The organism is Flagellimonas sp. 389 (genome assembly GCF_018449435.1).
Taxonomy (GTDB): domain Bacteria; phylum Bacteroidota; class Bacteroidia; order Flavobacteriales; family Flavobacteriaceae; genus Flagellimonas.
Map to the genome: position 1 here is coordinate 230,687 of NZ_JAHCMU010000002.1, position 57,671 is coordinate 288,357.

General features: G+C 38.4%; 50 protein-coding genes and 3 tRNA genes (2 of these 53 running past the window's edge). 19 read left to right on the forward strand and 34 right to left on the reverse strand.

The features are described 5' to 3' along the window. From KIM67_RS02685 to KIM67_RS02705, 5 genes are all read left to right on the forward strand, one after another. On the forward strand, positions 1-7,155 hold the 3' end of the coding sequence (locus tag KIM67_RS02685; protein ID WP_213829822.1) for a T9SS type B sorting domain-containing protein. 7,191 nt of this gene lie to the left of the window's left edge; the window shows 7,155 of its 14,346 coding nt (coding positions 7,192-14,346); its start codon lies beyond the left edge, outside the window; it ends in the stop codon at positions 7,153-7,155. 19 nt (positions 7,156-7,174) lie between these two features. Continuing rightward, positions 7,175-8,125, forward strand: coding sequence for a type IX secretion system membrane protein PorP/SprF (locus KIM67_RS02690; RefSeq protein ID WP_250149122.1), 951 nt, complete (start codon positions 7,175-7,177; stop codon positions 8,123-8,125). A gap of 43 nt (positions 8,126-8,168) precedes the next feature. After that, positions 8,169-8,525 (forward strand): dihydroneopterin aldolase, encoded by a 357-nt coding sequence (gene folB / locus KIM67_RS02695; protein WP_163417158.1) that lies wholly within the window; start codon positions 8,169-8,171, stop codon positions 8,523-8,525. A gap of 59 nt (positions 8,526-8,584) precedes the next feature. Further along, positions 8,585-8,656: transfer RNA gene (locus tag KIM67_RS02700), tRNA-Cys, on the forward strand. Between the two features lie 89 nt (positions 8,657-8,745). Continuing rightward, positions 8,746-8,816: transfer RNA gene (locus tag KIM67_RS02705), tRNA-Cys, on the forward strand. Here the strand turns inward: KIM67_RS02705 and KIM67_RS02710 are convergent. From KIM67_RS02710 to rnr, 3 genes are read right to left on the reverse strand one after another with little or no spacing between them, the layout of a single operon-like run. After that, positions 8,816-9,505, reverse strand: coding sequence for a LysE family translocator (locus KIM67_RS02710; RefSeq protein ID WP_213829824.1), 690 nt, complete (start codon positions 9,503-9,505; stop codon positions 8,816-8,818). The two genes, KIM67_RS02705 and KIM67_RS02710, sit on opposite strands and share 1 nt — an antisense overlap. A 5-nt stretch (positions 9,506-9,510) precedes the next feature. After that, positions 9,511-10,191 (reverse strand): head GIN domain-containing protein, encoded by a 681-nt coding sequence (locus KIM67_RS02715; protein WP_213829825.1) that lies wholly within the window; start codon positions 10,189-10,191, stop codon positions 9,511-9,513. Between the two features lie 35 nt (positions 10,192-10,226). Continuing rightward, positions 10,227-12,425 carry a ribonuclease R gene (gene rnr / locus KIM67_RS02720; RefSeq protein ID WP_213829826.1) on the reverse strand — a complete coding sequence of 733 codons (2,199 nt, stop codon included), beginning with the start codon at positions 12,423-12,425 and terminating at the stop codon, positions 10,227-10,229. Positions 12,426-13,020: 595 nt separating this feature from the next. Between rnr and rpiB the strand changes: the two genes are divergently transcribed. The 3 genes from rpiB to KIM67_RS02735 are packed head-to-tail and all read left to right on the forward strand — an operon-like array spanning position 13,021 to position 14,823. Further along, entirely contained in the window at positions 13,021-13,452 is a 432-nt protein-coding gene (gene rpiB, locus KIM67_RS02725; RefSeq protein ID WP_213829827.1) for a ribose 5-phosphate isomerase B, read from the forward strand. Positions 13,453-13,462: 10 nt separating this feature from the next. Next, a complete protein-coding gene (locus KIM67_RS02730; protein ID WP_213829828.1) occupies positions 13,463-14,383 on the forward strand; it encodes a cation diffusion facilitator family transporter in 921 nt (306 codons plus the stop codon). Continuing rightward, on the forward strand, positions 14,383-14,823 hold the full coding sequence (locus KIM67_RS02735) for a GNAT family N-acetyltransferase (RefSeq protein ID WP_213829829.1): 441 nt from the start codon (positions 14,383-14,385) through the stop codon (positions 14,821-14,823). Before KIM67_RS02730 ends, KIM67_RS02735 begins: the two co-directional genes overlap by 1 nt. A 157-nt stretch (positions 14,824-14,980) precedes the next feature. Here KIM67_RS02735 and KIM67_RS02740 read toward each other — a convergent pair whose 3' ends face one another. From KIM67_RS02740 to KIM67_RS02860, 26 genes are all read right to left on the reverse strand, one after another. Continuing rightward, positions 14,981-15,532, reverse strand: a complete 552-nt coding sequence (locus KIM67_RS02740) for a hypothetical protein (RefSeq protein ID WP_213829830.1) — start codon at positions 15,530-15,532, stop codon at positions 14,981-14,983. Positions 15,533-15,589: 57 nt separating this feature from the next. Then, positions 15,590-16,201 carry a hypothetical protein gene (locus tag KIM67_RS02745; RefSeq protein ID WP_213829831.1) on the reverse strand — a complete coding sequence of 204 codons (612 nt, stop codon included), beginning with the start codon at positions 16,199-16,201 and terminating at the stop codon, positions 15,590-15,592. Continuing rightward, on the reverse strand, positions 16,191-17,426 hold the full coding sequence (dcm, locus tag KIM67_RS02750; protein WP_213829832.1) for a DNA (cytosine-5-)-methyltransferase: 1,236 nt from the start codon (positions 17,424-17,426) through the stop codon (positions 16,191-16,193). The genes KIM67_RS02745 and dcm overlap by 11 nt, the downstream gene beginning before the upstream one ends. A gap of 75 nt (positions 17,427-17,501) precedes the next feature. Continuing rightward, on the reverse strand, positions 17,502-17,846 hold the full coding sequence (locus KIM67_RS02755) for a hypothetical protein (protein WP_213829833.1): 345 nt from the start codon (positions 17,844-17,846) through the stop codon (positions 17,502-17,504). Positions 17,847-18,046: 200 nt separating this feature from the next. Next, positions 18,047-18,898, reverse strand: a complete 852-nt coding sequence (locus tag KIM67_RS02760) for an HAEPLYID family protein (RefSeq protein WP_213829834.1) — start codon at positions 18,896-18,898, stop codon at positions 18,047-18,049. A gap of 77 nt (positions 18,899-18,975) precedes the next feature. Beyond that, positions 18,976-19,311, reverse strand: coding sequence for a hypothetical protein (locus KIM67_RS02765; protein WP_250149123.1), 336 nt, complete (start codon positions 19,309-19,311; stop codon positions 18,976-18,978). 66 nt (positions 19,312-19,377) lie between these two features. Then, complete coding sequence (locus KIM67_RS02770) at positions 19,378-19,833, reverse strand: hypothetical protein (protein WP_213829836.1); 456 nt, start codon at positions 19,831-19,833, stop codon at positions 19,378-19,380. Positions 19,834-19,852: 19 nt separating this feature from the next. Next, positions 19,853-20,398, reverse strand: a complete 546-nt coding sequence (locus KIM67_RS02775) for an HD domain-containing protein (protein WP_213829837.1) — start codon at positions 20,396-20,398, stop codon at positions 19,853-19,855. 35 nt (positions 20,399-20,433) lie between these two features. Continuing rightward, on the reverse strand, positions 20,434-20,967 hold the full coding sequence (locus tag KIM67_RS02780; RefSeq protein WP_213829838.1) for a GNAT family N-acetyltransferase: 534 nt from the start codon (positions 20,965-20,967) through the stop codon (positions 20,434-20,436). Positions 20,968-21,083: 116 nt separating this feature from the next. Further along, positions 21,084-21,932, reverse strand: a complete 849-nt coding sequence (locus KIM67_RS02785; protein WP_213829839.1) for a CPBP family intramembrane glutamic endopeptidase — start codon at positions 21,930-21,932, stop codon at positions 21,084-21,086. A 42-nt stretch (positions 21,933-21,974) separates the two neighbouring features. Further along, positions 21,975-22,520: a YcxB family protein gene (locus KIM67_RS02790; RefSeq protein ID WP_213829840.1), complete on the reverse strand. Its 546-nt coding sequence runs from the start codon at positions 22,518-22,520 to the stop codon at positions 21,975-21,977. Positions 22,521-22,553: 33 nt separating this feature from the next. Then, a complete protein-coding gene (locus KIM67_RS02795; RefSeq protein WP_213829841.1) occupies positions 22,554-22,799 on the reverse strand; it encodes a hypothetical protein in 246 nt (81 codons plus the stop codon). Continuing rightward, positions 22,790-23,488 carry a hypothetical protein gene (locus KIM67_RS02800; protein WP_213829842.1) on the reverse strand — a complete coding sequence of 233 codons (699 nt, stop codon included), beginning with the start codon at positions 23,486-23,488 and terminating at the stop codon, positions 22,790-22,792. The genes KIM67_RS02795 and KIM67_RS02800 overlap by 10 nt, the downstream gene beginning before the upstream one ends. Before the next feature lie 10 nt (positions 23,489-23,498). Further along, a complete protein-coding gene (locus KIM67_RS02805; RefSeq protein ID WP_213829843.1) occupies positions 23,499-23,954 on the reverse strand; it encodes a GNAT family N-acetyltransferase in 456 nt (151 codons plus the stop codon). A gap of 166 nt (positions 23,955-24,120) precedes the next feature. Further along, the gene (locus tag KIM67_RS02810) at positions 24,121-24,852 is read right to left on the reverse strand and encodes an NAD(P)-dependent oxidoreductase (RefSeq protein WP_213829844.1); all 732 of its coding nucleotides are present in this window, start codon (positions 24,850-24,852) and stop codon (positions 24,121-24,123) included. Positions 24,853-24,995: 143 nt separating this feature from the next. Continuing rightward, positions 24,996-25,448: a nuclear transport factor 2 family protein gene (locus tag KIM67_RS02815; RefSeq protein WP_213829845.1), complete on the reverse strand. Its 453-nt coding sequence runs from the start codon at positions 25,446-25,448 to the stop codon at positions 24,996-24,998. A gap of 263 nt (positions 25,449-25,711) precedes the next feature. Continuing rightward, positions 25,712-26,848, reverse strand: a complete 1,137-nt coding sequence (locus KIM67_RS02820) for an NAD-dependent epimerase/dehydratase family protein (RefSeq protein WP_213829846.1) — start codon at positions 26,846-26,848, stop codon at positions 25,712-25,714. A 59-nt stretch (positions 26,849-26,907) separates the two neighbouring features. Next, positions 26,908-27,969 (reverse strand): AraC family transcriptional regulator, encoded by a 1,062-nt coding sequence (locus tag KIM67_RS02825; RefSeq protein ID WP_213829847.1) that lies wholly within the window; start codon positions 27,967-27,969, stop codon positions 26,908-26,910. A 100-nt stretch (positions 27,970-28,069) separates the two neighbouring features. Beyond that, positions 28,070-28,522 (reverse strand): pyridoxamine 5'-phosphate oxidase family protein, encoded by a 453-nt coding sequence (locus KIM67_RS02830; RefSeq protein WP_213829848.1) that lies wholly within the window; start codon positions 28,520-28,522, stop codon positions 28,070-28,072. A gap of 153 nt (positions 28,523-28,675) precedes the next feature. Next, on the reverse strand, positions 28,676-29,044 hold the full coding sequence (locus KIM67_RS18750) for a lipocalin family protein (RefSeq protein WP_371815641.1): 369 nt from the start codon (positions 29,042-29,044) through the stop codon (positions 28,676-28,678). A gap of 293 nt (positions 29,045-29,337) precedes the next feature. Then, a complete protein-coding gene (locus KIM67_RS02835) occupies positions 29,338-30,492 on the reverse strand; it encodes a hypothetical protein (protein ID WP_213829849.1) in 1,155 nt (384 codons plus the stop codon). A gap of 45 nt (positions 30,493-30,537) precedes the next feature. Beyond that, positions 30,538-32,163: a S41 family peptidase gene (locus tag KIM67_RS02840; RefSeq protein ID WP_213829850.1), complete on the reverse strand. Its 1,626-nt coding sequence runs from the start codon at positions 32,161-32,163 to the stop codon at positions 30,538-30,540. Further along, positions 32,147-32,560 carry a ribonuclease P protein component gene (rnpA, locus tag KIM67_RS02845; protein ID WP_298867145.1) on the reverse strand — a complete coding sequence of 138 codons (414 nt, stop codon included), beginning with the start codon at positions 32,558-32,560 and terminating at the stop codon, positions 32,147-32,149. The genes KIM67_RS02840 and rnpA overlap by 17 nt, the downstream gene beginning before the upstream one ends. Positions 32,561-32,624: 64 nt before the next feature. Next, a complete protein-coding gene (locus KIM67_RS02850; RefSeq protein ID WP_213829851.1) occupies positions 32,625-34,478 on the reverse strand; it encodes a M1 family metallopeptidase in 1,854 nt (617 codons plus the stop codon). A gap of 1 nt (position 34,479) precedes the next feature. After that, on the reverse strand, positions 34,480-36,129 hold the full coding sequence (locus tag KIM67_RS02855) for a S8 family peptidase (protein WP_213829852.1): 1,650 nt from the start codon (positions 36,127-36,129) through the stop codon (positions 34,480-34,482). A 28-nt stretch (positions 36,130-36,157) separates the two neighbouring features. Beyond that, a complete protein-coding gene (locus KIM67_RS02860) occupies positions 36,158-37,024 on the reverse strand; it encodes an MBL fold metallo-hydrolase (RefSeq protein ID WP_213829853.1) in 867 nt (288 codons plus the stop codon). Positions 37,025-37,307: 283 nt separating this feature from the next. Here KIM67_RS02860 and KIM67_RS02865 point away from each other — a divergent pair, with 283 nt between their 5' ends. The 3 genes from KIM67_RS02865 to KIM67_RS02875 all read left to right on the forward strand — a co-directional run bounded on the left by KIM67_RS02865 (position 37,308) and on the right by KIM67_RS02875 (position 41,839). Continuing rightward, complete coding sequence (locus tag KIM67_RS02865) at positions 37,308-39,512, forward strand: amino acid permease (RefSeq protein ID WP_213829854.1); 2,205 nt, start codon at positions 37,308-37,310, stop codon at positions 39,510-39,512. A gap of 52 nt (positions 39,513-39,564) precedes the next feature. After that, positions 39,565-41,421, forward strand: a complete 1,857-nt coding sequence (locus tag KIM67_RS02870) for a sodium:proton antiporter (RefSeq protein ID WP_213829855.1) — start codon at positions 39,565-39,567, stop codon at positions 41,419-41,421. Between the two features lie 163 nt (positions 41,422-41,584). Next, on the forward strand, positions 41,585-41,839 hold the full coding sequence (locus KIM67_RS02875; protein WP_213829856.1) for a hypothetical protein: 255 nt from the start codon (positions 41,585-41,587) through the stop codon (positions 41,837-41,839). Between the two features lie 57 nt (positions 41,840-41,896). Here the strand turns inward: KIM67_RS02875 and lepA are convergent, their stop codons facing one another. Beyond that, positions 41,897-43,693 carry a translation elongation factor 4 gene (lepA, locus tag KIM67_RS02880; protein ID WP_213829857.1) on the reverse strand — a complete coding sequence of 599 codons (1,797 nt, stop codon included), beginning with the start codon at positions 43,691-43,693 and terminating at the stop codon, positions 41,897-41,899. 154 nt (positions 43,694-43,847) lie between these two features. On the opposite strand from lepA, the gene KIM67_RS02885 reads away from it, so the two are divergent. Both KIM67_RS02885 and dusB read left to right on the forward strand, forming a co-directional pair. Next, complete coding sequence (locus tag KIM67_RS02885) at positions 43,848-46,268, forward strand: outer membrane beta-barrel family protein (RefSeq protein WP_213829858.1); 2,421 nt, start codon at positions 43,848-43,850, stop codon at positions 46,266-46,268. Between the two features lie 44 nt (positions 46,269-46,312). Then, the gene (gene dusB, locus KIM67_RS02890; RefSeq protein WP_213829859.1) at positions 46,313-47,305 is read left to right on the forward strand and encodes a tRNA dihydrouridine synthase DusB; all 993 of its coding nucleotides are present in this window, start codon (positions 46,313-46,315) and stop codon (positions 47,303-47,305) included. On the opposite strand, the gene KIM67_RS02895 is transcribed toward dusB, so the two are convergent. Together KIM67_RS02895 and rbfA are read right to left on the reverse strand one after the other, a co-directional pair. Next, a complete protein-coding gene (locus tag KIM67_RS02895) occupies positions 47,302-48,510 on the reverse strand; it encodes an ABC transporter permease (protein WP_213829860.1) in 1,209 nt (402 codons plus the stop codon). The two genes, dusB and KIM67_RS02895, sit on opposite strands and share 4 nt — an antisense overlap. 2 nt (positions 48,511-48,512) lie before the next feature. Continuing rightward, positions 48,513-48,905 (reverse strand): 30S ribosome-binding factor RbfA, encoded by a 393-nt coding sequence (gene rbfA / locus KIM67_RS02900; RefSeq protein ID WP_213829942.1) that lies wholly within the window; start codon positions 48,903-48,905, stop codon positions 48,513-48,515. A gap of 106 nt (positions 48,906-49,011) precedes the next feature. Between rbfA and mce the strand changes: the two genes are divergently transcribed. Both mce and KIM67_RS02910 read left to right on the forward strand, forming a co-directional pair. After that, positions 49,012-49,422: a methylmalonyl-CoA epimerase gene (mce, locus tag KIM67_RS02905; protein ID WP_213829861.1), complete on the forward strand. Its 411-nt coding sequence runs from the start codon at positions 49,012-49,014 to the stop codon at positions 49,420-49,422. 92 nt (positions 49,423-49,514) lie between these two features. Next, positions 49,515-49,591: transfer RNA gene (locus tag KIM67_RS02910), tRNA-Ile, on the forward strand. A gap of 129 nt (positions 49,592-49,720) precedes the next feature. Here KIM67_RS02910 and KIM67_RS02915 read toward each other — a convergent pair. Both KIM67_RS02915 and KIM67_RS02920 read right to left on the reverse strand, forming a co-directional pair. Then, positions 49,721-52,072, reverse strand: a complete 2,352-nt coding sequence (locus KIM67_RS02915; protein WP_213829862.1) for a TonB-dependent receptor domain-containing protein — start codon at positions 52,070-52,072, stop codon at positions 49,721-49,723. 1 nt (position 52,073) lies between these two features. Continuing rightward, positions 52,074-52,679, reverse strand: a complete 606-nt coding sequence (locus KIM67_RS02920; protein ID WP_213829863.1) for a YceI family protein — start codon at positions 52,677-52,679, stop codon at positions 52,074-52,076. 227 nt (positions 52,680-52,906) lie between these two features. Between KIM67_RS02920 and KIM67_RS02925 the strand changes: the two genes are divergently transcribed. The 4 genes from KIM67_RS02925 to KIM67_RS02940 all read left to right on the forward strand — a co-directional run. After that, positions 52,907-53,956, forward strand: a complete 1,050-nt coding sequence (locus tag KIM67_RS02925; RefSeq protein WP_213829864.1) for a sensor histidine kinase — start codon at positions 52,907-52,909, stop codon at positions 53,954-53,956. Then, complete coding sequence (locus KIM67_RS02930; protein WP_213829865.1) at positions 53,953-54,660, forward strand: LytTR family DNA-binding domain-containing protein; 708 nt, start codon at positions 53,953-53,955, stop codon at positions 54,658-54,660. Before KIM67_RS02925 ends, KIM67_RS02930 begins: the two co-directional genes overlap by 4 nt. 322 nt (positions 54,661-54,982) lie before the next feature. Further along, positions 54,983-56,071 carry a serine hydrolase gene (locus tag KIM67_RS02935; protein ID WP_213829866.1) on the forward strand — a complete coding sequence of 363 codons (1,089 nt, stop codon included), beginning with the start codon at positions 54,983-54,985 and terminating at the stop codon, positions 56,069-56,071. A gap of 286 nt (positions 56,072-56,357) precedes the next feature. Next, positions 56,358-57,671, forward strand: partial view of a PAS domain-containing sensor histidine kinase gene (locus tag KIM67_RS02940; protein WP_213829867.1) — the 5' portion only. The gene runs 516 nt beyond the window's last position; the window shows 1,314 of its 1,830 coding nt (coding positions 1-1,314); it begins with the start codon at positions 56,358-56,360; the stop codon falls past the right edge of the window.

Consider the following 57,671-nt stretch of genomic DNA (forward strand, 5'->3'; position numbering starts at 1 on the left):
CAAGTTGATATCACATCGGGTATTGCTCCATACACAATTGAAATCATCGATTTGGATAATGGCGGAGCATCCAATCAAACCAATACCAACCAACTAACAACGATCAGGACTTATTTTAACCTAATGCCTGGTAACTATACAATTAACGTAACTGATGCAACAGGATGTGTTGTATCTGAAACTCCAGTTACCCTGAACAACCCAGATGAGCTTACAGCAGATATTCTGCCTATTCTTCCTCCTGATTGTGACCCAGATATAAATCTTACTGGATTTGAATTCGATAATTACCCATTAACGCTCTCTGGCACGTTAGAGTTTAGTGCCAATGGAGGTATAGACTGGCAAACCAGTGATACTTTTACTGGAATGGACCCTGTAAATGGAACCATATATGCTTCAGGCACAGTAATAAACCCTTCTATTCGGACTAGAGATGCTTCTAACAATACTTTGTGTCAGATAGACTTACCCGAATACATTATACCCTATCCTCTTGATGACTTGAATATCACGATTTCAGCCATTATTGTGGATTGTAATGACCTTCAAGTAACAGTACAGGGAACCCAAGGTTCTCCAGGTTATGAATATACGTATTCTGATGACCCAGCCAATTTTGATGAAGGACTGGCAACTTGGACTGCGCCAACCGCTGGAAATCATGTCTTTACGGGATTAGTTCCAGGAAGAACCTATGTTTTCTATGTAAGGGATTCAAGTCCTTGTGTGCGACAAAGTACGGTTAATGTAAATGCCGTAGCCCCTCCTCCAGTGGAAATAACCGCAGATGTAACCCCTAGCTGTTTTGGCTCTAACAATGGTCAAATCACCTATACGGTAACAGAAACAAATCCCGGAGAGCTGGGAGGTACGTTCACTTGGAATTTATACGAACTTTCAAATCCAGCGGTTTCCATTAATTCCGGAACCGAAGCTGGGTTTACTTCTGGTGATTCGTTCACCGTTCCAGTGGCTCCAGTTCTAGGACTTGCCGCAGGAACATATTTTGTGGAGATTCAAGGTGCTGCCCCCAATAATTGTATGATTGGTAGCGAAAATGCCATTCTACTGGAACTGGACCAACTTACGGGAACACCTGCAGTGCTTCAAGATATAAGTTGTGATAATCCCGGATTAATCCAAATTCAAAATCCAAATGGCGGTGGCGGAATATATACCTATACTTTGTATCATGATATTAACAATACACCTGCCAACATAGCTGATGATGTAACAATTACAACAACAACGGATAATCCGATTGAAGTTCCAGCAAATTCTGCCGCAGGAAGTTATAGAGTGTCGGTTGAAGACCAATACAGTTGTTCAAACGAACTGGGATTTGTTTCCTTAACATTGACACCAAATCCGACAATCGGAGTCATAACAGTTGATAATTGTAGTGACCCTGCAACGGTTACAATTCCTGCATCAACTACTGCAGCCCAGTTATTCTACTCTTTGGATGGCGGTACGACCTATGTGGATAATGGAGGAATTTTTAACAATGTTACTCCCGGAAGCTACAGTGTTTCTGTTCGAGATAGCAATGGATGTACTGCTTCTGCAGGGCCTGTTGTGGTTCACCCTGTACTTCAAGCAAGTGCAACATTAACTAAGCTATTGGATTGTTCTGGTACTCCAGATGCTCAAATTACGATAGAGGTTTCAGATGGTTCAGGATTATATCACTATGAGATTTCTGATGGTTCAGGAATCGTAACGGCCAAGCAAGTATTGCCGAGCAATCCATTTATCTTTAATACTTCGACTGTAGAAAACTACACTATTACCGTATATGATGAAAATACATCGAGCCCAGCATGTACAAGAGTGTTTAATATAGCAGTAGACCCTGCTATTACTCCTACCTTCAGTGTAACGTCGCATACCGATGCGAGCTGTAATGGTGTTTCTGATGGAACCATCTCCGTAAGTGCTACGGACAACGGAATTGGCCCATACACTTTTGAAATTACTGCAGCAACCGGAATCACTCCGGCTCCTAGTTTGCCTATTGCGCCAACCACGTCAAGTAATGTCAATGCTACATTTACAGGTCTGGTAGGAAATGCTACCGGAGTAACTTACACTATAGAAGTAACAGCGGCGAATGGTTGTACAACTACCCAAACACAGGTAATCTCACAGCCAGATGCTATTGCCAATATCAATGCTACAATTGTTGAGTTTGGATGTACTTCTGGGAACAATGGGGACAATGCTTCCATTACAATTGACGGAGCTTCCATTACAGGAGGTAGCGGAAATTACGTAATCTATGAATTTATCGAAGAAGATGACCCAAATACCGGTGCTATTGAACCTCCAACAATCGTTCAATCTGGAAATAATCAAACTTTTATAGAAACTGATATAGCAGGTGGTGTTTACACTATAAATGTTTACGACGAAAATGGCTGTGTTGGAACCATTTCAGAAACCATAAATCCTTTTGATGAATTGGTATCTGCAAGTGTGACCATCGATACTCCTGCAACCTGTGTTACGGGGGAAGAAATCACGATAACGGCCACTGGTTCTATAACTAACTCAACTGGAACGCCAGCTAATTACGAGTTTAGATTATTGCCTGGAGGAACGTTCCAAGCTTCTGGTAGTTTTACTGGTCTGCCTGTTGGAACCAACAACTTTGAGGTTCGGAATACAGTGACTGGATGTATCATTACAACGTCCCATGACGTTGCAGACCCAGAAGTATTGGATTTAGATGTCGTGAGTACCACAAACATTACCTGTTTTGGTGATGCCAACGGTGAGGTGGAACTAAATCTTCAAGATGCCAGTAGCGTAACATATAGTAATGCTACTAGCTATACTTTATATTATGATGTAAACAACACACCAACAGATTTATTGGATGATGTAACCTCAACAGGAAGTGATGCTGATGGAAGTTTTACCATAACCGGGCTTTTAGCTGGAACGTACTATGTTGAGGTTGTGGACACAAATCCACCAGGCTCTGCGTGTACGTATGGAGAATCGTTTACCATTGCCGGTCCTAATGTTGGTATCTCGGCAAGCACACAAGTTACCGAAGTTACCTGTAATTTAAATGATGGAAGTATCGAAGTAATCAATGCTGCAGGTGGATGGGGCGGATATTCCTACTATGTGGGAACAACGGCACCTTCTGCACCAGCAGACTATGTAGCTTCTCCATTATTCGAGAATCTTTCGGGCGGTGCAACCCCAGGAACAACATATCAGGTTTGGGTAAAAGATCAGTTTGATTGTGAACATCAGTTACCAAATGTAATCTTGGTTGACCCAACACCCATAACGGCAACGTTACAAATCAATGTGGAAAACTGTACCAACCTACAGGGTGAAATAGAAGTTGTTGGAACAAGTGGTGGTCAAAATAGCAACTTTACCTATCAGCTTATCCGAAATGGAAGTACTGTTGGTTCCCCACAACCAAGTACTGTATTCTCTGGCTTAGGCGCAGGTTCTTATGAAGTATTGATTGCAGATCAATGGTCATGTACCACAACAATTGGAACTGCAATTCTTTATGATGAAATGATTGCTACACCTACAGTTGTAAAACCGATTGATTGTACCGTAGATCCAGGAGGTCAAGTAACCATTACCGTTACCGGAGGTTCTTCTAATCTTGATTATGAAGTATTGTTCCCAGATGCAGTTACAACGGCAAATAATACTACTGGAGTGTTTACAGGTCTTACACAAATTGGAACATATACGTTTACTGTAACGGATACCGATACAGCTACACCTTGTACCGCAACAACAACACAGATTTTAGAGGATAAAGTAGATCCTATAATTTCGAATGTAGTAATGGGTCCTGTAAGCTGTAATAGTGGAACAGATGGAAGTTTAACCGTTGAGTTAGATCCTGCAACCGTGACAGACCCAACGTATACGTACGAGCTTTATGAAATGTCGGACTTAGTGAATCCGTTTAGGTTTGCGCAAACGAGCGCTACGTTCGATAACCTTCCTGCAGGGGATTACCGTGTACGCGTAATTTCTTCAAAATCTTGTGATGATTTTTACGATGAAACCGTTACGGAACCAACACTGTTGAATGTTTCTGCTATAGCTACGCCTTTTGCTTGTAATGCAAGTAATACTGTAAACGTTTCCACTATAACAGTTACTGCTTCAGGAGGAACTGGACCTTACTTATATAGTATCGACAATGTAAATTTCCAAACATCGAATACATTCGATATTACGGACAACGGTTCGGTTCAAAATATTACGGTATACGTGACCGATGGGAACTCCTGTCCACAAACCGATGTAGTGGCACCAATTCAACCCATAAATGTATTTACTGCCGCGGTGACACGCGATAACGCCATTAGCTGTAACAATGCTGAAGAAATATTGATTACAGTCACTGACAATGGAGATCCTTCAAATACATATACCTATGAACTATTGCCTACGGGGAATCCATCTGGAACCCAAACGGGCACACCTTCAAATATCGAAGCGGAGTTCGATTTAACAGCTCCCGGCAGCTACACGTTTAGAGTAACGGATACCAATACAGGTTGCTATTTTGATACAGCTCCTTACGAAATATTGCCTTTCGACTTGATTCAGGTTACAGCTACGGCAACTGCACCGGCAGTTTGTTTTGGAGGTGCTGGTACTTTGGAAATAGATATTACCGGATATTCCGGTCCTTATGACTACGAAGTGTTCAATGCTGATGGTACTACAACTACCATTTCCAATAGTGGAAACACATCTACCAATCCATTGTCCATAACCGACCCATTGTTGGTAGGCGGCAATTACTTTGTGAGAGTAACACAAACCAGTAATCCACTGTGTGTTGAAGATTCAAATACGATTACCATTGTTTCTCCGGACAGGCCATTGACCGCAACTCCTGTTGAAGTTGCTAATGTAACCTGTACAAATGATCAGGGTGAAATAGAAGTGTCTCCTGATGGTGGATATCCACCGTATGACATTCAGTTGACCAATACGACCACAACCCAAGTGTACAATGCTACCAATGTGGCCAGCTTTGTGTTCTCTGGGCTTTCGGCAGGCTCCTATACTGTACAGATTACAGACGATATTGGTTGTGTTATTACCCCAGCTGTGCCTACCTTAGTTGCTCCTACGCCAATTACCGCAACAATTGCGGGTAGTCCGGCAGTACTTACTTGTTTTGGAGATACCAATGGTAGTGTAACCGCGACAGCTACGGACGGTAGTGGAAACTATCAATACCAATTGAATGTTTTTGAAAACCTGTCAGATACCACACCTGTTTCAAGTTCTGGTTTCCAAACCGGTGACACCTTTAACAATCTTGGTGCGGGCATTTACAGTATAACTGTCGCTGATGGTTGGAACTGTGATGACGAAACGCCAAAATTTGAGATTCGACCCACTGATGAAGTCGAGGCTTCATTGATACAGACCGCCCAAGCCACATGTGGCACAAATGGAAGTCTATTGCTAACGGCTATAGGTGGAAATACAGGTGGAACTTATCAGTATTTTGATACCAGTACGTCTACCTGGACAAATTTTGATAGTGGAAATACCCATGCCTTTACCAATATGGTTCCTGATACATATCAATTTTTAGTAAGGGATTCCAATGGCTGTGAGGCGATGATATCAAACCAGATTAGCATAGATCCTGTTATTCCTTTGGATGCTATTATTGACGACAGTGCCGCAATTATTAATTGTGCGGGTGAAGCTTCTGCTACGATTCGTGCTACAGCTACGGGCGGATTGGGAAGTTATTCTTATGAACTGTTTACAGATGCTGGTTTGACGAATTCAGTTACAGGAAGTTCTCAGCCTTCAGGTGAATTTAATGGATTGCTTGCGGGAACCTATTTTGTGCACATTACCAGTATGGATTGTACATATACCAGTACTGTAATAAACATTATAGATCCTGCTCCATTACAAATAGATAGACAAGAATCTACCAATGTAACTTGTTCAGGTCTTGAAGATGGTACTATAACTGTTGAGGTTTCCGGTGGAACAGGTGATATCGTTTATGCCATTACGCCAAACTTAAACCAGTTTGATTCGGTAAGCACCTTTACAGACCTTGCTCCAGGTATTTATGATGTAATAGCTCAAGATAGCAATGGTTGTTTTGAAGTATTCCAATTCGAGATAGAGCCCGCAACGCCAATTGAAGCAAATGCTATCAATGTAATGGACGAAGTTTGTTTTAATAGCGAAGATGGTTCCTTTGAGGTAAATATTACCGGAGGTACAGCTCCATACGAAACAGCCCTTAACTCTAATTTGGATTCAGATTATGTATTGGGAAGAACATTGTTCGAAAATCTTCCCGCTGGTACACACGTTGTGTTTGTAAGAGATGCCCAGGGATGTGAATCGAATGTATTTGTGGAAATAAATCCTGGTGTAAACTTAGCGGCTACCGTAACTCCAATCTATGAGTGTTCAGGTAATTTACCTACCAATCGTTTAGAGATTGTATTTGAGGACCCAACGGTTGCAAGTGAAGTGCTGTACGGAATGGATACAACAGATCCTGCTGCAATGCAATTGGCACCTGATTTCAGCAATATTGCTCCTGGTGAACATAGTCTTACTATTTTACATTCCAATGGTTGTCCTAATACGATTACTTTCAGCATAACTGCATTTGAACCTCTAGAATTGGTATTGGAAAATAGCAATATTAATGAAATCACCGCTACCGCTACCGGAGGATTGGAAGACTATACCTTCTATTTTGGTGATATAGATAATGGTGATGACAATACTTTTATTATCAATAAAACTGATACCTATACGGTTAGAGTAGTAGACCAGAACGGATGTGAGACAACAGCAGAGATATTTTTGGAGTTCATAGACATTGAAATTCCTAATTTCTTTACCCCAGATGGCGACGGATTGAACGATACTTGGATACCAGAAAATCTTGAAGCATTCCCCAACGTACTAATGATCATTTTTGATCGTTATGGTAGAGAGCTCTATCGCATGGGATATGGCGATAACGGATGGGACGGAGCATATCAAAATAGTGACCTTCCCACAGGAGATTACTGGCACATCATAAAGCTCCAGGGCGAGACTGATGACCGTGAATTTATTGGACATTTTACCCTATATCGACAATGATAGCTTAACCTACAGCAGCATGTTTAAAAACCTCTATACCCCAATTTTTACTCTTTTGCTCACCCTTGGTGTTTCAGCGCAGGAGTTGACCATTCCCCAACTGTCACAGTACATTGCGGATAACCCTTTCATAATGTCCCCTACCTATGCTGGAATCGGTGACCATATAAAGGTTAGACTTACAGGCCTTACCCAATGGGTGGGTATAGAAGATGCCCCTGATACTCAAACTTTAGCAGCGGATGCTAGAATTGGTAACCGATCTGGTATTGGAATGTTATTGTACAATGATAGTAATGGTGAAACAAAGCAAAGGGGATCTAGACTTACTTTTGCCCATCACCTTACGCTAAATCGATACGATGATATCTTTCTTTCTTTTGGAATCTCTTACAACTTTAACCAGTTTAGGATAGATGTCGAAAACTTTAGGGATAGCAATGGACAGCTCCCAACGGATGATAAATCGACTACCAACCATAACTTTGACCTTGGTTTTTTATATCGATACAATAAATTTTATATCACCTTAAATGCATCCAATATTCTGAACAAGAACTTGGAGCAGTTCAATCCTGTTTTTGAACCCAACACGTTAAGAAATTACTATGCCTATGCAGGTTATAGTATTTCTAAAAGTAAAAACAGTAAACTTGAAATAGAACCTTCCGTGTTTTTCCAATGGTTTGAAAGTGATGGCCGTTCGGTAACAGATTTAAATACGAAATTCAGGTTTCATGATTTTGAGGATTATTACTATGTAGGACTTACTTACCGTTTTTTGAATGACCAGATAGGAAAGCCATTATACATAGCACCTATTGCCGGTCTGAAGAAAAGTAACTTTTATTTTGGATATTCGTATCAAGTAATTACCAATGAAATCCTGGGGTATAGTTCAGGAACACATGTACTGACTGTAGGTATGGATCTGTTCCAAGGTCTAAGCAATTGTAGGTGTATGTACTAATTATTTGATTTGAACTATTTTTGTCCGTCTTAATTTAAGGATAGTGGGTAAAATTAGATTGAACAACATTAGGGTACACTCCAATCACGGATGTCTCAAAGAAGAAATGCTTATTGGTAGCGATTATAGGGTAGATTTAGAAGTAACGGCTGATTTATCAAAACCGGCTCAATCCGATAAACTTAACGAAACCGTTGACTACGTTCATTTAAACAATATTGTGAAAGAAGAAATGGGTATACGTTCCAACCTTTTGGAACATGTCGCCAAACGTATCATCGATAGAATATTTTCGGAATTGCCCGCTGTTAACAATGCAGAAATAGAGGTATCAAAAATAAATCCACCTATTGGTGGCGATGTGGAAAGCGTTTCGGTGAAAGTTGAATATACTCGGTAAATAGCTGTATGCGAACAGCGTATTAGTATTACGCTTTTATTAAATTTGCGTTATCAAATGGCATTGTGGTCGAATTGGATAGACAAGGTCCTGCAAGGACTTTTATGGTGGTTCAAGTCCACCCGATGCCTCTAAGTTGTTTCAAAATTAAGAAACTTACTTTTACATCAGTTCCCGAAGGTATTTCATAAATTATTTATAGATTTGCTCCACTTAAATTGGCATCGTGGCCGAGTGGCTAGGCACAGCTCTGCAAAAGCTTGTACAGCGGTTCGAATCCGCTCGATGCCTCAAAAAAAGCTCAACAGACTTGTTGGGCTTTTTTCATTTATTCTATCTATTCCGTCTTGTATATTGAATTTCTCTTTGGGCAAAAATCCTTTGGTTATCAAAACAATTCCACAAACAATGATAACGATTCCCAATCCTTTTTTTATCAAAACTATTCTCTCTTGGGTCAAATATCTCTTTAACTGTTTTGCAAGAATAATTTTTATCAAATCCGTTATAAAATAGAAGATGATAACGGTACCAAAAAAGACCATAATCCGGTTACCATCATTATCTAGGCTTGGACCTACTATCACAATTAATCCCAACCAAAAAGCCAGTACTCCTATGTTGATAAAGTTCAATAAAAACCCTTTTACCATAAGACCTAGATACGTACCTGTAGATGCTTTTATGTTTGCCTTTTTTTTGGTCTTCTTTATAAAAATTACTAATCCATAGACAAGTAAAATCGTTCCACCAAAAACAAACAGACCTGGCTGGTTGCTCAAATTTTCCAATAATTGAAAACTACTAAAGTACGCTATGACCAAAAATACAACATCCGCTATGATAACGCCTATATCAAAAGCAACCGCCGCTCTAAAACCTTTGATTGCACTGGTTTCCAACAGCACAAAGAAAACAGGCCCTATCATAAAGCTCAATAGGAACCCCAGAGGAATCGCTGCCTGAATGTCATCTATCATTTTCCTTAATCTAAGCGTTTTATTTTTCCACCAAAAACAGTTTTTTCATCCATTTTCTGTGGATTTCCATATACCAATACTTCTCCACCTGCCTTAACATCTGCCTTAACATAGTCAGTTGCATAAATTTTTGCATTTCCTCCTGCATTCACAGATACTGTTGTTAGCCTTGTTTTAAATTCTTTTCCATCATATGTTCCTCCGGTATTGATACGTACATCTTGATTATCTGAGAAACCCTTCGCGGTAATATCTCCTCCTGTAACTGATTTTATCAACAATTGTTCTGTTTGACAACTGATCAAAAGTTCTCCCCCTTCTTGTGCTTTCAGTTCTAATACATCCTGAATTATCAGTTCTTCAGATGATATTCTCGCATCTTCATTAACATCGATTACTTTTACTTCTTCGGTATGGTACAAATCAATAAATGTTCTGTATCCACTGAAAATCTTGTCTATTTCCATTCGCAATTTCAATACTCCAGCATTATTGACGATTGCAACTTTCTTGGTGTTCGCTCCTGTTATGACAGCCCTATTTACATCTGATTTGATAAGGTTAATAGAAAGTCCATCAAATCCCTTCACCTCAGTAAATTTTTTGAGTTCCTGTGTTATCTTTTCATCTTGTGCATACAATGCTTGGAGCGAGACAACCAACAATAAAATCTTTACTACTTTCATCTGTTAAAATTTGATTCTCAAAAGAATAACACGTTTTATTCCAAAATAGTATTACTTTTCCTACCGATCAACGAAAAATCTAAATGCCGTTTTACCAAATCTGTATGCTTTACCATTACATAAACTTCATCACCTAATTGGTACATACGTTTTGTTCGCTCGCCTATGATGGCATATTGTCTTTCATCAAATGTATAATAGTCATCTTTAATATCGCGTATTCGTACCATACCTTCACATTTATTTTCGACTATTTCCACATAAATGCCCCATTCTGTGACTCCGGATATGACACCCAGAAATTCTGAGTCCTTATGGTCCTCCATGAACTTGATCTGCATGTATTTTATAGAATCCCGTTCTGCGCTTGCCGCAAGAATCTCCATACTGGAGGAATGTTTACATTTTTCTTCGTAGACCATTTCTTTTGGCGGTTTTCCACCATCTAAATAATGCTGTAACAGTCTATGTACCATTACGTCTGGATATCTTCTTATGGGCGATGTAAAATGCGTATAGTATTCAAATCCCAAACCGTAGTGCCCTATATTTTCTGTGGTATAGGTTGCCTTGCTCATACTTCTAATGGTAAGGGTATCCACAAGGTTTTGCTCTTTCTTTCCCTTTACGTCCTTCAAGAGTTGATTTAAAGAGCTGTTAAGACTCTTTTTGTCCCTAAGGTTTATACTATGACCAAATCTTGAAATAACTCCGTTTAGCGCCATTAATTTTTCTTCGTCTGGCTCATCATGAATACGGTAGACAAAGGTTTTCTTTTGTTTACCTATAAATTCTGCGACTTTTTTATTTGCCAAAAGCATGAACTCTTCAATCAATTTATTGGCATCTTTTGCTTCTTTAAAATAAACACCTTCTGGTTCATTGTTTTCGGATAAATTGAATCTTACCTCAATTTTATCAAAAGAGATGGCACCATCGTCCATGCGTTGTTTTCGCATTATTTTGGCCAATCTATCAAAAGTCAATGTTGCTTCCACAACTTCGTCAGAGACTTTATAACCCGACTCCCTAATAGAGATATCGTCTGGAATTGTTCCTTTTCCTGTCTCTATAATGTGCTGTGCTTCTTCGTAGGCAAATCGTTCGTTGGAATCAATTACCGTTCTCCCAAACCATTGCCCTATCAAATTTGCTTTGGAGTCCATTTCAAAAACAGCGGAAAATGTATATTTATCTTCGTTTGGTCGAAGGGAACACGCATTATTGGACAACACCTCGGGCAACATGGGAACCACTCTATCCACAAGATAAACTGAAGTTGCCCTTTCATATGCTTCGTCTTCCAAAACTGTATTTGGTTGTAAATAATGAGAAACATCCGCAATATGTATACCTATTTCATAATTACCGTTTTCCATTTTTTGAAAGGAAAGCGCATCATCAAAATCCTTGGCATCTTTGGGATCTATGGTAAATGTGAGCACATCCCGCATATCCCTTCTTTTTGCAATTTCAGATTCCTTAATGGAGGTATCCAACGTATTGGCAAATTGCTCGACTTCATACGGAAATTCATAAGGCAGTCCGTACTCTGCCAAAATGGAGTGTATTTCGGTATTGTGTTCTCCTGGTTTGCCAAGAATTTGTGTTACCTCTCCGTAAGGTGAATCTGTATTATCCGGCCATTCTCCTAAATCTACCAACACTTTATCCCCGTCTTCCGCTTTTTTTAGCTTTTCCATGGGCACAAAAATATCTGTATACATTTTTGGGTCGGACGGTCTTATAAACGCGAACGTCTTTTGTTTGTCAACAATTCCAACATAGGAGTTTTTTTTGCGCTCAATAACTTTTGATATTTCTCCCTCCGCTTTTTTTCCTTTGCGTTTAGGTTTAAGAAAAACTTCAACAGTATCGCCGTGCAATGCTTTGTTCAATCTATTGTAAGGAACAAAAACGTCATCATCCAAATCATCAACTACAATGTAGGCGTTTCCACTGGTAGTCAAATCAACCTTTCCTGTAAAATACGTGTGGAGTGAAGGTTTCTTCTTAAACTTTCCTTTCTCTTCCTCTATAATTCTATCACTTGCTTTGAGCTGACCCAAACGCTTAATAAGTTCGTTACGCCCTTGTGTATCGGTAATACCAAGCTTTGCACTGATCTGTTTATAATTAAAGGTTTTTGAAGGTTCTTTTTCAAGTACTGTAAAAATGCCTCTGGTAATCTCGTTCTTTCGCTGACTTCTGGTCCTCTTCTTTTTTTTTGACATTTATAATTTTAATTTTTCGAAAAGTACAAATTATAATCCTTGACCTTAGTACGAACAGAAACTAATCGCAAATGAAAACTGATTTTATCAACAATACATATTATTACTATTTTTCTTTTTTAAAAATTTAAATAAAAATGGTGATTATGATAGTGTGTTGAAATGTGGAATAAATTATCTGAAGAAAAGTTGCTCTGAACATAGAAAAGTTTTTGTTCACAATTTGTCACATGGAATAAAATGTATAAATCAAATAGTTACGTTTTTTATAAACCATATTTGATAAGTGTTTTCAACATGGATTTATTGAAAAGTAAATGTATTTTTAATGTTAACTAGTGTTATAAAATGTTTCTTAAGTGTTGATTAATTTTTAATTGAATAGTGGTTAACGATTACCAAAAAAATCTTATTGACATTATTTTTCTAAAAATCAAAATTTAGTTGCTGCTATTTCTTTTAAAAAGATCAACAAAAACAGGGATTTTGCAATTGTCTGTGTTCTAACGTAATAAAGGTACTTAATAGTTTTTATCAACATGGCTCCATAAAAAGAATTGTACTTTTGTAATGTACCCCAATTAAAACAATATATATGAAAATAGCCATTGGTAATGACCATGCAGGAACAGAATATAAACTTGCCATAATAGGATTGCTAAAGTCGAAAGGAATAGAAGTTATCAATTATGGTACGGACGGAACTGAAAGTGTAGATTACCCAGATTTTGTGCATCCTGTTGCAACGGACGTTGAAGAAGGGAATGTAGATATGGGGATTGTGGTTTGCGGTAGTGGAAATGGTGCAAGTATGACCATCAACAAACACCAAAACATACGAGGTGCCCTTTGCTGGACAAAAGAGATTACAGCTTTGGCACGAGAGCATAATGATGCTAATATTTTAAGTCTCCCTGCACGTTTTATAGCACTTTCACAAGCATTGGATATGGTAGAAACGTTTTTAAATACAAAGTTTGAAGGTGGGAGACATGAGAGAAGAATCGAAAAGATTCCATGTAGGTAAATAAAAATACATGGGGCACCACCATCACCATCATGGCCACTCACATTCCCACGGAGATTTAAAAGGAAGAAACTTACTCATCTCCATTTTTCTCAATATAGCTATTACAGTATCTCAAGTAATAGGTGGAATAATCTCTGGGAGTCTTGCGCTATTGTCAGATGCATTGCATAATTTTAGTGATGTTCTTTCCTTGATCATAAGTTACATTGCCACTCGTTTAGGAAAAAAGAAAGCGTCTTCCCTTAAAACATTTGGGTATAAAAGAGCAGAAATAATGGCTGCATTTATTAATGCGGCAACATTGGTAGTGGTTGCTATCTTTCTTATGGTCGAAGCGGTTGAAAGACTCATTGAACCTAAGGAAATAGCATCGGATTTAGTGATTTGGCTTTCTCTATTAGGTATTGCTGCCAATGGATTTAGTGTTCTATTGTTAAAAAAGGATGCTAAGGATAATATGAACATGAAGTCTGCTTATTTGCACCTATTGACAGATATGATGGCTTCGGTCGCTGTGCTTATTGGTGGAATTTTAATGAAGTTTTACCAAGTTTTTTGGATTGATGCAGTTTTGACCATGGCCATTGGTATCTATCTAATTTATATGGGGTATGATCTATTGAAAGAATCCACTAAAGTATTAATGTTGTTCACACCAAAATCAATCGTGGTGAAGGATATTGTAACTTCTATTTGTACTATTGAGCCTATCAAAAATGTACATCACGTCCATATTTGGCAATTGAATGATGACGAAATCCATTTAGAAGCTCACATAGATTTCAAAGATGACATCAAACTTTCCGAATTTGATGAAATCTTGGAAAAAATAGAAGAACACGTTTACCATAAACATGGAATCAATCATGTGAACATTCAGCCAGAATTTGACAAATGCGATTCTAAAAATATCATTGTTCAGGATTAATGAAAGTAGGTAGCAAAACATTTAATGAACTTTCCAACAAGGAGCTCTACGATATCATGCGGTTACGGAGCGAAGTATTTGTTGTTGAGCAAAACTGCATTTATCAGGACTTGGATGATAAAGACCAAAAAGCGCTGCACGTCTTTGGTAAAAAAGATGAAAAGATCGTTGCGTATACCAGAATTTTTAAACCAGGGGATTATTTTGATGCTACAAGCATAGGAAGGGTAGTGGTCGCCAAAGAGGAAAGGAAATATGGTTACGGTAAACTGATTATGGAAGCATCTCTAGCAGAAATAAGCAAAAGGTTTTCGGATGTGGCTGTTGAGCTATCGGCACAGACCTATCTTGTAAAGTTTTACACCGATTTAGGTTTTGCTTCGTATGGAGAAGAATATTTAGAGGACGGTATTCCCCACATTAGAATGAAGAAAAGTTAGAATTTAATCTCACTGTTTTTAATTTTCCAAGGTTTGCTTTTTCCATTTTGGGATTAATGGACACGAATTACACAAATTGTCTCTATTTTTTGATGAATTCTTTTTGGCACTCGAAATATTAATGCTTCTTAGGGCTGGTTCTAGGATATTTACTCAATTAGCGATTTTTATACAATTCAATGGCGTTCATATAATCTTTGGATCCTTTCATGCTTAAATCGTGAATGAATCCATCAAGTTCGGGATGGTTGTCCTTAATCCACTTGACCAGGGAGTCCCTTTCTTTTTCCCATATTTCCCAATTAGCATCAATACATTCCAAGTTTTCAATTTTAATTATTTTTCCCGATTTAAAATAAAACCTGTGTTTACAAGTGAGCGGATTGTTTTTCAAAAATTCAAATCGTAGGGAGTTTACGGATACAGTAGCTACAATCTGTTCGTCTTCGTTTTCCAACGTTATCAAACTATAATCAGGTTTAAAAACAGAATCCCATTTAAATTGTTCATAAAAACTTTCACGGGTAAAGGCCATTGTATAATCACCTTCGGTAATGGTTAAACTATCGCTGATCAAAGCTCTTATCTGGTTGTACTTTGAATTTTTAAATCCTTCATAGTATTTCTTTACCTGATCTGATGCCATATCTTTTTTCTTGGAACAACTAGAAATTGCGAGTACAAGGAAAAGGAGTAAAACTTTTTTCATGGGTTTTGGTATTACCATACTGTCTTGGATAAAATTAACCTATTTTAAAGGATATCATCAATGCTGTAATTTTTTTGCGACGCCTATTTCAATTAAGAAATCCAATCGCAAAATGAGGTTTACGGGTTGCTCCACTTTATTTTTTCTAGAAAAAAATAAATACCCTTCACGCCATGAATCGATTGCTTCCAATTGCATTTTTCCATGGAAACTCCTCGAAACTTCTGTCAAATGTTCAAAATGTTCATGGGTAAGCCCTAGGGAATTTAAATAGTCAATCAATTTTTCCCGATTGACAAGTGTAATATAGCAGGAAGTAAAAACGCCAATTGCGTCTGTGTATATTCCCGTTATTAGCGCATAAAATTGAGTTTTCTTGTTTTTATCGAACAACCAGCCCTGTTTTTGTTTCCCATTGATTTCATAGAAAAGTTCGAAGGCAAAAGTGGGGAGATTATCGTTGAGGTAGTCTAGTTGGGCCTTTTCATCAATATAGAATTGTGAATCGTTTTTTCTGCTCTTAAAAACAACATCAACACCAGCTTTTTGTTCTTCTAGATCATGAACACGTTCAAAATCATAGTAGCGCAGGTGTTTTTTATAATACGTGTCCAGAAGCTTGGAAAGCTTTTTTTCTTTTGATAAATCCGATAGAAAACTACGCTTCAAGTTTTTTTATTTTTTTGACCAAGGCATCACCAATTTTATCGACCACACCAACAACAAGCGCATTTCCCATAAAGAAGGCTCTTTTTGCATCGGAAATACCTTCCAATTTCGTATGGTCATCAGGAAACATGTTCAACCGCTCCAGCTCTATTGGGGATAGTCTTCTAAGTCCTTTTTTTGTTGAAACCACATGTTTGAACCTTGAAGGGGATTTACCCCCCTCACCTGTAATGATGGTGCGTGATGGCTGATTTACCGCGTCAGGAAAAACCATGCTACCTTCGCTATAGTTGTATTCAAACCCTTCTTTGGTTTTCCGCATTTCTTTCTTGGCGCCTTTTAAATATTCCCATTTTGGGAGGTCTTCTTCAGAAATAAAAAGCTCTGAACTGGCCGAACCGTTTTCGAGAATATTGGAAAGAACCGTTATATCGCCATCATACGACGGGCTGGTTTTAACTGTTGAAACTTCACCATTTATACAGACCCCAGAATTTAAAAATGGAGAAATCCCTTTGGTGGTATTGAAGGAATCGGACAAGGTGACCAAATCACCCTCCAAATTAAAATGGGAACTATTTTGAGCTATTGTATTAATAGGAAAAGCAGAAGAAAGAACGCCTTTTTTTTCTATCCAGTTATTTGCGTTGGAGCTTTTAAGTGCCTGATAGATAGCAGTCGACTTATGGTATCCCAAAAAGAAAACCCGTCTTCTACGCTGCGGCATACCGTAGTCCGCAGCATTGATAACACGCCATTCAATGGCATAGCCCAAATCAGAAAGGCTTTTTAACATTAGGGCAAAGTCACGCCCTCTTTGGCTGGAGGGTGATTTCAACAACCGATCTACATTCTCAAGAAGAAGGTATTTAGGCTTATTTATTTTTTCTGATAAAATACGGTGAATGGACCACCAGAGGACACCTTTTTTACCAATTAACCCTTTCGAATTTTTGAGCGTGGTAGCTACGGAATAATCTTGACAAGGGAATCCGCCCACCAACATATCATGATCAGGAATTTCTGATGTTGGAACGTCTTCGATGCTTACGTTTGAATGGTTTCTAGCACCAAAACGGGCTTCGTACACCAGGGAAGCATGTTGTTTTTTTGTAGAAGGTTCCCATTGGTTGCTCCAGATAACCCTGAATTTCTCCGTGTTTTCCAACCCTAATCGAAACCCTCCTACACCTGCAAAAAGTTCACAAACGGTAAGTTGTTGCATGTTTCAAAAGTAAGATTTGTTTATGGGGTTATCAAAAACAATAAAGTTATGACAGTCAAAAAGACTACTTCCAAATTATTCTGTTATTTGTTCCAGAAAAGTATCCTTATCTCCATTTTGGATCAAAAGCACAGAGCCTATTGCCGCCAGAGACAAACCACCAGCTAATTTTAAAGCAGATAGTTTTTTTCGCTTGACTGTTGCAATCCTCGAAGTGGGTAATTCCATCACCTTCCTGTTTATAGCTAAAGAAATGCTCTGCTCATTTACCTTTTCGCATTTTGATTGAAAACTTTGCCCATTTTTTAAGGTAAGCTCGTAGGTTCTTCCTTTCTCAATTTCAGAAATGGCAACGGTTTTGTAGGTATGGCAGCTCTGTAAAAGAAAAGCCAATAGAATAAGCGGGGTTATTTTTTTCATACACTTTACGGTAGCATTAAAGCCCTTATACTTTTATTATGCACAATTTGGTATGAAAGTTATAAAATATATGACACAACGATTGATGTATATTATCTAAACGCACAGAAAAGATAAAGAAGCTACTCATTAAAATATGGTCAATGGCAAACATATAAGCGTAGTACAAAAATGACCATTGACCATATTTTAAGGGTGCTTTAGTGTCCAGGTTCCCATATAAGTCTAACGAATGAACTAAATCGTTCATTCTCTCTGCTTACGGGAATGCCCGCCACAATACCGATGAGTAAATTATCGGCGATTCCTAAACGCATTTGAGGACGAATAGTCATGTCAAAATCACTCTTATCAAGCGTTTTATTGAATTCGACGCCGAGAAAATTTCTGGTCCCTGTAATCATATAATGAAAACTTGTATTGATGTCATACGTCATATTAATATCGTTGGTGCTAAAATTATGGTCAAGCATTGGGCCAGTATACATCAAGGAATGAAAGTTATTTCCCCAACGCTTGGCAACAACCAAGAACGGATTATACACATTTCCCTTTATAAAAGGACTCCCAAAGTTTCTAAAATCTGAAAGTTCAAATTCGTTTATATACCCTATTGCCATTGATGTAGCGCTGGGTTCATTTACCAAGAATGTCCATTGAGCGGCAACTTTTATGCTATTTAATTGATTGGAGGGGACAGATTCTCTTCCAGTTCCGTTTAATGGGGAATAAAAGGTGAAAGGAAGCTCAACTTCTAACCCCAAACGGTCAATGGGAGCCCATTCATATTCAATTAACGCCTCATAAGAATCAAATCTTAAGTTATCGGTCAAGCCCAAACCTATGTTCCATTCTTTTTCTCCTTTTCTTGCGCCCAAGTCACGTATAAGGTCAATGTAGATTGGTTCGGCATGTAATACTTTACTTGGTTCTTTATGGCTCTCTACTTGTTGTATGTAAAGACTATCTTTTTTTGAATCTGTAATTTGAGCAATGGAATGTATGGATGATGCCAATAGAATAACGGACATCAAATGTTTTTTGATATTCATTTTTGATTTATTTTTTAGAAATAAGAAATTTTAGACGTGTAGTTTAAGCGCCTAAATAGGTTTCGTAGAAAAATAAATCAGATTTTGGGCGGAGGAGTGTTGATTTGATAAAAACCCCTTGTTAAGACTGATTCAAAATCAGGATACTTTTGTCTTCTGGTCTTAAAGAGGGATTGGGAATCGCTAGAAATATCCGCATAATACACGGTTAAGTCTATTTTGACATTACCTTTTTTGTTGTGATCTTCATGATCGGGATCATCGTATTCTGGAATGGCATCTTCAAATCCCAATAGTTTTTCTAAAGCAATTTCAATAATACTCTCCTGATCATTAATGGTTAGGTCTTCAGGTATGTGTTCAGGGTTAGGGTCTGCGGTATCTACGCTGATGTTGAGAAGATAGGCTCCCATCAACCCCCAAAAGAATTTTATAAATACGCTATTTCTAATTCTACTTAACACGATTCAGGAATAACGTTAATTTGACCCAATTAATTGTTCCCAGGTTTTAGTAGGAGGGATTTGATGATTTTTAATGACCTTCTCTACTTTTAAATACAAGTTTTCTCCTTTCTTTTCAGGCTTATATTGGATAATCCACCAATACCAAAAATCAGCAATCTTTTCACCTCTTAACTCCAAAGTCAAAAACCCATTATCAAATTTCCAATTGCCGTCCCGCATTGTAAAAACACCAACAGGACACTCTACATTACTATTATTTTTATGTTCAACACTTCCGTCTTTGTTCAACTTAAAAATGTAATCGGACAATTCTTTTGTAGTATTTTTAAACAGTAGGTCATCTTTTGGAAAAAAACCGCTCTTGGACCAATTTAATTCCCATTTCCCAACGAAACTAGCTTCTTTTAATTCCTGGCTTTGTGTTATTCCTGTAAATAATAGCACTAGTATAATTAGCGTTTTTTGCATAACTCTAGTTTTTTGATGCTTATTTGCTGGATTTTGATTTTTGTTCATAGTCAGCTATTTTTAAATCAAGTCGCTCATTTAGATAGGCATTTTTATTGTTAAGAGCATTTGAAATCAACTTGGCTTCTTCACAATACTTCATGATTTTTTCTTTGCTCCAATAATCGGGGGGAGTCTGTAAATTTGTTATTCTATCGGCCAGTTTAACAAGCCCAACTTCTTTTTGTAATTTGTTTATCCGTGATAAACTATCGGTCATCCTTTCTTGCTTTGATGGAAGCGATTCATCTTTGGTCAGTGCTTGCACGGCGTTTGCAATTGCTTCTCCAAAAACGCTTTTAATTTCTTCAAAATCAGTATCCGTATCCTCAATGGTATCGTGCAATAGTGCAACTTGCACGGCAAAATCAACATCGAAGTTATTGTCAAAATGGTGAGCCATCAGAACTTCCATAGCTACATTGGAAATATGTAACACGTAGTTGGAGTTTGTTCCAGGAACTTTTTGGTTACTATGCTTTTCTCCTGCAAATTTTATTGCTTTTTGATATAACTCCTGTGTCATAGGGTTTTCACTTTAGGTACTAACGAAGCTTTATGCTAATCATTTTTCAACTTGCTGTAAACCTCTAAATCCGTAAAAACATTTCCGGTCAATAATTCTCCACTTCGCTCTATGCCCTCAAACGTAAAACCAAGTCGTTTTGGGATATTTATACTGGATTTGTTTCCAACGGCACATTTGATTTGAATTCTGTTCAGATTGAGGTTATTAAAAGCAAAGCCACACAGCTTTTTAACCGATTTTGTTACAATCCCCTGTTTTTGAAATTTTTCGGAGAGCCAGTATCCAATTTCCGTTTTCTTGTTTAGCCTATCGGTGTCTTTAAGTGCTATTAAACCGGCAAATTCATTTTTCACCTTAATCGTAAAGGTGTATTCAATTTCATCTTTAGGTGTATTGACCACAGCATTGACAAAGTTCTCTGTGTCCTTGATTTCTTTGGTAAATGCAACAAAGGGCAACCACTTTCCTAAATAGTCTCTCTGACTATCAACTGCTTCAAAAATAGTTGTTGCATCTAACAATGTCAGTTGTATGAGTTCTATATCAGAAGCTACTTTTAAAACCATTGGGTCGAGTTTTGTTGTCTTTAAGTTATCTTTTATGGAAGCGCTCCACATTTAGATTAAAAGATATGAATATGTAGAAGAACAGTTACAAGCATTCACATGAAATTAGTACTGCGCTATAGTTTGCCCCCCTTTTTCAACCTTAAATAGGCCAAGGACAATAACAACATACATACAAAACCAGTAAGGCCTAAAATACCAGCTTCTGGGCCATATGCACCTCCTGACCATATCTCCGCGCCATTGCTTTCGATTCCGTAAAATGAATAGGAAGCTTTGTTCCCGCTCATAGTAAATCCAATCTGTGTTTGTGTGAAATTCCATGCTGCATGCATGCCAATGGACAACCCCAGATTTTTTGTAAGGATAAAGGGGATGCACCAAACCATTCCATTTATGGAAAGAAATAAAATAGAAACAAAAGAAGCACTATTGGTATTAAAATGAGCAAGCCCAAAAAGCACGGACGAGAGAATGAGCGCAATTAACAGTGCTTGCTTTTTGGTTTTGGATGTAAACCCATCATAAATAGTAGTATACAGGTAGCCCCTAAAAAAGGTTTCTTCTAAAACCCCCACAAGTATCATTTTCAATGCAAACGGGAGCAGGGATAATACATTGGGCGGAGGCAATTTTTTAGAAACGGACAAGATTCCCATTGTTTTTCCTATCCATAACATCAATAGTACAGCAACAGAACCGATCAGAATTCCGAAAAGAAAATGAAAAAGAGTTTCTTTTTTGAAGACCAGGCCGTAGTCCAAAAAGTTCCTTTTGTCCAGATATTTTGAATTAAGATATAGTGTAAATGTTACTAGTACGGCAGCTAAAAAAAATTGTATAAGAGAGTTGTCGATTAAAAAAAGCGGTGAAACGGCAAGTGATAGAATACAGATAAATATCAAGAATTTCCAGAAAATCCGTAATCGATTAGTATCAGTATAAAACAAATGCCGAGGGTTCATTATAATTTTTAATTTTCGTTTGTTTAGCGCTTATTATTTCAATCAATTCCACTTCCAATTGAGCTCCTCAGAATATTCAACCTTCAGCTTTTCGCTGAGTTTTTTCAGTGCTGCTCGTATGTCTTTTGCATCTTCGATTTTTGTCTTGGGGATAATCAAATAGGTTCCAGATTTAATTTTTAAAAAATAGTGGCTGGATATTTCAATGATTTTGTCCAGAGAGGAATGGTTGATTCTTGATTCCCCTGTTGCACTGGAAATTTGGAAGTTATGTTCGTTGAGTTGAAGCTTTGTTTCTTTTTCAAAACTGTTTTTATAATTTTCTTCAATGTGTCTTCGATATTGTTTTTTCAGACGATTTTTGTGGTAAAATGGGAATAGAACAAACATTATCGTGGCGGTTGCTGCAAAAGAATAAATTATGAACCCATCTGTGTAAAGTGCCAAAAGGCATCCGAAAAAAACAAAAACAAAAAATACCGCCAACCAGGCTTTTAACCTCATGGCCTTAATACTTTTTGTAGTAGAGGCATAATACAACTGATATTGTAGGTAATCGTCTCTATCCAATATATATGTTACGTTCATTTTCTTTAGTTCGTGAGCATTTGGAACAGCACCCTATTCACATTGTTGTATTTTTTTATCTCTAACCAAATTAAAATCCATATCAAATTCAGGGCCGTACTTTTGATACAAATCACTATAGGTTGAGACATAAAACTCTTGATACGAATACTTAAGGTCGTGAACGGAACTTTTTGTGTTCCCGGTTCGTCCCCAATAAAAAACACCAAGCTGGTCGCGAGAAGGTTCATTAGGTTTTATTTCTATATCCCCTTCATCATTAAAGTCGCTTACATCCATTTTCGGAAGTTTGGTTCGATTTCCTTTCTCAATTTTATAATATCGGTCAAATGCGTATATATTACCATGGGAACAACAGTTGCCGGCAATAAAATGAAAGGAAAATAGTCAATAGCCCTATTTGGCTGTTCAAACCCGAATTGCTGAAACGGAAGCTCACTGGACAATATTCCTATTGTCAATATTGTAAAAATCAATATTAGACCTAAAACATTCCAAATCAATAATCCTTTTTTACCCAATTTGCCCTTTATATATAAAAGGCCCACTAGAGGAGCTGTTATTCCTGCTATAATGTCAAAGTTCAGCCCTTCAAAAGTCATTGTTTTTGGAATCGTTTTGTTCAAAAACAAATAGAGCAATATGAACTCTACAGGTATGCGTATGCAATGCAAAAATGTGCTGACCTCTATTTTTCTGGTTGCGAACATCCACTTTAAGTTTTTGGAGCTCATTCCAAAGAGGATTGATAATGCAGAAGGCAAAAGGACTAGTGCAAATCTTGGTGGCGTTGTATCGGTAATTTGATAGAATCCCGTAAAGGCGATTATGGATTGGATGGCGCTCCAAAGTAGAATCAAGAGCAGAAGCTTTTTCGGCCTTCCATTGGAAATGTAAAAAATTCCAATGGTAATAAGGGTGACAAGAAAAAATGAGATGTTGATCCAGTTTGGTAAATTTTCTATCATTTGGAGGATTTTATTTAAAGTGTAATTTCATTCCTTCGTGTGTTGCCTTAAACCCCAAACCTTCGTAAAATGTAATTGCCTTGGGTCTTTTTTTGTCGGTCGTTAACTGTAGTAGATGAGCATTCCGTTCCTTGGCTCTTTTAATGGCCCATTCAAACATTGTTTTTCCAATCCCGAGGCCTCTTTTATCCTTTCTTATTCTAACCGCTTCAATCTGTGCCCGTATTCCCCCGCGATAGGTTAAATATTGAATAAACGATAATTGTAATGTGCCTATAATTTCAGCTTCTTCATTTTCAACAACAATCAACTCCTGATTCTCGTCGGAATTTATTTTTTCAAAAGCTTTTATGTATTCTTCAGGCAGTGGTTTTTGAAAGTTCTCTCGTTTTCTTCCAAGCTCATCATCGGCAATCATTGCAACGATTGTTGCAACATCATTTTTTGTAGCTTTTCTAAATGTCATATTGCTGTCAGGGTTTTTAGTTTATAAAAAATGGATGTCGTGTTTTTTGATTGTATATACTATTTAGTGTAGAATTTAGAAAGGAAAGGCAAAAGAGGTTTCTTCTCTACATTCCTAAATTAATAAATTAAAGACCTCTTAAGTGGCAATCAACGAAAACAAAGTGTCAATCTGCTTTGAGCTTAAAAAGTTCAAAAGCATCCGCTTTGGGAAGATACCCTACTTTTTCCCTTGATTCTGTTATGTCCAGTCTTTTGTATCTGTTGTCTGAAATAGCGTTAAGAACCTCGTACTTTAGGTTTGGTGCCTCAATGCATCCAATTAACAATTGGTTAAAATCATCAGGATGTAAAAATGCGCTTAAATCGCGCACGCTCATTTCGGTAAAGTCCTTTGGGAACTCATAGGCGCCGATTCGTAAGCAAATTGCTGTAATCTCTTTGTTATATGCATAATAGGCTGCTAAAGCTTCTCTAAAACATTTTGAAACCCCATACATGTTTTTTGGTCTTACGAGCATGTCTTTATGCACCTGGATGTCCGTAGGATAACTTTCGATAGTCTGGGCACTACTGGCAAAAATTAGTTTTTTGCATTTTGATTTAACAGCTGCCTTAAAAATATTTTGGGTTGTTCTTATGTTTGTTTCCAATAGTTCTTCCGATTCTGAAACGGGGTCGACCAATCCTGCCAAATGGATTACGGTATGGATTCCTTTACACAGTCTTAGGCAAACCGAGGAGTCCATTAAATCGACTTTCTCAACGGTTACGTTGTTAGTAAAGGTCTTGGTGTCCGTTACAATATCCGCTGCGGTTATCTCGTATTTGTGATTGAAGTTTTGTATAAAATGCTTCGCTATTTTTCCAAACCCTCCGGTTATCAACACTTTTTTCATTGGATAGAATGCTGTTTTTAATCGAATCCTTCGCTAAAGCAATTAACATCGGCTAGTTAATGTCTGGAAATTCATCAATTGATATGTCAAATTCTTCGGCAATCTTCATTAAGACAAGCATTCTGTGAATTGTCCTTCAAGATTTAATGGTCTTCAGAATTGTTAAACTGCCACAATACATTTACAAGTTGCCATTTTCCGTTGAGTTTTACAATGTGCATGTAATCGATCCAATCATCCGCTATTAGTTTTACCGAAGCTGTTTTATCATAAATATCGAGAATAATAATTTCTTTTTTTGGATTCTCTGGAAATTTACTTCCGTCTTGGTTGTAGGTTTCCGCAAGCAAAATCATAGCATCGGTAAACGTTTCCCTCAAATATTCCTTTCCTGTTTTTTTGTCTGTCCAAAACGTCCTTTTTACCATTCTTGGATGGGCTGCGCGCTCAAATTGCTCAGGGTTCACGTTATGTTGGGATTCGATATAATCCAATGCCACCTGTTTAATATCTATAGAGTCCTTCTGGGATTGTCCATGGAGGCAAAAACTAATCAGGAAAAAAAGAGATACGGAAAGGATTATGGATTGTTTCATGATCGATATTGGTTCTAAATGTACTGTAACACTTTGTTTGCTATCAGTTACAGGATTTAAGTTACCAATTTACAATGTATAACCACCGATATTAGCATTTCCTTAAGTGTATTTGGATGTAGTTAATATGGTGTAACCTTATATGAAAACGAGTGCTTATACAATATTATTTTTTGATTGCAAACATTAAAATAGCGATTATTTTAAGATTAACCACAAACTTTAGTAATCCTATTTTGGACGGTTCCTCTAAACGTATTCTTTTATAAAGAAAGCCATTTTTTTAACACCTCTCTTTCCTTGTCCATAGCATAATATTTAAGCTGTTTTCCATTTACAACCTCCCCAAACCTAACGTCGTCTCTTGGATGCCTGCTTTTGTAGCCATTTAATTGATCGGTTATCATTTCTACCATAGGTCTATTTACCAAGCCCGAGTGTATTGCTTTTTGAACATTGAAATAGTATGATCCAGCAGGGGAGGGTTTCCATAAGGGAACTATTTTATAGGGCAAGAGTCCATTCTGTATGAGAAAATCACCGTCGACCCAATGAATTTTTTCAGGCACATCTGTAGCATGAACAAGACTGGACACATAGTCTTTAAAGGGTGTTGGGTCATGCGCTACATTAAATGCACCGTATATTTTTTTACTGGCGCAATGTACGAGGAACCTCGTTAGGCTTTTTATATCCGTGAGCTGAATATGGTGGTCTTTGACCTTTGGCAATACAATTTCTCCGCCCCTTAAAAATCGTACTGGCCAAAAGGGCTCTTCATTTGGGTCATCCGGGTGTGAAACCCTAAAATCTTTCATTCCATGTGACCTGTACATGGTGTAATTGGTCGTCCTTTCCCTGATTGCTTCTTCGGCCAAGGTTTTTCTTATGGCATACCTATAGTCTTCACCTATAGTTTTTGGAAATTTTGGAAGTGGGTTTAGTGGTTCTGTCTCCTCAATAAATTTGTTGTCCCATTTATCATAAACCGAAACAGTTGATATGTAATGGAAGTGACCAAATTGTCCTTTAAATTCTTCAAGAAAATCGGACACTGCTTTTGGGGATTTTTGCCATGTATCGACAACAATATCCCAATACTGTTCCTTATATTTTTTATCAATGGCTTTGAGCCCTTGTTTATTTTCGGTTTCACGATCACAGATTATAATGGGGAGGTTTTTGAACAACTGGGGATTTGTTTTCCCCCTGTTCAATAATGTAACCTCACAACCTGTGTTCAGAAATGCTTCAACGATGCTGGGACCAATTAATCCCCGCCCACCTAACATCAATACCTTTTTATTGATTTTTTCTTGACCCCCAAAAGTACTAATGGGGTTGAGGAGTGTAAAGGCGGAGGCCGTACCAAGGGTTTTGATAAAATCTCTTTTGTTCATAATTGGGTTACTTTTCCAACAAAAAAAGAGACTTAAAAATACATTTTGGAAGCCCTTAATTAATCCGTACCAATTTCCTTTTTGTATTGTCCGGGAGTTTTGCCTGTTTCTTTCTTAAAACTACTGAAGAAAGTGGATTTTGAATTAAACCCACACTCGTAACCCAAACCCTCCAATGTTAGATTATTGCTTTCTCTAATTCTTAGCATAGCATATTCTATTCTTTTTGAGTTGACTAGATCATAAAAGGTTGAATTCATTTCTGAATTAATAATTTGAGAAAGATGATGCTTGGGAATGTTTAGGGTTTTTGATAAAGCGGATAGGGAAAAATCAGGCTGAAGGTATGCTTTATTTTCCCTAAAAAAAGTATGTATTATTTTTTGAAAATGGATGATTTCCTCTTTTTTAAGAGGACTGTTCCTATATTTTTTACTATCCGAAAATGTATCATAAGGCACCTCTGGCTTGTAGACCATGCCATATTTTAATCCATAAAACCCTATAACGGTAACGAGTATTATATATCGTATTAAATCCCATATTTTAAAATAAGCAACACTTACCATAAGCTCTACGCTAAGTCTAACAACACTGATCCCTGTACTGATCAAGAATAGAATTGCGATAATCCTGATCCAGGAAAGATTGAGCATGCTACCATCAGCTTTTTTGACATTCAATTTTAAAACACGCTTGTTGTAAGCATAGAGTATGTAAATAGGGTAAAGGGTAACCGAAATTAACTTTGCGAACAATAGTGCTACCTGGTGGAACATTTCAAAATTTGGCTGAATAAGGAATCTAAACACTGTAAATAGAATGAATGGCATAAAGTGTAAAACATCCATTCGAGTGAAATCCTGATCAAAGATGGCTTTTGTATACATAAAAAAAAACGGGCCGTGTAAAAAACCAATGGTCATTAAAAGAATCTCAGCACTAGGCGAAGGATTTAACTCCTTACCGATACTTATAACCAAGTGGGTGAAGAACGTAAAAAACCAGAAAATTAAAATAGTATCCGATAGTTTTTTGTTCTTTTTGAGCAAAAGAAGGAGTATGAACAAAATGCACTGTACCGCTCCAATACCCGAAACTATGATTAGCTCATTGGACATTTGTACTCTAAGGTTTATCTAAACTAAGGTATAATAATTTGTTTTTAACGCGGTATAACTGTCTGGTATGGGTTAATGTTCTTAGGCTTGTATTCTGTCGTTAAAGCCCATATGCTTTTTTTGCACTTTTAATTTGTTCAATTTCGGTTGTGTCGGGATATAAAATGTATTTTGGTGCAATAATAGGTTTACGTTGTTCCGGTGTAATTTCCGTTATGGTTTCAAAAGGAAAATTTCCACAGGTCATTTCAATCTGTGCTTTTTCCATTTCTAAAAATTCGGCATCTTCTTTTACAACTATTCTTGCTTTACCTTTTATCTGAAAACCTTTCTGAACAAGAATATCGATAAAACTCAAACAAACGTTTTCATTCTGTTGTATATTTTTTATAGTCTGTGGCGAAGCGATATTCGCAATGATTATTTTGTTGGTTCCGTAGTATCTGAAAATTTCTTTTGGCGAAACATTCGGAATGTTTTTAGTTGATACCGTTGCAAGCCAGCACAAAACACTTTTGTTAATAGATTCTTTTATTTCTTTTGTCAGTTCCATTTTTTTCTGCTTATGTACAGCAGTTTTGGTTATGATTTATTGGGGAGTCGGAAATCGTTGGATTTCCCGCCAATCAATTCTAGTCGTTAATGGTTTATAAGTTTCAAGTTAACGAATTGTATCAATAAATTATGACCATTGTTTTAAACAGTTTTAGTTTATTCTTTCCCAAGTAATTATCGAAATAGTATTCTCATCATCTGCAATAGTCATTCTTCTAGTGGACTGATAGATTAAAGTTGATTCTGATAAAGTTAATATGGTTACTGTTCGGATAGGAGTACTAAAATCGGTGTCACTCTCGAGGAAGAAGGTTATTTCCATTTCATCCTGCTGAAATAGACCATTGAGTTGTTCAAGTTCACAAGGAGGTAATTGAGGAGGATTTGAGATTATCGGTCTCGAAATTGAAGTGAATGCAGAGTTGTTTTTAAATTCTATGCTTTGTTGAGTTTCACATTCCGATAATTCCAAGATTTCTCCGTTTAGAGATTCAGAGATGAATCTCCAGCGACCTATCAAAGTTGAATTACCTTATGGGTTTTCAGTATCATTGGAGCAAGAACAAACTGTCACGACTATAATTAAGAAATTAATGGGGTATTTTTTCATTTAAATTGTTTGTAACAGTTGGATATATAAACCTATCCAAAAAAGTAGTTATATCCATAGCGGAATGCCGGTTATGTAACACCTTTTTGATGTTTTTTCAATTACCTATCAAAATAGGGTTATTTTACAACCCCCTAAAATCTTAGCATGAAAAGTCTAATACAATTGGAGGTTTTGTTTCAACTAAAAAAAGCAGCGTACCCTTACTTTTTAAGGTAGAGCAAGGCTATAAAACGGTCTATAAATTCACTTTGTTTTTCGCTTGGCGTATGCATAAGCGTATTCTTCCAAGAGTATGTTCGCACATACAGGCTAAACTTTAACCGGTATACCATTTTTTTAAGCTCGGCATCTTCTTTGGTCCTTAGTTTGTTCAGTTTGTCCAATTCCTTTTCCCACCAAGAAAAATTAGCGGCATCAGGTTCTTTAAAATCAGCAAGAAGCCGTTCGCCCAGTTTGTCCTTCAAACGTCCTTCCAGTGCCAAGGCATTCTCTAAAGTGGTTTTTTGTTTTTTGTAATCCTTGGAGTTTTTAAACGCTTTGAGCTGTGCTTTTAAGCTATCTATGGCAATAGGGCCATTATACGTTTGTATAAGGCGCTCGTATTCCTCGGAGGCCAACAAGAATTCTTTATCCGCTATAAAAGCTGCAATGCGGCCATAATCGGAAGTATAGTATTTTAATGCGGTATCCAGCGGTAAAGTGCCGCTCTTTTTTAGTTGTTGAAGGTACAACCAGTCAAATGCCCTTATAATCTCTGATTGTGGCGGCCATTTATGCTCTCCTGAGAAAGTAATAAGGGTACTGTTAAATTTCATCAAATCCAAATAATCGGTATTCCCGAGCATTTCCCCGTAGTTCATGTCCTGATAGCCACAAAGCCCTACATACGCATAGTTTTGGGTGGATGGGATATGTTCCTGTGTGCCCGAGAACCCAGCACCACAGGCGATAACCCCGGCAAATCTATCGGTCAAAGATGCAATGGCAGAGGCAAGCCTTGAGCCGCCAGACATCCCAGCAACATACATTTCATCTTCTTTAATTAAAAAACGCGCAAAAACAGTATCGAAGAGTCTATTGGCGATATCAAAATTACGGGTGTATGGACCATTTCTTGAGTCGTTGGAACAAACTATAATATAGCCATATTTTTCCGAAGCTTTGATAAAGGATGAAACTCCAACAGAACCTCTGCCACCAGGTTCAAAAATAAAAACAATAGGATTTAGGTTATCGGGAACATAGGATTCTGGTAAGTACAATGCAAAAGTTTCTGTATCGCTCCCTGTAACGGGAATGGAGTCATATACTTTACCTTTCTCCAGAGTTATTTGTGCTTGAGCGCTGTCCATCATGGTACACAAACAAATAAGACCAACAAGATGTTTAAAAAACAAAACCTAGTTTAAAATAGCTTCATATTTGGCACTATCGTTCAACAGTGCTTTTGCAGTTAAAATGGCATCATCGTGCGTTTCATAGTATTCATAAAGCCCATCGCGATAGAAATAACGCTTTACGATTTCATCCTCCAAATCTTTTTTAATCTCCTTTTTGTACGTATCCAAAGCCGAAATCTTCCCCCTGTTCATGGCCAATAACAAATCTTTGTACTTTTCCTGTACATCTTTGCCCAACAGGTGTTCTTCTGCATTTATGGATTCTTCCAATAACTTTTCGCTCTCGGTCTCAAAAGAAAAATCCTGTTTTTGTGCAAAGCTCTTAAATGTGGTAAAATCTGCATCGGAAAAAGTGAAGTCGTCAACATTGCTAAAAGAATGGCTGTAATAATAATCCGTAGCAAAATCAAAAACAATATTGTTTTGTTTTAAGGCATCTATCAAGGTGTTCGATTTTAAAGATGCGATTTCAACATCGGGCATTACCCCACCACCATCTTGTACTTTTCGACCATTTTTTGTGGTAAATTCATTGAATTTAGTATTGCGAACCGCTTTGCCCTCCCCATCTCTGTTCCAATAATCCAAAGATTGAATGCAACGGCCAGATGGAGTATAATATCTAGATATGGTCACTTTTAGTTGCGTGCCGTAGGTAAGCTTCATTGGACGTTGTACCAATCCTTTCCCAAAACTTCTGGCTCCCATCACCACGGCACGGTCTAGATCCTGTAATCCCCCAGATACAATTTCACTGGCAGAAGCACTACTGCCATCTATTAAAACCACCAAGGGAATGTTCAGGTCCAACGGCTGGTTTTTCGTCTTATATTCTTGATTGAATTTTTTGACCTTGGATTTTGTGGTGACAATAAGTTGATTTTTTGGCACAAACAAATTGGTAACATTTATAGCTTCGGAAAGAAGTCCGCCAGGATTTCCACGCAGGTCCAAAACCAACCGCTCGGCACCTTTTCCTTTTAAATCCAAAATTGCGGCCTTGGTCTGTCCTGAAGCTTTTCTGTTAAACTTGGAAAGTACTACATAACCGGTTTTGTCATCGATCATATCGTAAAAAGGAACGGCATCGACCTCAACACCTTCGCGCTTAAGAGTAGCGGTCTTTGTTTCTGCTTGCCTTACATAGGTGACCTCAATACTGGTATTGTTCGCACCTTTTAACAATTCACTTGCATTATCATCAAAGTCGGCTACCTTGGTATCCCCTATTTTAATGATTTCATCACCAGCCTTTAATCCGGCTTTGTCCGCAGGATAGTCCTTGTAGGGTTCAACAATGAGCAATTTACTTTCATAGGAACGGACAAGCGCCCCAATTCCAGAATACTCTCCTGCATTGTTGATTTTAAAAGCCTCAACGTCTTGTTCGTTTAAAAAACGGGTATAGGGGTCAAGGCTGTTCAACATATTTTTTATGGCCGAATCCATAAGTTCTGCAGGATTCGTTTCATCCACATAATTCATGTTCAACTCTTTAAAGAGCGTGGTGAAGATTTCAATTTGTTTGGCAATCTCAAAAAAGTCGCTTTTAAACCCACTTCCAATTACCAGAAAAATACATGCCAGAACGGGGATCAAAACCCTTTTTTTAATTATTTTTTTCATGGGATTCTTTTTTTAGAAAAGTCAATAAGAGCTGTTTTATCGCTTTGTCAACCTCGATAAGGTTGGGCATTTTAGTGCCAAGGTATAAAAATAGGAACGCAAAGTCTCCCTGTATGTTGTTAAAAACAAGGTGCTTATTAAGACGGTACCCTTCGCGAAGCATTCGTTTTACCCGATTTCTCTTAACGGCACTCTTAAATCGCTTTTTAGGGGCTACAACCCCAGTTTTAAAATTGACGTTTTCATCAAAGTCCGTTTTAAGGTACAACAGCTTTATCGGAAATGCAGTAATGCCCTTCCCTTCGCTAAAAAGCTGCTCAAAAAGCTTTTTGTTTTTGAGCTTCTCTTTTTTTGGAAAAGAAACGTCCATAGCACCGCTGTTTGAAGTCTCGTTCACTTCGTTTTAAGATTTTAGTATCGATTTGTCGTCTTAACAAGACAGCCTACGAACATAAATCGTGTTAAGGGTTGGTCTGGTGTATATTGTTCTCTCCGTTTACATCTGCCATCAATTGCGATGGGTCGAGCACAATTGCCGTAATTGAACTCAAGGGGCGGTCAATGACAAATTCATAGGTAGGGTAGGCCCAGGCCCAATCCTCCAAGACAGTTCTTTCCAAATTTGGATAAGGATTTGCTTTTTCTCCCCGCATCATTCGCAAAGGCACATAATATGTTTCTTGGGTATTATCGGAGCCAACGACCAAGATGTCCAAAGGCATAGGCATTTCGCCCACACGCTCTAAAACAATTTTGGTTTTCTCGCCCTCAGCTTCAACACTTTTTATACTGTAATCAATGGTATTGGTGGTTTTTGTCCAATCGGTCAAATACCAATCCAATTCTATTCCAGATATCTTTTCCGCAGTTCTCTTGATATCATTGGGTACAGGATGTTTAAACTTGAAATCTTCATAATATGCTCGTATCGTTTCCATTAATTTATCTTGCCCTATAACATAGCCTAACTGCGAGAGGAAAATAGAACCTTTGCTATAAGCAGCAATTCCGTAGGCAAAGTTTGTGGTATACCTATCCGCATGGGTTGTTTGGGGAAGTTCCAATCCAGAATTGACCAACGCGTAGTAGCCTTTGTAAGAGCCCTCAAAAGGGTTTTCTTTGTTTTGTTCCATGATTTCGTTCATGCAAAGACTGCTTATAAACGAGGTAAATCCTTCGTCCATCCATTCGTACTTGGACTCATTGGTGGCCAAAACATGCTGAAACCAGGAGTGTGCCATTTCGTGGACCATAACACCAACCAAGCTTCCAAACTGTCGCTTGCCTGTAATGAGTGTACTCATGGCGTATTCCATGCCACCATCACCGCCTTGGACTACGGAGTATTGCTCATAAGGATATTTGCCGATATTCTTACTGAAGAAACGCATGGTCGCTTCTGTTTTAGCCTGAAGCTTTTTCCAGTTCTCAATGATTTCCGAATCATTCTTATAATAGAAATGAAGGGTAGGCCCATCTTCCATTTTTAGCATATCATGAATGTAGTCTGGGTCTGCTGCCCACATAAAATCATGAACATTCGGAGCTTTAAAGTGCCAAGTCAATGTTTTTCCCTTGGTCTTTACTTTGGTGCCTGGAGTTTCGTACCCATGCCCTATCTCATTCGGGTTTTGCAAATAGCCAGAACCTCCAACAACATAATCTTTATCAAGCGTCAATTTTACATCAAAATTGCCCCAAACACCATGAAACTCACGTCCTATGTAAGGGTTGGGGTGCCAACCCTCAAAATCATATTCTGAGAGCTTGGGATACCATTGGCTCATGGAGAGCGCAACACCTTCTGCATTGTTTCTGCCCGAACGTCTGATTTGTAAAGGCACCTGACCTTTAAAGGTCATGGAGAGCTCTGTTTTTCCGCCCGAAGGAATAGGCTTGTTCAAATCCACGACCAATATTGTACCCTCTTCGTTAAAGGAAACAGTTTTCCCATTTTGGCTTAGCGATTGCACGTGTAAATAACCTATCTCGGTTTCAGAAAGCGAAGCAATTCTACTTTTTCCATCCACCATCATTCGTTTATCGGGGTCTTTTATAGTTTGAAGCCGAACATCCATTTCACTTCCTGGCTGAAAGGCATTAAAATAAAGATGGTAATAGACCCTATCCAGTTCATCTGGAGAATTGTTGGTGTAGATGAGTTTTTGGGTTCCAGAATATTGAAAGGTTTCAACATCCATTTCAACGTTCATGGTATAGTCGACATGTTGCTGCCAGTAAACAGTATTGTTCTGTGCGGAAACCGTTAAAAAACAAGCTAAAACTGCGAAAAAGAAGAATCGTGCGCTGTTCATGTTATTTGGTGTTATTGTTTAAAGTCATTTTACCTTTTGAAATATTTTCTGCAAGTAAAAGTGCATTATAGGCATTGACCATTTTTCCTGATTTTGATATGCTGTCAAAAGTCATTGCATTTGCCTCATCTCCAGCTACAATAACCGATGCTTTTGAGGTCAATCCAGATTGAACGATAATTTGTTTTACCTGGTTGGCCGATAATTGGGGATAATGTGACCGAATCAAAGCAGCTACTCCTGCCACTGCCGGAGCGGCCATGGAAGTCCCCCCTTGAAAATCATACTCATTTCCGGGCATAGTAGAATAAATGGCATCTCCTGGAGCAAAAACATCAACATTTAGTTTTCCATAGTTGGAAAAAGTAGCAACCATTTCAGAACCATATTTGCTTGTAAGCGCCCCTACGGTAATGACGTTATTGGAGAATTCCATATTTGTGAGCTTATGATCGTTGGGATAATTGGCATTTTCCGCACTATCTAAATCCTTGCCGTCGTTTCCAGCGGCATGAACGATCAGAACATCCCTTGATGCAGCATACTGAATGGCACTATATACCCACTCAGCATTAGGAGAAAAGGATTTACCAAAACTGCAATTAATGATTTTTGCCCCGTTGTCAACGGCATATCTGATCGCCATTGCAATATCCTTATCATATTCATCTCCATTGGGAACCGCCCTAACACTCATTAACTGCACATTTCTTGCAACGCCGTTTGCTCCTTTTCCATTGTTTCTTTTGGCCGCTATGATTCCGGCAACATGGGTTCCATGGCTCTCGGTAGCAACGCGGTTTTTAGGGTTTCCGTTTCCGTAGTTTTTATCGTTAATGTCGTATGGGTCGTCACCAACGGGTTCCCTGCCATTAAAGTCTTTGTTGAGGTTGTAATTTACTTGTTCCGTAAAATAGGTGATACCTTCGGATAATTCTTCCATTACCTCTGGAATAGTGTCCCCATACGTGAACATTTGGTTCAACACAGCAACATTTTGCTGCATTTGCTCAGTTTTAGCTTCGATAGAAGCCAATTCCACTTTTGTGTACGCATCTTTTCCCAATGCCTTTTTTACAGCCTCATCAGCATTTTTGACTACCTGAAAGATTTGTTCGTACTGCTGCTTGTTTTGTAGAGCTTTTGGATATTCTTGATCCAGTTTTAATCTTGCCTTGGCCCTGGTCGCAGCATCCCCAATATTCAATCGTAGCATACGAGCGTATTCCAGCTGTTCATTGTAGGCCTCTCCTAAAAAATTATAGCCATGAATGTCATCGACATACCCATTACCATCGTCATCTTTCCCATTGTTGGGTCGTTCCCCTTTGTTGGTCCAGAGCACATCCTTTAAATCTTCGTGTTCTAGGTCCATTCCAGAATCGACTACCGCAACGATTACAGTTTTTCCATTTTTGTTTTTAATGATTTCATCATACGCCCTATCCACGCTCATGCCAGGGATTGTATCTTTGACCAAATCTGCATGACCCCAGTTTTTTTTCTGTACTTCGGTAAGCTCAGAAACTTTTAGAGGTATGGTGTCAATATTCTCAACGGGAGTGGAAACTAAAGCTGTAGCACCACAGCCCATCAATACTAAAAAAGAAGGAAGCAATGCAAAAGAAGATTTAATGTATTTGTGACTCATAAATTTCATTTTGTAGAAATGTAAAACTTTATTTTGAATTGAATATTTCGTTAAAAGAAAGCAATTCGTCCAAGCGAACACCGCGTTCGGTTTGTTTTAATGTGCATAGCTCATTATGCGCATCATGCTCAAATAGCATTAGAAAATTGTTTTCAACAACAGTATCTAAAAAAGTTGCTTTTTCGTTTAAGGTTATTAATGGTCTAGTATCGTAGCCCATAACATAAGGCAGGGGAATATGACCTACGGTGGGCAGCAAATCTGCTACAAAGACAATGGTTTTGCCTTTATACTTTATGTGTGGGATCATTTGTTTTTCTGTATGTCCGTCTACAAAAAGAATCCCAAACCCTAATTCTGATTTCTCTAAAAAAGGAGTGCTTTTTCGGGCTACAAAATGAAGCTGTCCACTTTTCTGCATGGGCAAAAGGTTTTCCTTTAGAAAAGAGGCCTTTTCTCTGGCATTAGGGTTTATGGCCCACTCCCAATGATTTTCATTGGTCCAAAAACGTGCATTTTTGAAGGCAGGTTCGTAACCCGTTCTATCAGCATTCCATTGCACGCTTCCACCACAATGGTCAAAATGAAGGTGTGTCATAAAGACATCTGTAATATCGTCTCTATGAAAATTCAAAGCCTTCAATGATTTATCCATAGTATGTTCTCCCCAGAGGTGGTAGTAGCCAAAAAATCTTTCCGATTGTTTGTTGCCCATACCGGTGTCTATCAAAATAAGACGGTCTCCGTCTTCAATAAGCAGACATCTGGCTGCAATATCAATCATATTATTGGCATCGGCGGGATTGGTCCTGTTCCAAATGGATTTTGGAACGACCCCGAACATAGCGCCGCCGTCTAACTTAAAATTACCGGTCTCGATGGGATAAATTGTCATTCAGAAAGAGAAATAGCACGCAAAATAAGAAAAGCGTAACGCAATTAGTTAAAAACGATGATTTTATTAGTCGTTTTTTAACAAAAACCACCTCAAATACTGCTCTTTTTTAGGTTTTGAAAAGAGGTAACCATAAAAAGCACTAGAATTAAAACGAAACAACCTGAGCCATTTTGGTTAATCCATATCTGCATGTGTAAATAGATTAAGTCCAATGTGTATTTGCAACATGCTAGATTTTTGTTTCAAAAAGGCTACATTTAACATTTAGACCAAAACCGTATTGAAGAAGTTAGAACGTAGTTTATCCTTAACCTCCGTTATTGCCATTAGCATAGGTGGAATGCTGGGAAGCGGTATTTTTGTCTTACCAGGTTTAGCAGCTGCAAAAACAGGGTCTTCCGTTTGGTTGGCCTATCTTTTGGCCGCAGTCTGCATTTTACCTGCAGCTTTTTCCAAATCTGAACTGGCTACCGCCATGCCTTCTTCAGGGGGAACGTATGTATATATAGAACGTGCTTTTGGACCTCTTTTTGGTACTATAGCAGGAATCGGCCTTTGGCTTTCCTTGCTCTTTAAAAGTGCTTTTGCACTCGTTGGTTTTGGTGCGTATCTATCCATATTGATTAATATTGATGCGGGACTTACTAAATATGTTGCGGTTACCTTCTTGGCGTTGATTCTGTTCCTGAACATTTTGGGTGTAAAGAAGGTGGGTAAAGTTCAAATCTTTATCGTAAGCATAAGTCTTATCAGTCTTGCGTTGATTTTATTACTCGGAATCCCAAGAACTTCCGCAGAGTTATTGGACCCCTTTATGATAAAAGGAAAAATGGGATTGTTCTCCACAGTGGCGTTCGTTTACATTTCTTATGCAGGGGTTACTAAAGTGGCTGCCATAGCCGGAGAAATAAAAAATCCAGGCACAAACCTTCCCCTTGCCATGATTCTATCGTTGTTTATTATGACGGTTATCTATGTTTCGGTTGCTTTTGTACTAGTAGGAAACCTCCCCTTGGGTGAACTCAAAACAGACATTAAACCTATTTATACAATTGCCAGGTTATTAGGAGGGAACTATGTGGGTTATATTGCTTCTGTAGTTGGTATCATTACTTTGATCTCTATGGCAAACTCTGGTGTTTTGGCTGCTTCAAGATTTCCGTTTGCAATGGCCATAGATAAATTGCTTCCAGATTTTATGGGCAAAATTCATACAAAGTATTTAACCCCTGTGGTCACTATTGTAATGACTTGTTTTTTGATGGCAATGGTCATTATTTTTCTAGATGTTGAGAAGATAGCAAAGCTGGCAAGTGCGTTTATGGTGATGATGTTTATTTTGGTCAATGCCTGCGTTATCGTTTTGCGTGAAACGTCCGCGCAATGGTATAAACCGGAATATCGCTCTCCATTATATCCATTTGTACAATTATTTGGTATTTTCAGTGGGGTGGCCCTTTTGGTGTTCTTGGGTTCTGGCCCAATGCTGGCTATAGTTGGTATCTTTATTCTTGGGCTGCTTATTTACTACTTTTTTGGTAGAAATGCGACCAGAACGGGAATTCTTAGAAAATACGGGCACCGTCCCGCACTTTATTTACTCTACAAGAGAAAACGAAATGCCAAAATCACCTACAGGAACAATCAATCTGGAAGCTTACAAAATCTTGATGGGAAATTGGCTTCGGATGCTGGTGTTGTAGTTCCTTTATTGGGGAACGAGCGTTCCCCAGAAATGCTGGTAGAAATTGGTGCGGCAATCAATAAGAATGAAAAGATTCAAGTGGTCAACGTAACGGAAGTTCCCAATCAGACCTTTTTGGATGCTATGGTAGAAGAAAACCCAAGAATAGCGTCCTTGGAAAGAAGAGTTTCACGTTTGGCAGTGTCACAGGGCATTGATTTGGATTTTGAAGCAGCCGTAACCCATGAAATTTCTGATACCATACATGAATTGAGCAATCAGACCCACTGCGATTGGTTGGTAATGGGGTGGAACGGACGGGCTCATAGCGGAATCTTGGTCAGCAACCCCATAGGTTGGTTATTAACGCACATCAATTCTGATTTTGCCTTGTTCAAGGATGATGGTGTTCGTTATATAGGAAAGGTTTTATTGGCTTTGAGACCGGGCAGGAAAGACAAAAACTTTATTGCCGTTGCAGACCGAATCTGTAATTATTACAAAGCATCCCTAACGCTATTGCACGTAGTTCCAACTAAAACTGAGGATGAGACCATTGCTAAAATGGAAACCAAGTCAAAAAAACTATTGGAAAAAGTGGACACTCCGAGTATGGTCATTGTCCAAAAGGAGGATGATTCAATCGGGGCGATTTCTAGAGCTTCGGCAAGTTTTGATCTACTTATATTGGGAACGCCACAGAAGGACAATTGGGTGGATATTCTTTTTGGTACTGGAAAGGATAAGTTCACGGAAAAGTCTGCATGCTCTGTGTTAAGATTGACCATGAGAGATCACTAGATAATTGCTTCGGCATCTGTATTAATTAGTATTTTTACTAAAACTCAAATCGATGCTCGAACTTGCAGGTATAATTATTCTGGGAATCATTGCGCAATGGGTAGCTTGGCGACTTAAACTGCCTGCAATTTTACCATTGATTTTGATTGGATTATTGGTCGGACCGATAGCCACATTATATACCGAAGATGGCGTTAAGCTTATTGAACCTATCTGGAACGGCAAAAATGGGCTTTTTCCAGGAGATGGATTATACTACTTTGTATCACTGGCTATAAGTATTATCCTGTTTGAAGGAGGGTTGACCTTAAAACGTTCTGAAATTGTAAATGTGGGACCGGTGATTACAAAACTAATAACCATTGGTTCCATAGTTACGTTCTTTGGTGCGGGGATTGCGGCACATTATACGTTTGGACTTTCGTGGCAGATTTCATTTTTGTTCTCTGCGCTTATCATCGTTACCGGTCCTACGGTTATTACCCCTATTTTGAGAAACATTCCACTGAAAAAGGATGTCTCTACGGTATTAAAATGGGAAGGCATATTAATAGACCCTATAGGAGCCTTGGTAGCTGTTTTGGTTTTTGAATTTATAAGTGTTGGAGAAGGTAGTGCCTTTACCCGTACGGCCTTGGTCGAGTTTGGAAAGATTTTGCTCTTTGGAACCACTTTCGGTTTCACATTTGCCCATGCACTCGCATTTGCCATTAAAAAAGACTTGATTCCACATTACTTAATGAACGTAGTTTCACTTTCTGTAGTATTACTGGTGTTTGTTGAATCCGATGTTTTTGCACATGAATCTGGTCTTTTGGCCGTAGTGGTCATGGGAATGGTCATGGGCAACATGAATTTGCCCAACCTAAAAGAACTGCTCTATTTTAAAGAATCCTTGAGCGTTTTATTGATTTCCATACTTTTTATACTCTTAGCGGCCAACATCAATATTAGTGACTTAGAGCTTTTGTACAACTGGCAGACGGCGGTGCTGTTTGCAGCGGTGGTGTTCTTGATCAGGCCATTGGGCGTTTTTTTGAGTACGCACCGATCAGGCTTAAAATTGACAGAAAAACTATTTATCGGTTGGGTAGGGCCAAGGGGTATTGTTGCCGCCGGTATTGCCTCATTATTTGGTTCCAAGTTATTGGCAAAAGGAGAACCGGGCGCTGAATACATTACACCTTTGGTTTTTATGATTGTTTTGGGTACTGTACTCTTAAATGCCACCACTGCCAGATTGTTCGCAAAACTGGTGGGTGTTTTCTTGACCAAGTCCGAAGGAATTTTGATTATTGGCGCCTCAAAAGTATCCAGGCTTATAGGAAGTTATCTAAAAAAGAATAGCAGGCACGTTGTATTGATCGATAATAACCAGACCAATGTAGGAAAAGCCAAAAGCTTGGGGTTAGAAGCACTAGCTGCCAATATTTATTCAGATTCTTTGACCGATAATATTGAACTGAACGATATGGGATACCTTATGGCATTGACCGGTAACTCTGACATCAATAAGTTTGCTATTGATAAATTCCAGAAACAATTTGGTGAAAACGGTGCGTTTAGACTGGTAAATTCCGATGAAATGAACGACCCACAAAATAATCCGGAAGAAGGCTTGTTTTCGCACACCGACGACTTTATAAAATTGACCGAAGCCGCAAGAAAAAACCCATCCATTCATGAGATAGAGCTAAAAGGACAGGAACAGTACAACGGCCTTATTGAAATAACCAAAGCCGATAACGATATCATTCCATTGTTCTTAAAAGATGATAGGGGAGATTTAAAAATCATCTCCGCATTCAGCAAAGAGTTTACGGATATTAAAGAGGGATACAAATTGGTCTATCTGGGAAAAGCGTTCGATATCGAAACGATTGGAGAAGATGCTCAAGAAGAAGATTGATTTCCTTACCAATTGTGCAGAACAAAAATTCTAAATGTTTTTCAAAAGGTTCACCACACTTTTCTCAGGGTACGCAACATTTCTAAATTTCAATCCATGTAAAATGTAATTCTTGAAGAAAGCCTACGTTCTCTTTCCATAACAAAAATCAAACCTCAATTTTATGAAAAGAACTATCCTACCCCTGGCACTAATGGCTTCAATGATTTTTATGGGCTGTTCAAAAGACGATGATGATAATAATTGTGACTCTTGCTCTATTCAAAACCAAACTATTGAAATTTGTGATAATGGTGATGGAACATATCAGTTAAACGCTGGCGGGGAAAGCGAAACAGTTACCGAAGAAGACTTAGGTGACCTAGACCCAAAAGAGTTTGTCGATGCAATATGCTCATTGGGAGATTTATCATTATAATATGATCAAAAAAGCCTTGAAACGTCATTTCAAGGCTTTTTTGATTAAACTAGGCTACTAATCATTTAACTTCAACACTGCCATAAAGGCTTGCTGTGGAATCTCAACATTGCCCACTTGGCGCATCCGCTTTTTACCTTTTTTCTGCTTTTCCAACAGTTTTCTTTTACGGGAAATATCACCCCCGTAACACTTTGCGGTAACATCTTTACGTAGGGCTTTTATCGTTTCCCTAGAGATTATTTTTGACCCTATTGCCGCTTGTATGGGGATATCAAATTGCTGCCTCGGAATCAGCTCTTTCAATTTTTCACACATTTTTTTACCAATATGTTGGGCATTGTCAAAATGCACCAGTGCCGATAAGGCATCAACGGGTTGCGCATTTAAAAGAATATCCACCCGAACCAGCTTGGAAGTTCGCATCCCAATAGGCGTATAGTCAAAAGAAGCGTATCCTTTGGAAACGGTCTTTAATCGATCGTAAAAATCGAAAACAATTTCTGCTAAGGGCATGTCAAAAATCAACTCTACCCGTTCTGTGGTCAAATAGGTCTGATTGGTAATCTGTCCACGCTTTTCAATACAGAGCGACATTACATTACCCACAAAATCGGATTTAGTGATAATTGTGGCTTTTATAAAAGGTTCCTCAACGCGGTCCACGGTCGAAGGGTCCGGTAAATCTGAGGGATTGTTTACAATGAGGGGAACTTCCCTGTCCTTGGTCGTAAAAGCATGGTAGCTAACGTTGGGAACCGTTGTAATAACGGTCATGTTAAACTCACGCTCCAATCGTTCCTGAATGATTTCCATATGGAGCATTCCCAAAAATCCACATCTGAAACCAAAGCCCAATGCAGCACTGCTCTCTGGGGTAAAAACCAAGGAGGCATCATTAAGTTGTAGCTTTTCCATAGAAGAACGGAGCTCCTCAAAATCTTCGGTATCTACGGGATATATTCCAGCAAAGACCATAGGTTTTACGTCTTCAAAACCGTCAATGGCATTTTGGGTTGGGTTTGCGGCATCGGTAATCGTGTCTCCAACTTTTACTTCACGGGCATCTTTTATTCCTGTTATCAAGTAACCAACATCACCCGAAGAGATTATTTTTTTGGGAACCTGAGTTAATTTAAGGGTGCCAATTTCATCAGCAAAATAATCCTTATCCGTAGCAACGAATTTTATCTTCTGTCCTTTTTTAATTTCACCGTTAATCACCCTAAAATAAGTTTCAACCCCCCTGAAAGGATTGTACACAGAATCAAAGACCAAAGCTTGTAGAGATTCATCTTGATTTCCTTTTGGAGCAGGGACGCGTTCAATAATAGCGGTTAGAATGGCTTCAATACCAATGCCAGTTTTAGCACTTGCAGGGATTACTTCTTCAGGTTTGCAGCCCAGTAAATCTACGATATCATCAGTTACTTCTTCGGGATTTGCGCTTGGTAAATCGACTTTATTGAGTACAGGGATGATTTCCAGATCATTCTCCAATGCCAAATAGAGGTTGGATATGGTCTGTGCTTGTATGCTTTGAGCGGCGTCTACAACCAAAAGGGCCCCTTCGCATGCAGCGATCGAACGGGAGACTTCATAGGAAAAATCAACGTGCCCGGGAGTATCGATTAAGTTGAGCACATAGGTTTCGCCTTCATGGGTATATTCCATTTGAATGGCATGACTTTTAATGGTTATGCCACGTTCCCGTTCCAGATCCATACTGTCCAAAAGTTGATCTTGTTTTTCCCGCTCAGTTACGGAACCTGTAAAATCCAACAAACGATCGGCCAAGGTACTTTTACCATGATCTATATGCGCAATAATGCAAAAATTTCTAATCTTTTTCATAACAATGATAACCCAACAAGGAAATGCTTGCTGGCAACTGCAAATATAGGTGTTTTAGCTACCTACAGCATGTGTTTTTATAAATATGAGAGTTCAGATGGTACAATAGCTCTAAAATTATTTTCTTAGATTTGGAGACTAACCCCAACTCTAAATGAAGTTTTTTTCCTACACCTTCTTATTGGCGTTTTTCGTTTGCAAAAGTAGTATTGGGCAAAGCTTTGAGATTAAGGGAAAAGTTGTTGATGAGCAAAATCAAACCATTTCTTTTGCAAACATCCTACTTTTAAAAGCAGCTGACTCTACATTTGTTAAAGGAACTTCTGCAGATGATGATGGTTTGTTTGTACTTTCTGAAGTGGAACCAAATCTATATTTATTACAGGCGAGCTACGTAGGAAAAGGCTCTAAACCACTTGCGCTAGATGTGACCGGGGACATAACGCTGGGCGCATTGATAATTTCTTTGGAGACGACCGCGTTGGACGAGGTGGTGGTAACTGCAAAGAAACCGACCCTTAAAAGATTACCCGATAGATTGGTTTTTTCCGTTGAGAACACGGTAATTTCAGAAGGAAGCTCATGGGATATCATCAAAAGCACGCCAGGGGTTATCGTGAATCAGGAAGAACTTCAAATACGAGGGCAAAGTGCAACGGTATATATCAACGATAGGAAAGTACAATTGTCCGGCCAGGAAGTGAAAGACTTGTTGGAAGGATTTTCAGGAGCCAATATCAAATCTGTGGAAGTAATCTACAACCCACCAGCCAGGTATGAAGCGGAAGGAGGTTCTATTTTAAACATAACGACCAGTAAAAATATTGTGCCGGGCTATAAAGGCAGTGTTAATGCAAGCCTCACGCAGGCTGTTTTTCCTAAATACAGTTTTGGTACGAGTCATTATTATAAAACAGAAAAGCTAAATCTCTTTGCGAATTATAGCATCAGTCCTAAAAAAGAACTTAGAAAGACCAACAAAGGCATCAATTTTATAGATGATACAGACGAAGTTTTTGCCAACTGGGACACTAACTATGAACAAATCAATAAATCCCAAGCACAAAATGGAACGATAATCTTGGATTATGATTTTGACGAAAATAACAGTTTGAACTTGACTTCGAATTTAGCATTCAATCTAAATCAAGAACAAACCTCCCGATTGCGTACAGAAATCAGGGATGGACAAAGCCAGTTGGATTCTACCTTTACAACGCAGAACAATACGGGGCTCGATGATACCAACTTGGCCTTTGACCTGACCTATGTCCGTAAATTAAAAAAGCCTGGAGCACAATTATCTGTGAACGGACATTACACCTATTACAATGGACAATCACTACAAAATCTAAACTCAGATTACTTTAATGCCAACGGTAATTTTTTAAGGGCTTTCGCCTTTGATACAGATGCCCAACAAGACATCCATATTTTTACAGGGCAGGCAGATTACTCAACACCAATAGCAAATGCTTCGATTGAAAGTGGGCTTAGGATCTCTTCCATTGCTTCGGAGAGTATGGTTGATTTTTTCAATTTTTCTGGAGTCGACAATGAAGTCGATGCCTCTCTATCCGATGACTATGATTATGACGAAAATGTATATGCAGCTTATTTTAGTCTGGTTAGAAATTGGGAAAAATGGTCCATGAAATTAGGGGTGCGAGGGGAACTCACGAATGCTAAGGGAACTTCTTTAACACTGGGCGAAACAAATTCACAGAATTTCTTTGAACCCTTCCCGTCGCTTTATGTACTGTATTCTCCTTCGGACAAGCATAGCTTTTCCTTTGACTATGGAAGAAAGATTGCGAGGCCCAAGTACAATGATTTAAACCCGTTTCGCTATTTTTTCAATGAGAATGATTTTGAAGAGGGAAACCCCTTTTTACGACCGAACTTCTCCAACAACTTCAACATCAACTATACATTGAACAGTGAATTTTTCTTCGATGTCTATTACAGGGACAACGGAAGCAATATAGCCTATTTGGTGTTTCAGGATAACGATGCACAAACCTTGGTGGAGCTAAAGCAAAACGTATTGGCAAGTAAATCGTATGGACTGGACTTTACCATAAGCAAGAGTATTTTACCCTTTTGGTTTATGTATGCCTATACCTCTATTTTTCATGAAGAAGAAACTTTTTTGGCCGAAGAAAGCGGTGATCAAAGGTTTACCGCCGAGGTGGATGGGGTTTATGGCTATCTGGCAAACTATCTAACGCTTTCTAAAGATGGTACTTTAACAGGAGAATTGACCATGACCTATTTGTCTCAGTTTCTATTTGGATCTTATATTTCCGACAGTCAATTGAATTTGACTTTAGGGTTGCGAAAATCCCTTTTTGATAATAGGGCCGTAATTTCTATAGCTGCTGAGGATTTATTGGAGCAATACATTCCAACCTATACTTCGCGTTACCTTAATCAGGATAATTTTTACAGAAGGCGTCCTGAGGCTCAATTTATAAGGGTTGGGTTCACCTATAACTTTGGCAATTTCAAATTACAGGATAATAAAAAGGAAATCGAGAAAAAGGAACGGGATCGACTTCAATCTGAAGAATAATAGAATTTCTGGCATTTTGTATTTTTGCAGTTCAAAAAAAGGTTTTGCCAAAAATAAGAGACATAGAACTTCCTGATTTTCCGTTACTTCTTGCGCCAATGGAGGACGTAAGTGATCCTCCTTTTAGGGCTTTATGCAAAGAACAGGGAGCTGACGTGGTCTACACAGAATTTATCTCTTCAGAAGGGCTCATCCGTGATGCGGCCAAAAGCACCATCAAACTGGATATCTATGAAAAAGAACGCCCCGTTGGGATTCAAATATTTGGTGCGGAATTGGATTCTATGCTCCAAGCTGTGGATATCGTAGAAAAATCCAACCCAGATATTATCGATATCAACTTTGGTTGCCCCGTGAAAAAGGTGGTTTGTAAAAATGCGGGAGCAGGTATTTTGCGAGATATCCCGCTCATGGTCAAATTGACCGCGGAAATGGTCAAAAGAACTAAATTGCCGGTGACCGTTAAAACCAGATTGGGCTGGGATACAGATTCCATCAAAATTGTTGAGGTAGCGGAACGACTACAAGATGTGGGCATTGAAGCTATTTCCATTCATGGTCGTACCCGGGTTCAAATGTATAAGGGAAATGCAGATTGGAAACCTATTGCACAGGTCAAGAACAATCCTAGAATGCATATTCCTGTTTTTGGCAACGGGGATGTTGACACCCCAGAGGCCGCTGTTACGATGAGAGATGAGTTTGGCTTGGATGGCGCTATGATCGGGCGTGCAAGTATCGGTAATCCATGGTTCTTTAATCAAGTAAAACATTTCTTTGAAACAGGAACGCACAAAGAACCGCCTACCATGGAAGAACGTGTGGATGCTGCCCGAAGACATCTAAAAATGTCCATTGATTGGAAAGGGGAAAAACTTGGTGTTTTTGAGACCAGAAGGCACTACACCAATTACTTTAAAGGAATACCTCACTTTAAGGAATATCGTATGAAGATGGTCACCAGCGACGAATCTGCAGATGTTTTTGCAGCTTTTGATGAAGTCCTTGAAAAGTTTGGTGATTTTCAGTTTGCCTAGGCGGTTATCAGTCTTTTGGTGACGCGACTACTTGCAATTTTTGATGAGATAAAGCCCAGAACTACGATGGTGCCCAATACAATGAGCACGTTCATGAAATTGTACTCAACCGGATAGGCCAGAGAAGGCGTAATCTTTAACCAACTGAATGCAAGTTGGCTACCAATGAGCAGGGAACCAATAAACACTCCGATAAGACCCCCAACAGAAGTGACCAAAAGGCCTTGTGTAAAGTAAATGGTTCGCAACTCTTTAATTGTAGCACCAAGGCTAAACAACGTTTTTGAATTTTGTTGTTTATCCAAAATCATCATAATGATTGCACCAACAACATTGAACAGTGCAATAATCAACACCAAGGTAAAAATAAGATAGGTAGCCAAATTCTCGGTATTGAGCATTCTGTGCAGCGTACCATTTTGTTCTTGTCGGTCAAGTACCAATACCTTAGTTCCCAAAACTTTTTTAATGGCCGCTTTTACATCTCTAACAGGTACTTGGCCATCCAACTTAAAATTAATTCCGGAAATCTGGGTGCTATCCTTTTGTAACAATGATTGTACTAACGGAAGTTGGGCAAACACATATTTTTTATCCAGATTTTCTTCCACCGCATAAACCCCGCTTACAACTAGGGGCAATTCATTGTATGGTTTTGGACTAAAACCTGATTGCGAAATTGAACCTTTTCCTGGTTTTGGAACCAGAACGGTCATTGGGGTTTGATAATTGTCAATGGGTACTCCGAGTAAGTTATAAATACCGATACCCATTACGCCATTGTACTCCGTTATACCCCAATTTCCAAAATATAAGGTGCTGTCAACTCCGGTAACAGAACGGTAATGGCTATCGATTCCTTTTATATAGGCAATGCAACTACGTTCCCTAAAAGTTAGATACGCCCGTTCTTCCAGTTCCTTAGAAAAGTTGGCTACACCAGAAATGGTCCGCAATTGATGTTCTTCATCTGGCAAAATGGAAAAATGCTTGCCAGATACTGGAGATGCCTTTAAGTCGGGATCAAAAGTATTGGTAAAAGAAAGACTAAAGGTTTTTAGTCCGGCAAAAGCAGAAAGCACAATGAATAATGCTGCAGCACCAATAACAATGACCAAAAAAGTGATAAAATTGATGATGTTGACAGCATTTTGACTGCTTTTAGACCGTAAATAGCGTTTAGCGATATAAAAGGAAAAATTCAAAATTAGGATTTCTTGCGTTTGTCCAATAAGTCCCTATTTTCGATAGGGTTTTCCTCTCCTTTGAGTGATTTTTCAATTTTGTCAATGTATTCCAAAGAATCGTCCAAGTAAAAATTAAGTTCTGGTACACGGCGTAATTGATTCCTTGTACGCTGCGCCAGCTCATGCTTTATGAGGCTTTGGTTGGATTTCATGCCATCCAACAACGTTCCTGCATTTTTATTTGGAAAAATACTCACATAAACCTTGGCTATGGACAAATCTGTGGTGACATAGACTTTTGAAACAGAAATTAAAGTTCCTGTTAAGCCACCGTCTATTGCAGCGCGCTGTAAGATATCGGCGATGTCCTTTTGAATGATTCCCGCAATTTTTCGTTGCCTTTGTGTTTCCATTGGTGCAAAAATACGGGATTTAATGACGAACCTCATGATATGTTACGGCAACAGTATGTAATTTTGAAGAATATGTTGGATTTGTTCCAATAAAACCACATAAAAAATGGAAAAAATAGAGCACATAGGCATAGCTGTTAAGAACATAAGAGAATCCAATGCTTTGTTTGAGAAGCTTTTTGGAGAACCACAGTATAAAATGGAAGAAGTAGCTTCGGAAGGCGTACGGACTTCTTTTTTTAAATCGGGACCCAATAAAATAGAATTGCTCGAAGCAACAAACCCTGATAGTCCTATCGCTAAGTTCATAGAGAAAAAAGGAGAGGGAATTCATCATATTGCCTTTGCCGTTGATGACATTGAAGCGGAAATTACTAGATTACAGAAAGAAGGCTTTAAGGTGTTGAACGAGACTCCAAAAAAAGGTGCTGATAATAAATTGGTGGCATTTTTGCATCCAAAAGGAACCAATGGGGTTTTGATAGAGCTATGCCAAGAAGCCCCGCCTGAACACTAGTTGCTGGCAAGGGAGTAAATATAACTTTTGAAGAGACGTATATTGCTTGCATCACCGAAAAATAAGTAGTAATATTGCATCCGCAAATTACAGGTCCTATAGCTCAGCTGGTTAGAGCACCTGACTCATAATCAGGGGGTCCATGGTTCGAGCCCATGTGGGACCACCAACAAAATAAAGCTCCGTGGTTTTTGACCTCGGAGCTTTATTGTAAAAAAAGGTATCGACCCTTCTTCTCAAACTATTAATGAAATAGATAATAGTAAGTCCGATAAACAGCTAATTCAAATAAGCAGTTCTATAAAAGCTTATCCGCCTTTTCATTTTTATCGCGCTTTTTCCGTTTCACGCTTTTGTTCTTTCCGCTTCCAAAACGGTAGGCAAGTCCAGCGTAGAGTGCACGGGAATCACGCAGAAACTCACCTTCCTGAAAAACGGTTCTAAAGGTTTCAAAAGCAAAACGCTGCGACCTGAAAATATCAGTGAAGTTTAAACTAAAGGTTCCTTTGCCTTGGGCGAAACCGTAACGTGCGCCAAGGTTCATGAAGAAGTTTTCTTTTAATTCATACTGAAGAATTTCTTGTGGCCCACTGTAAAACGTAAACCATTGGAAGGTAAGGGACTTGGTAGCCTTAAAGGTGTTGTTAAGTTTTACGTTCATTAGGGTGTTGTTGACCTGTACACTTTCCCCCTCAATGACCCCTTTTTGGGTTCTTGAGTATACATCAAAACTACCGTTAAGGCTCCACCAACTTGTGGGGCGGTAATTTGATGAAAACTCAAATCCGTACGCATTGTTACTATCAAAGTTATCGTAGTCAATGATTAGGACTGTAGGATTGTCTTCATCAAAAAATCCTCTTCTATTGATTTCATCATTGATTCTTCTGTAAAATCCACCAATGGTAAAACTGCCCTTGTTCAGTTTTCTACTGTAGTTGAGTTCCACTGAACTGGTAAACTGTGGTACCAAACTGGGGTTGCCCGTAATAATAATCTGTGGAGTGCTCAACTGCCGAATGGGGTTGATCTGGTTCAATGAAGGACGGTCAATTCTTCGACTAAAACTAAGCTGATACGAGTTTTTCTGAGCCTCATCAGGCGAGTACTTTAAAAATCCGGAGGGGTAAACATTGAACAATTTATCCGTAAACGTAAATTGAGGTTGCCCAACTTCATTAAATTCAGTGTCTACGTTATAATCTTCAATTCGCAGACCGATATTGTACTGCCATTTGTTCAACCGCTGGCTAAACGTGGTGTAAAACGAGTGGATGTCCCTATCGTACCTAAAATCGGAATCGGAAAAATCTATTCTATCGGTGATATAGGTGTTTTCGGTACGGCGAAGACGTGTTTCCAGCCCAATTTCCAAGGTTGAATTTTCCGAGATGGGATTTACATAATCTAGATTTATTGTAGTATTGGTGCGGATATCGTCAATAAACTCATCATAGTCGGCTATAGGGGTGGCTCTATTAAAATCAAAGCCATTGTTTGTATCGCTTTGCAAAGTATTGTAGTCCATTTCCAATTCCAACGAGTGGCCCTCTTTGGTAAATTCATGCTTAAAATCGGCATTGTAAGTGGCATTGGTGTTGTCCCTGTTCGTTAAATCAAATTGATTGAAATCTGCACTCGGGTCATTAAAAAAGAGAATGTTCCTAGTTGCATCCAAGACCACGTCAAATTGGTTTTGATTTGTATATACCGAGAAGGTGTTTTTATCATTGATAAAGTAATCCATACCAAATTTGAAGAGGTGCGATGTGCGGTCCCCAATACTTTCAATAAACTGACCCGTACCTTCTAGAAACCGAATGATTTCACCATCGGTAATGTCTTTGCCCAAGCGATTGCCATAGCTTCCATAAAAATTGATTTTTCCTGCTCTATAATTCAGGTTTAACGCATTGTTGTAGCGTGTTCTTCTACCAAAGGTAATACCTGTGTTTATGGATCCGTTAAAGCCTAAGGAAGCATTCTTTTTTAGCGTAATATTGATGATGCCGCTCATGCCTTCGGGATTGTATTTTGCCGAAGGGTTCGTTATCAGTTCAATGGTTTTGATGGAGGTGGAAGGAATCTGCTGTAAAAGTTCACTAGAACTAATGTTCGTGGGTTTGCCATCCACCAGAATACGAACATTTTCATTGCCCCGAAACGAGATTTGACCATCTTGGTCAATGCTGACCGATGGAATGTTTCCCATAATGTCACTTGCTGAAGCACCTGCCGTAGTAAGGTCTTTGCCCACATTTATGACCTTTCTGTCAATTTTTTGCTCAATGGTCGAACGTTCCGCAATGATTTCAACAGATTCCAGCGCTACGGCATCCTCTTCAATATATAGACTTCCCAAACTTAGTTTCTTGTTGGTCTTGTTTATAGTCACTGGAACTGTTAGAGTTTTATATCCGATAAACTGTACTTCAACAGTATAGGTGCCAAATACGATATCGCTCACATCGAAAGTGCCGTTATCGCTGGTGATACCACCAGTTGTAATGGCATCTCCAGATTTTATGACCACGTTGGCATAAGGGATGACTTCCTGGGAGGTCTTATCCAAAACGGTTCCAGAGATAATACCCTGACCAAAAGACGAAACGGAAATCAAAAGAACAATAAAAAGGAATAGTTGCTTCATTTTATGATTCCTCTTTGGTCAGTTGTATTTCCGCTACTAGAGATACTTCTTTTCCAAGAGCGAATTTTGCAGGAGGATAGTTCGTGCCTACATTGAATTCTTCTCGTGGAATTTTCCCAGTAATGGTCATGAACACATTATCGGTCTTAAAACGAGGATGAACATAACTTCCTTTCTCCGTAGCCTTTAAAACAATAGGTTTGGTAATACCGCTCATGGTAAAATTACCTTTTAACTCATAGGTATCCGTTCCAGTCTTCCTAATTTCAGTACTGGTGAAGGTTATTTCTGGATGTTCCTCCGCACTAAAAAAATCACCAGTTCTTAAATGCTTATCGCGGTCTTCTTGATTCGTATTTATCGAAGCGGTTTGTATGGAAATAGCGACACCCGAAAAGGCATTGTCTTTTTGAGTGAATGACCCTGAATAGGTATCAAAAGCGCCCTTAATGGTTCCTACCTTAAAGTAGGAGATTTCAAAATTGATCGTTGAATGATTTGGGTCTATTTTCCAAGTGGATTCTTGGGCACTTACGGTCGATGCAACGATACAGAAAAGAAGACAAAGAATTAGATTGTTGTTGGGTTTTAAGATACTGTTTTTCATGAGATTATATTTTGTTTCCATGCAAGGTAGAGGCAGATGGAACGCCTTATGAATAGGGTGGCCGGAAAGGCATTGACCGATGATAGAAATGCTGAAAATAAGGATGGAAGGCTTAGTCTTCGGAAATCGGACTTTTGTCAGCTGTAACGTACTATTGGTCTGATATTGTAAGAAACACCCCTTTAGATTTGTACTTTTATGGTAAAGCAGTGATTATGTGGCAAAAAATGCAGCATTTTTTAGAGACATCAAAATTAAAGTATGTTGTATTTGGCATTCTAATTTTTGCATTTTCTGCTTCTACCTCCAGCTGGTACTACGCAACTACCAGGGAACTTGTCATTACTTATAGTATTCGTGCGACTTTGCAAATAGCGATGGCGTTTATCATACTTGAACTATTGGTGCCCTACCTTTTGAACAAGGGTAAGCAGATGGCTTTTATCGGTGCTATTACAATTACGTTATTGGGGTTTTATGTTGTGTGTACTTTAATCTATATGAACTATTTTGAACCGACCTATCCTGTAACCTATGCAAATTATGTAAAACGCTTTAGCGATGCGTCATTCTTGGGTAGACTGACCAATGTAAACGAGTTTGTTTTTAAAAGTTTGTATTTGCTATACCCAACGATTTTGCTATCTGTCTTAAAATTATATGTAGAAAAACAACGTCTGCTAAAGTTGAACGAGCAAAAGAAAACAGCAGAGCTTGTAGCGTTAAAAAACCAATTAAATCCGCATTTTTTGTTCAATACCTTGAACAACCTGTACGCCCTTACCTTAAAAAAGTCGGACGATGCGCCAAAGGTGATTCAGAAACTCTCAGAAATTTTGGATTATATCCTTTACCGTTGCAATGAACCTTATGTTCTTCTGAACAAAGAAATCGAACTCATAGAAAACTATCTTTCATTGGAAAAAATACGTTATGCGGACAGGGTCAATATCTCGTTCAGTAAAAATGTAACAGGCAAAGAAAAAGTAGCTCCGCTATTGTTGCTCACTTTTGTTGAAAACGCGTTTAAGCATGGAGTGACCAACGAGATGAAACAGGCACGTATCGATATCAACATTGCGAAAAAGGATGAACAACTGCTTTTTACCGTTGAGAACACAAAACCGATCAATGCTAAACCTTTGGTCCAAAAGGAATCTATAGGGCTAAAGAATATTAAAAAGCAATTGGAACTATTGTATCCAAAAGCATACGACCTTATTATTGAAAATAGTAAAAATTCATTTTCGGCCAACCTAAAGCTAGCAGTGGTATGAGTTACCAATGTGTTATAATTGATGATGAACCTTTGGCAAGGGAGTTACTTGAAGGTTATCTTGAAAAGATGCCCGATTTTGAGTTGGTGGCTTCTTGCGCAAGCGCCATTGATGCTAGTGCGATTTTAAGCAACCATAAAGTGGATCTGTTGTTTTTAGATATTGAAATGCCTTTATTAAAAGGCACGGATTTCTTTAAAAATTTAGCCTATAAACCCCATGTCATTTTCACAACTGCTTACCGAGATTACGCAGTGGACGGGTTTGAACTGAATGCGTTGGACTACTTATTGAAACCTATTTTTTTTGAACGTTTTTTTTCTGCTGTCCAGAAGTTTCTACAGCTCCAATATACCACCAAAACAAATGAAGTCGTATCAAATAGTTCCGACATTAATGGATACCTGTTTGTGAACAAGGCCAAGAAACAAATCAAAGTGGTTTTTGATAGTGTTTTGTATGTAGAAAGCTTTAAAGATTATATCAAAATTCACTTGAAGGAAGATACGCTCACTATAAAAGAAAGTATTTCAAATTTTGAAAAGCGATTGGATGATCGGTTTATTCGTTTGCACCGTTCCTATATAGTCAATAGCGAAAAGATTACAGCGTACACCAAGAATGATGTCGAGGTCGGTCGAGAAGAGATTCCCATCGGTAACAATTACAAAGATAATTTACTTCCATTTTTAGGTACCAAGTAGGCTTATATTGTCCTTTTTTCCATAGATTCTTAACCAAGTATGATATTGTTATCCCAAGGGTTTTAGGATTTTGTCTGTTATGTTTCAGTTTGGCCGGTAACCTTAAAGGTAAGTCATGACTTTAGGATTATCCTAAACTTGAATACTATGAAAAGGTTAACTTTTATGCTTCGCGTTTGTCAAAAAAAAGACTTTTTGACAAATGGGAATATAGAGAAAGGTACTATTGTTGTTGCAAGGATTATTTTACTGATTTCAAGAAGTTTGTATCTTTCAAAAAACACTAAGCTTCTGTCGTTTTAACTATAACAAAGGCTTATTGATGAAACAATTACTTATGCCAATACTTTTTTTGGTTCTACATTTATTTTCTGTTACATCCTGCGATAAAGACACATCAAGTATGGATGTTCGCCTAAATAGTTTAGAAAAAAAGGTTTTAAAAATAGCCAAGCAGCGTAATGTACCCTCTATTGCTTTGCAGGTAAAAACAAGTGATGATGCTTTAAATGTAAACTATACCCATCCTGATGTCAAAGAACAAAAAATATATGGAATAGGGAGCACTACAAAGTTTCTTTCCGCGACGTTCGTATTCAAACTTATAGAGCAAGGAAAACTTAATTTGGAGGATACAGTCCAGGATTCTGTAGAGGATTTAGCAGTTGTTGAGAAAGGAGACACCATAAAAATTAAAAATTTACTGAATCATACCAGTGGTCTTTCAGATTATACTATGAGTCCGGAATGGAGAGAAACTGTTGTTGACGGAAATGGCCCAAAAGACTTTAAGACAAAGTTTGGATACATAGATAATGAATTGAAAAATCATGGTATGTATTCCTATAGCAATACCAATTATTTATTGCTTCAGAAGGTAGTTGAAACTGTATTGTCCAAATCCTATGATGCCGCTTTTAACGACTTTTTCGAAAGCAATGGCTTAGAAGGTATCCGACTAGATGATGCAAAGTCAGATTTACAAGCTTTTTACGCAGAGAATGATAAGGGCAGTGCAGATGTTTCAGGCTGGAAAGAGAACTATGGTTATGATGGCGGGGCATTTAGCGAACCTGAAGCGCTTAATCAGTTTCTACAAAAATTCTTCAAAGAAAAATCACTTCTCAATGAAAAGTCAGTTGCGCTTATGGCCAGTTGGATTTCAACGGATAGCATGACCATTCCTATTGGAGAAGGCAACATTTCTGAGTATGGTAATGGTATAATGAAATTGAACTACAACGGGAAGGAATATCTGGGACATGCGGGTGGCACGTTAAAATACCAATCTTTTATGTTTCATGATCCAAAAGATGGGGTTTCTGTTAGTGTAGTTACAAATTGTAGTGGAAAGTATTACAACACTGTTTTCTTTCAAGAGATTATTCCTACGATTCTTGATGCACTGTGAGAAAGAAATGAGTAACTTTAGTCATACTGATGTTTAACAATCATTGGAACTTTATTACGAGCGACCCCGAAAAATTTAAAAACATTTAAATATGCCAAAATGAAGATAACTATCAGCAAAGACACGGCTTATACAATTATTGTTTTCGCTGCCATGGTAGGATTTTGGCTTGGTTACCTAGATGGAGCTCTTTAGTGACATTTGCTCGGGAACAATATAATCTGGGGTCAATCTACTTCTTACCAGAGAAAATACACTATAAGGAAAATTCCCACGTTATTGTTTTATGCAGCGTAACCGTGATAAAACAATAAAACCTGATGGACAGAAGTTAAGCATAACACAACTGCCATTTCCCATAATTTCCCTTGATCAAAATTTAGAGGTAAAAGAATGCTCTTCGGTTTTACGCACTTTATTTGATTTTGATAGAGTAAACCATCAGCCTATTTCACTTCAGGAAATAATAGGGAAATTGCCCAAGTCATTTTTAAAGATTAGAAGTTCAAAAGAATTCAATAGAACTTCCTTAACAGAAAATGTTGAGGTTATTTCCAAAAAGGGAGAGTTAAAATGGTATAAACTGTCATTGCACCCAGACGAGTACCGTTTGTGCTATTACCTTTATTTTGATGATATCACAAAAGAAAAAATAGCGCTGGATATTTCCCTTCAAGCTGAAAAGACCGCAAGAATAGGGAGCTGGGAAGTTGATTTGATCAACCACAAAGTTTTTTGGTCAGAAATGACCCGGGAAATTCATGAAGAATCCAAGAATTATGTTCCCAATCTTGAAACGGGGATTAGTTTTTATAAAGAAGGAAAGCATAGAGATAGAATAGTCAAGGTTGTTTCCGAATCGATAGAAAATGGAACCCCCTATGATGAAGAACTTATTCTGGTTACGGCAAAAGGGAATGAAAAATGGGTGAGAGCGATAGGAAAAACAGAAATGGTCAATGGAAAAGCCTGCAGAATGTTTGGGGTTTTTCAAGATATCGATAAAGCAAAAAGAGAAAGTATTAAGTACCAAGAGTTGGCAGACCGAATGCGCGTGGCCGTAGCGAGTTCCAATATTGGCATCTGGGATTATAATTTGTTGGAAGATAGATTATTGTGGGATGACAATATGTACAAATTGTACGGTATTTCGAAGGAAGACTTTAGTTCGGAATTTTCTGCATGGGAAAATACGGTTCATCCGGAAGATAAAGAACGTGCGCTCCAAGAAGTAGAGATTTCCGTAAAAGAAGGAAAAGAGTTTAATACACAATTTCGGATCAAGACTCAACAAGGTACTATAAGGCATATCCATGGCCGGGGCAAGGTTTTTAGGGATAAAGATGGGACTCCAGTTAGGATGGTCGGTGCAAACATGGATGTCACAAGGATTAAAAAAACGGATGACCGTCTTAGGCAATTGCTCAATATTACAGAAAACCAAAACAAAAGTCTCTTAAATTTCGCCCATATAGTATCGCATAATTTACGTTCAAACTCAAGCAACCTTTCCATGCTTACGGGAATGTTATTGGAAAAAACAGACCCGGAAAGCCACGACAAATTTTTGGAGATGATCAAGATATCTTCTGAAAGATTG

What these genes read in the sequence shown, in the direction of transcription:
- KIM67_RS02690 (WP_250149122.1), top strand. Translation starts at nt 7,175, where the DNA reads ATGTTTAAAAACCTCTATACCCCAATTTTTACTCTTTTGCTCACCCTT.
- KIM67_RS02710 (WP_213829824.1), bottom strand. Translation starts at nt 9,505, where the DNA reads ATGATAGATGACATTCAGGCAGCGATTCCTCTGGGGTTCCTATTGAGC.
- KIM67_RS02715 (WP_213829825.1), bottom strand. Translation starts at nt 10,191, where the DNA reads ATGAAAGTAGTAAAGATTTTATTGTTGGTTGTCTCGCTCCAAGCATTG.
- rnr (WP_213829826.1), bottom strand. Translation starts at nt 12,425, where the DNA reads ATGTCAAAAAAAAAGAAGAGGACCAGAAGTCAGCGAAAGAACGAGATT.
- rpiB (WP_213829827.1), top strand. Translation starts at nt 13,021, where the DNA reads ATGAAAATAGCCATTGGTAATGACCATGCAGGAACAGAATATAAACTT.
- KIM67_RS02730 (WP_213829828.1), top strand. Translation starts at nt 13,463, where the DNA reads ATGGGGCACCACCATCACCATCATGGCCACTCACATTCCCACGGAGAT.
- KIM67_RS02735 (WP_213829829.1), top strand. Translation starts at nt 14,383, where the DNA reads ATGAAAGTAGGTAGCAAAACATTTAATGAACTTTCCAACAAGGAGCTC.
- KIM67_RS02740 (WP_213829830.1), bottom strand. Translation starts at nt 15,532, where the DNA reads ATGAAAAAAGTTTTACTCCTTTTCCTTGTACTCGCAATTTCTAGTTGT.
- dcm (WP_213829832.1), bottom strand. Translation starts at nt 17,426, where the DNA reads ATGCAACAACTTACCGTTTGTGAACTTTTTGCAGGTGTAGGAGGGTTT.
- KIM67_RS02755 (WP_213829833.1), bottom strand. Translation starts at nt 17,846, where the DNA reads ATGAAAAAAATAACCCCGCTTATTCTATTGGCTTTTCTTTTACAGAGC.
- KIM67_RS02760 (WP_213829834.1), bottom strand. Translation starts at nt 18,898, where the DNA reads ATGAATATCAAAAAACATTTGATGTCCGTTATTCTATTGGCATCATCC.
- KIM67_RS02765 (WP_250149123.1), bottom strand. Translation starts at nt 19,311, where the DNA reads ATGGGAGCCTATCTTCTCAACATCAGCGTAGATACCGCAGACCCTAAC.
- KIM67_RS02770 (WP_213829836.1), bottom strand. Translation starts at nt 19,833, where the DNA reads ATGCAAAAAACGCTAATTATACTAGTGCTATTATTTACAGGAATAACA.
- KIM67_RS02775 (WP_213829837.1), bottom strand. Translation starts at nt 20,398, where the DNA reads ATGACACAGGAGTTATATCAAAAAGCAATAAAATTTGCAGGAGAAAAG.
- KIM67_RS02780 (WP_213829838.1), bottom strand. Translation starts at nt 20,967, where the DNA reads ATGGTTTTAAAAGTAGCTTCTGATATAGAACTCATACAACTGACATTG.
- KIM67_RS02785 (WP_213829839.1), bottom strand. Translation starts at nt 21,932, where the DNA reads ATGAACCCTCGGCATTTGTTTTATACTGATACTAATCGATTACGGATT.
- KIM67_RS02790 (WP_213829840.1), bottom strand. Translation starts at nt 22,520, where the DNA reads ATGAACGTAACATATATATTGGATAGAGACGATTACCTACAATATCAG.
- KIM67_RS02795 (WP_213829841.1), bottom strand. Translation starts at nt 22,799, where the DNA reads ATGGATGTAAGCGACTTTAATGATGAAGGGGATATAGAAATAAAACCT.
- KIM67_RS02800 (WP_213829842.1), bottom strand. Translation starts at nt 23,488, where the DNA reads ATGATAGAAAATTTACCAAACTGGATCAACATCTCATTTTTTCTTGTC.
- KIM67_RS02805 (WP_213829843.1), bottom strand. Translation starts at nt 23,954, where the DNA reads ATGACATTTAGAAAAGCTACAAAAAATGATGTTGCAACAATCGTTGCA.
- KIM67_RS02810 (WP_213829844.1), bottom strand. Translation starts at nt 24,852, where the DNA reads ATGAAAAAAGTGTTGATAACCGGAGGGTTTGGAAAAATAGCGAAGCAT.
- KIM67_RS02815 (WP_213829845.1), bottom strand. Translation starts at nt 25,448, where the DNA reads ATGAAACAATCCATAATCCTTTCCGTATCTCTTTTTTTCCTGATTAGT.
- KIM67_RS02820 (WP_213829846.1), bottom strand. Translation starts at nt 26,848, where the DNA reads ATGAACAAAAGAGATTTTATCAAAACCCTTGGTACGGCCTCCGCCTTT.
- KIM67_RS02825 (WP_213829847.1), bottom strand. Translation starts at nt 27,969, where the DNA reads ATGTCCAATGAGCTAATCATAGTTTCGGGTATTGGAGCGGTACAGTGC.
- KIM67_RS02830 (WP_213829848.1), bottom strand. Translation starts at nt 28,522, where the DNA reads ATGGAACTGACAAAAGAAATAAAAGAATCTATTAACAAAAGTGTTTTG.
- KIM67_RS02835 (WP_213829849.1), bottom strand. Translation starts at nt 30,492, where the DNA reads ATGATGGACAGCGCTCAAGCACAAATAACTCTGGAGAAAGGTAAAGTA.
- KIM67_RS02840 (WP_213829850.1), bottom strand. Translation starts at nt 32,163, where the DNA reads ATGAAAAAAATAATTAAAAAAAGGGTTTTGATCCCCGTTCTGGCATGT.
- KIM67_RS02850 (WP_213829851.1), bottom strand. Translation starts at nt 34,478, where the DNA reads ATGAACAGCGCACGATTCTTCTTTTTCGCAGTTTTAGCTTGTTTTTTA.
- KIM67_RS02855 (WP_213829852.1), bottom strand. Translation starts at nt 36,129, where the DNA reads ATGAGTCACAAATACATTAAATCTTCTTTTGCATTGCTTCCTTCTTTT.
- KIM67_RS02860 (WP_213829853.1), bottom strand. Translation starts at nt 37,024, where the DNA reads ATGACAATTTATCCCATCGAGACCGGTAATTTTAAGTTAGACGGCGGC.
- KIM67_RS02870 (WP_213829855.1), top strand. Translation starts at nt 39,565, where the DNA reads ATGCTCGAACTTGCAGGTATAATTATTCTGGGAATCATTGCGCAATGG.
- KIM67_RS02875 (WP_213829856.1), top strand. Translation starts at nt 41,585, where the DNA reads ATGAAAAGAACTATCCTACCCCTGGCACTAATGGCTTCAATGATTTTT.
- lepA (WP_213829857.1), bottom strand. Translation starts at nt 43,693, where the DNA reads ATGAAAAAGATTAGAAATTTTTGCATTATTGCGCATATAGATCATGGT.
- KIM67_RS02885 (WP_213829858.1), top strand. Translation starts at nt 43,848, where the DNA reads ATGAAGTTTTTTTCCTACACCTTCTTATTGGCGTTTTTCGTTTGCAAA.
- rbfA (WP_213829942.1), bottom strand. Translation starts at nt 48,905, where the DNA reads ATGGAAACACAAAGGCAACGAAAAATTGCGGGAATCATTCAAAAGGAC.
- mce (WP_213829861.1), top strand. Translation starts at nt 49,012, where the DNA reads ATGGAAAAAATAGAGCACATAGGCATAGCTGTTAAGAACATAAGAGAA.
- KIM67_RS02915 (WP_213829862.1), bottom strand. Translation starts at nt 52,072, where the DNA reads ATGAAGCAACTATTCCTTTTTATTGTTCTTTTGATTTCCGTTTCGTCT.
- KIM67_RS02920 (WP_213829863.1), bottom strand. Translation starts at nt 52,679, where the DNA reads ATGAAAAACAGTATCTTAAAACCCAACAACAATCTAATTCTTTGTCTT.
- KIM67_RS02925 (WP_213829864.1), top strand. Translation starts at nt 52,907, where the DNA reads ATGCAGCATTTTTTAGAGACATCAAAATTAAAGTATGTTGTATTTGGC.
- KIM67_RS02930 (WP_213829865.1), top strand. Translation starts at nt 53,953, where the DNA reads ATGAGTTACCAATGTGTTATAATTGATGATGAACCTTTGGCAAGGGAG.
- KIM67_RS02935 (WP_213829866.1), top strand. Translation starts at nt 54,983, where the DNA reads ATGAAACAATTACTTATGCCAATACTTTTTTTGGTTCTACATTTATTT.